The 57,671-nt window shown below is 41.1% G+C and carries 41 protein-coding genes (2 of these 41 running past the window's edge); 20 read left to right on the top strand and 21 right to left on the bottom strand.

Features of this window, described 5'->3' with window-relative positions:
- The 12 genes from ilvB to ACK8HY_RS11820 form a co-directional block, all read left to right on the top strand.
- Window positions 1-1,473, top strand: the 3' portion of a protein-coding gene (ilvB, locus tag ACK8HY_RS11765; protein WP_077437041.1) for a biosynthetic-type acetolactate synthase large subunit. 270 nt of this gene lie to the left of the window's left edge; 1,473 of the gene's 1,743 nt are visible here — the last part of the coding sequence; its start codon lies beyond the left edge, outside the window; its stop codon occupies window positions 1,471-1,473.
- Window positions 1,474-1,481: 8 nt separating this feature from the next.
- Complete coding sequence (gene ilvN / locus ACK8HY_RS11770; RefSeq protein ID WP_416133732.1) at window positions 1,482-2,072, top strand: acetolactate synthase small subunit; 591 nt, start codon at window positions 1,482-1,484, stop codon at window positions 2,070-2,072.
- A gap of 14 nt (window positions 2,073-2,086) precedes the next feature.
- Window positions 2,087-2,551, top strand: coding sequence for a DinB family protein (locus ACK8HY_RS11775; RefSeq protein ID WP_416133733.1), 465 nt, complete (start codon window positions 2,087-2,089; stop codon window positions 2,549-2,551).
- A 45-nt stretch (window positions 2,552-2,596) separates the two neighbouring features.
- Window positions 2,597-4,078 (top strand): ketol-acid reductoisomerase, encoded by a 1,482-nt coding sequence (gene ilvC / locus ACK8HY_RS11780; RefSeq protein ID WP_077437044.1) that lies wholly within the window; start codon window positions 2,597-2,599, stop codon window positions 4,076-4,078.
- Between the two features lie 178 nt (window positions 4,079-4,256).
- Window positions 4,257-5,654, top strand: a complete 1,398-nt coding sequence (gene leuC / locus ACK8HY_RS11785; RefSeq protein ID WP_077437045.1) for a 3-isopropylmalate dehydratase large subunit — start codon at window positions 4,257-4,259, stop codon at window positions 5,652-5,654.
- A 29-nt stretch (window positions 5,655-5,683) separates the two neighbouring features.
- Window positions 5,684-6,205, top strand: coding sequence for a PEGA domain-containing protein (locus ACK8HY_RS11790; protein WP_416133734.1), 522 nt, complete (start codon window positions 5,684-5,686; stop codon window positions 6,203-6,205).
- Window positions 6,206-6,246: 41 nt separating this feature from the next.
- Entirely contained in the window at window positions 6,247-6,837 is a 591-nt protein-coding gene (leuD, locus tag ACK8HY_RS11795) for a 3-isopropylmalate dehydratase small subunit (RefSeq protein WP_077437047.1), read from the top strand.
- Window positions 6,831-8,309, top strand: coding sequence for an ATP-binding cassette domain-containing protein (locus ACK8HY_RS11800; RefSeq protein WP_416133735.1), 1,479 nt, complete (start codon window positions 6,831-6,833; stop codon window positions 8,307-8,309). The genes leuD and ACK8HY_RS11800 overlap by 7 nt, the downstream gene beginning before the upstream one ends.
- Before the next feature lie 106 nt (window positions 8,310-8,415).
- Complete coding sequence (gene leuB, locus ACK8HY_RS11805; protein WP_416133736.1) at window positions 8,416-9,489, top strand: 3-isopropylmalate dehydrogenase; 1,074 nt, start codon at window positions 8,416-8,418, stop codon at window positions 9,487-9,489.
- A gap of 66 nt (window positions 9,490-9,555) precedes the next feature.
- Window positions 9,556-10,719, top strand: coding sequence for a 2-isopropylmalate synthase (locus tag ACK8HY_RS11810; RefSeq protein ID WP_077437050.1), 1,164 nt, complete (start codon window positions 9,556-9,558; stop codon window positions 10,717-10,719).
- 220 nt (window positions 10,720-10,939) lie between these two features.
- Complete coding sequence (gene ilvA, locus ACK8HY_RS11815; RefSeq protein WP_175992065.1) at window positions 10,940-12,187, top strand: threonine ammonia-lyase IlvA; 1,248 nt, start codon at window positions 10,940-10,942, stop codon at window positions 12,185-12,187.
- A 299-nt stretch (window positions 12,188-12,486) separates the two neighbouring features.
- Complete coding sequence (locus ACK8HY_RS11820; protein WP_416133737.1) at window positions 12,487-13,002, top strand: DUF2911 domain-containing protein; 516 nt, start codon at window positions 12,487-12,489, stop codon at window positions 13,000-13,002.
- A 111-nt stretch (window positions 13,003-13,113) separates the two neighbouring features.
- Here ACK8HY_RS11820 and ACK8HY_RS11825 read toward each other — a convergent pair whose 3' ends face one another.
- The 9 genes from ACK8HY_RS11825 to ACK8HY_RS11865 all read right to left on the bottom strand — a co-directional run bounded on the left by ACK8HY_RS11825 (window position 13,114) and on the right by ACK8HY_RS11865 (window position 28,745).
- Window positions 13,114-15,027: a sodium:solute symporter family protein gene (locus ACK8HY_RS11825; protein WP_416133738.1), complete on the bottom strand. Its 1,914-nt coding sequence runs from the start codon at window positions 15,025-15,027 to the stop codon at window positions 13,114-13,116.
- A gap of 42 nt (window positions 15,028-15,069) precedes the next feature.
- A complete protein-coding gene (locus tag ACK8HY_RS11830; RefSeq protein ID WP_416133739.1) occupies window positions 15,070-15,993 on the bottom strand; it encodes an endonuclease/exonuclease/phosphatase family protein in 924 nt (307 codons plus the stop codon).
- A gap of 129 nt (window positions 15,994-16,122) precedes the next feature.
- A complete protein-coding gene (locus tag ACK8HY_RS11835) occupies window positions 16,123-17,334 on the bottom strand; it encodes a glycosidase (RefSeq protein WP_416133740.1) in 1,212 nt (403 codons plus the stop codon).
- Between the two features lie 29 nt (window positions 17,335-17,363).
- Entirely contained in the window at window positions 17,364-19,184 is a 1,821-nt protein-coding gene (locus ACK8HY_RS11840) for an aryl-sulfate sulfotransferase (protein ID WP_416133741.1), read from the bottom strand.
- 129 nt (window positions 19,185-19,313) lie between these two features.
- Entirely contained in the window at window positions 19,314-19,766 is a 453-nt protein-coding gene (locus tag ACK8HY_RS11845) for a hypothetical protein (protein WP_077437055.1), read from the bottom strand.
- A 110-nt stretch (window positions 19,767-19,876) separates the two neighbouring features.
- Complete coding sequence (locus ACK8HY_RS11850; RefSeq protein WP_416133742.1) at window positions 19,877-21,499, bottom strand: RagB/SusD family nutrient uptake outer membrane protein; 1,623 nt, start codon at window positions 21,497-21,499, stop codon at window positions 19,877-19,879.
- Between the two features lie 43 nt (window positions 21,500-21,542).
- Complete coding sequence (locus ACK8HY_RS11855) at window positions 21,543-24,560, bottom strand: SusC/RagA family TonB-linked outer membrane protein (protein ID WP_416133743.1); 3,018 nt, start codon at window positions 24,558-24,560, stop codon at window positions 21,543-21,545.
- A gap of 487 nt (window positions 24,561-25,047) precedes the next feature.
- Window positions 25,048-25,917 carry an AraC family transcriptional regulator gene (locus ACK8HY_RS11860; RefSeq protein ID WP_416133744.1) on the bottom strand — a complete coding sequence of 290 codons (870 nt, stop codon included), beginning with the start codon at window positions 25,915-25,917 and terminating at the stop codon, window positions 25,048-25,050.
- 425 nt (window positions 25,918-26,342) lie between these two features.
- Window positions 26,343-28,745: a prolyl oligopeptidase family serine peptidase gene (locus ACK8HY_RS11865; protein WP_416133745.1), complete on the bottom strand. Its 2,403-nt coding sequence runs from the start codon at window positions 28,743-28,745 to the stop codon at window positions 26,343-26,345.
- A gap of 357 nt (window positions 28,746-29,102) precedes the next feature.
- On the opposite strand from ACK8HY_RS11865, the gene ACK8HY_RS11870 reads away from it, so the two are divergent.
- The 4 genes from ACK8HY_RS11870 to nrdF all read left to right on the top strand — a co-directional run bounded on the left by ACK8HY_RS11870 (window position 29,103) and on the right by nrdF (window position 32,967).
- Complete coding sequence (locus ACK8HY_RS11870) at window positions 29,103-29,336, top strand: thioredoxin family protein (RefSeq protein ID WP_077437059.1); 234 nt, start codon at window positions 29,103-29,105, stop codon at window positions 29,334-29,336.
- 35 nt (window positions 29,337-29,371) lie between these two features.
- Window positions 29,372-29,779 carry a class Ib ribonucleoside-diphosphate reductase assembly flavoprotein NrdI gene (gene nrdI, locus ACK8HY_RS11875; RefSeq protein ID WP_077437060.1) on the top strand — a complete coding sequence of 136 codons (408 nt, stop codon included), beginning with the start codon at window positions 29,372-29,374 and terminating at the stop codon, window positions 29,777-29,779.
- Between the two features lie 10 nt (window positions 29,780-29,789).
- Window positions 29,790-31,844 carry a class 1b ribonucleoside-diphosphate reductase subunit alpha gene (nrdE, locus tag ACK8HY_RS11880; protein WP_343562001.1) on the top strand — a complete coding sequence of 685 codons (2,055 nt, stop codon included), beginning with the start codon at window positions 29,790-29,792 and terminating at the stop codon, window positions 31,842-31,844.
- A gap of 136 nt (window positions 31,845-31,980) precedes the next feature.
- Complete coding sequence (nrdF, locus tag ACK8HY_RS11885) at window positions 31,981-32,967, top strand: class 1b ribonucleoside-diphosphate reductase subunit beta (protein WP_104383770.1); 987 nt, start codon at window positions 31,981-31,983, stop codon at window positions 32,965-32,967.
- A 209-nt stretch (window positions 32,968-33,176) separates the two neighbouring features.
- On the opposite strand, the gene ACK8HY_RS11890 is transcribed toward nrdF, so the two are convergent.
- The 9 genes from ACK8HY_RS11890 to ACK8HY_RS11930 form a co-directional block, all read right to left on the bottom strand.
- Window positions 33,177-34,070 carry an alkaline phosphatase gene (locus ACK8HY_RS11890; RefSeq protein ID WP_416133746.1) on the bottom strand — a complete coding sequence of 298 codons (894 nt, stop codon included), beginning with the start codon at window positions 34,068-34,070 and terminating at the stop codon, window positions 33,177-33,179.
- A 504-nt stretch (window positions 34,071-34,574) separates the two neighbouring features.
- Entirely contained in the window at window positions 34,575-36,206 is a 1,632-nt protein-coding gene (locus ACK8HY_RS11895) for a RagB/SusD family nutrient uptake outer membrane protein (RefSeq protein ID WP_416133747.1), read from the bottom strand.
- 12 nt (window positions 36,207-36,218) lie between these two features.
- Entirely contained in the window at window positions 36,219-39,263 is a 3,045-nt protein-coding gene (locus tag ACK8HY_RS11900; protein ID WP_416133748.1) for a SusC/RagA family TonB-linked outer membrane protein, read from the bottom strand.
- 399 nt (window positions 39,264-39,662) lie between these two features.
- Window positions 39,663-41,225: a RagB/SusD family nutrient uptake outer membrane protein gene (locus ACK8HY_RS11905; RefSeq protein WP_416133749.1), complete on the bottom strand. Its 1,563-nt coding sequence runs from the start codon at window positions 41,223-41,225 to the stop codon at window positions 39,663-39,665.
- 17 nt (window positions 41,226-41,242) lie between these two features.
- Complete coding sequence (locus ACK8HY_RS11910; protein WP_416133750.1) at window positions 41,243-44,419, bottom strand: SusC/RagA family TonB-linked outer membrane protein; 3,177 nt, start codon at window positions 44,417-44,419, stop codon at window positions 41,243-41,245.
- A 395-nt stretch (window positions 44,420-44,814) separates the two neighbouring features.
- Window positions 44,815-46,530, bottom strand: a complete 1,716-nt coding sequence (locus tag ACK8HY_RS11915; RefSeq protein WP_416133751.1) for a GMC oxidoreductase — start codon at window positions 46,528-46,530, stop codon at window positions 44,815-44,817.
- Window positions 46,531-46,537: 7 nt separating this feature from the next.
- A complete protein-coding gene (locus ACK8HY_RS11920) occupies window positions 46,538-47,026 on the bottom strand; it encodes a gluconate 2-dehydrogenase subunit 3 family protein (RefSeq protein WP_077437067.1) in 489 nt (162 codons plus the stop codon).
- A gap of 68 nt (window positions 47,027-47,094) precedes the next feature.
- Window positions 47,095-47,772 carry an HAD family hydrolase gene (locus tag ACK8HY_RS11925; RefSeq protein ID WP_416133752.1) on the bottom strand — a complete coding sequence of 226 codons (678 nt, stop codon included), beginning with the start codon at window positions 47,770-47,772 and terminating at the stop codon, window positions 47,095-47,097.
- Window positions 47,773-47,808: 36 nt separating this feature from the next.
- Window positions 47,809-48,444, bottom strand: coding sequence for a hypothetical protein (locus ACK8HY_RS11930; RefSeq protein WP_416133753.1), 636 nt, complete (start codon window positions 48,442-48,444; stop codon window positions 47,809-47,811).
- Between the two features lie 479 nt (window positions 48,445-48,923).
- Here ACK8HY_RS11930 and ACK8HY_RS11935 point away from each other — a divergent pair, with 479 nt between their 5' ends.
- The 4 genes from ACK8HY_RS11935 (at window position 48,924) to ACK8HY_RS11950 (ending at window position 53,471) form a co-directional block, all read left to right on the top strand.
- Window positions 48,924-49,535 (top strand): fumarylacetoacetate hydrolase family protein, encoded by a 612-nt coding sequence (locus tag ACK8HY_RS11935; protein ID WP_416133754.1) that lies wholly within the window; start codon window positions 48,924-48,926, stop codon window positions 49,533-49,535.
- 9 nt (window positions 49,536-49,544) lie between these two features.
- A complete protein-coding gene (locus ACK8HY_RS11940) occupies window positions 49,545-51,269 on the top strand; it encodes a M23 family metallopeptidase (RefSeq protein ID WP_416133755.1) in 1,725 nt (574 codons plus the stop codon).
- A 124-nt stretch (window positions 51,270-51,393) separates the two neighbouring features.
- Window positions 51,394-51,861: a thioredoxin-dependent thiol peroxidase gene (gene bcp / locus ACK8HY_RS11945; protein ID WP_077437072.1), complete on the top strand. Its 468-nt coding sequence runs from the start codon at window positions 51,394-51,396 to the stop codon at window positions 51,859-51,861.
- 140 nt (window positions 51,862-52,001) lie between these two features.
- Entirely contained in the window at window positions 52,002-53,471 is a 1,470-nt protein-coding gene (locus tag ACK8HY_RS11950) for a glycine--tRNA ligase (protein WP_416133756.1), read from the top strand.
- Window positions 53,472-53,662: 191 nt separating this feature from the next.
- Here the strand turns inward: ACK8HY_RS11950 and ACK8HY_RS11955 are convergent, their stop codons facing one another.
- The 3 genes from ACK8HY_RS11955 to ACK8HY_RS11965 form a co-directional block, all read right to left on the bottom strand.
- A complete protein-coding gene (locus ACK8HY_RS11955) occupies window positions 53,663-55,105 on the bottom strand; it encodes a hypothetical protein (RefSeq protein ID WP_416133757.1) in 1,443 nt (480 codons plus the stop codon).
- Between the two features lie 76 nt (window positions 55,106-55,181).
- Entirely contained in the window at window positions 55,182-56,900 is a 1,719-nt protein-coding gene (locus ACK8HY_RS11960; protein ID WP_416133758.1) for a M64 family metallopeptidase, read from the bottom strand.
- A 162-nt stretch (window positions 56,901-57,062) separates the two neighbouring features.
- Window positions 57,063-57,671, bottom strand: partial view of a helix-turn-helix domain-containing protein gene (locus tag ACK8HY_RS11965; protein WP_077437076.1) — the 3' portion only. It continues 252 nt past the right edge of the window; only the last 609 of its 861 coding nucleotides appear in the window; its start codon lies off the right edge, out of view; it ends in the stop codon at window positions 57,063-57,065.

Below are 57,671 nucleotides of genomic sequence, written 5' to 3' on the forward strand. Positions count from 1 at the left end.
GCGACGAGTGGCCCTGGAGCGACAAACTTAGTTACTGGACTGGCTGATGCCATGATCGACAGTAATCCTATTGTCTGTGTCACAGGTCAGGTCTTTGCTTCACTATTGGGGACAGATGCATTTCAGGAAACGGATGTCATCAATATCACCGCACCGGTCACAAAATGGAACTATCAGGTCACCGACGCTACTGAAATTCCAGCTGCACTCGCAAAAGCATTTTATATTGCCAGCACCGGTCGTCCGGGGCCGGTATTGATTGATATCACCAAAAATGCGCAAATGCAATTGTTCGATTATTATGGTTACGAAAAATGCAACCATGTACGTAGCTACAGACCTGCTCCACAAGTGCGTAAGGAGTATGTCGAACAGGCTGCTGAGTTAATCAATAATGCAAAAAAACCATTTGTTCTTTTTGGACAGGGTGTCATCCTAGGTAAAGCAGAAGAAGAATTCAAAGCTTTTATCGAAAAGACGGGAATTCCATCAGCAGCTACTGTCATGGGACTGAGCGCGCTTCCTACTGACCATAAACTTCATGTCGGGATGTTGGGGATGCATGGTAACTATGCGCCGAATGTCATGACCAATGAATGTGATGTCCTAATTGCTATCGGCATGCGTTTCGATGACCGTGTAACCGGCCGTTTGGACAAATATGCCAAACAGGCAAAAGTAATCCATTTGGATATCGACCCTGCAGAGATTGACAAAAATGTACAGACAACCGTACCGGTATGGGGCGACTGTAAAGAATCGCTTCCAATGCTTACAGAATTGGTTAAAGCTGTGGATCACTCCGCTTGGCTTCAACAATTCCGCGAACTTGAAAAAGAAGAAATCAAAGAAGTCATCCAAAATGAACTTCACCCACAAACCGATATTATGACCATGGGTGAGGTCATCAATGTGTTGAATGAATTGACAGGCGGTGATGCCATCATTACAACAGATGTAGGCCAACACCAAATGGTATCCTGTCGTTATGCCAAGTTCAATAACAGCAAATCCAATGTGACCTCAGGTGGTTTAGGAACAATGGGCTTCGGGCTTCCGGCAGCTATCGGTGCATGGTATGGTGCTCCCGAGAAAACTGTTGTAGCGATTATCGGTGACGGCGGTATCCAAATGACTATTCAAGAGTTAGGAACCATTATGCAATTTGGCGCGAAGGTGAAAATTTTGATCCTTAACAATGAGTTCTTGGGAATGGTACGCCAATGGCAACAACTGTTCCATGACAAGCGCTATTCATTCGTGAATATCACCAGTCCTGATTTTGTTGCTGTTGCCAAAGGATATTATATCGATGGTCAGAAAATTTCAGAACGGAAAGATCTCCGCACTGCCCTTCAGACCATGCTTGAACACGATGGTGCTTATTTATTGGAAGTCATGGTAGGAAAAGAAAACAATGTATTCCCAATGGTCGCACAAGGAACATCCGTATCAGAGATCCGCTTAAAGTAAAGTTGAAAATGGAAAAACAAGAATATACCATTACCCTATACACGGAGAATTCTATCGGTCTAATCGGTAGGATCTCCACGATTTTTTCAAGAAGAAAAATCAATATCGAAAGCCTGAATACCTCCCCTTCCGAAGTAGAAGGCATACATCGGTTCACTATTGTGATTACTGAAGCAGAAGAGGTGCTACGTAAGCTTTGTCGTCAGCTGGAAAAACAGATTGACATTCTTAAAGCCTACTACAACACCAATGATGAAGTGATCTGGCAAGAGCAGGCGCTCTATAAGGTACCTGCGGACGTAGTCAATGAAAAAGTATATGTTGAGCGTTTACTACGTCAGTATGGTGCCAATGTAGTTGTGATCCGTAATGATTATATCGTGTTCGAAACTGCAGGTCACCGTGAGGAAATTGATAAACTGACGGAGGAATTGACAAAATACGGATTAATCGAATTTGTACGTGGTGCGCGTATTGCCATCATTAAAGATAGTGCGGGTTTCCACTCCAAACTCGTTCAGTTTGAAGCGAAGGAGCCCTCTATGGAAATCGTTGAAAATGAATATCTCGACAAAAGAGATGACGTATTTACGATGTAAGTTTTAAAAATATCATGCAAGAAACATTTAAATTTATCCTCAAGTCGCGTCAGAAATTCATTGAATTAATTGACGGACTTTCCCCAGAACAACTCAACAAAATTCCAGCAGGATTTAATAACAATATCATCTGGAACTTTGCTCATATCGTTGTCAGTACACAGACTTTGGTCTATGTCCGAACAGGAATCAAAGCCGACACTTCTTGGGTGAAATATAACGAAGATTATAAAAAAGATACTAAACCAACCCGCTTTGTCGAACAAGCGGAAATTGATGAATTGAAAGAAATTGCAATCCGCAGTATCGAGCAAATTGCCACTGACTATGAAAATGGTGTTTTCGGAGAAATCACCTCTTTTTCAACAGCAACCTACGGTTACCCAATGGACACAATTGAAGAAGTTATTGCCCTGACATCAGGACATGATAACGTTCATTTCGGTTACGCAATGGCTCAACGCAGATTAGTACAATAATTAAAATAAATAATCAACAACCAATAACAGAAAGAAAGTAAAACAATGGCAAATTATTTCAACACCTTACCGCTTAGAGAGCAGTTAGAACAATTAAGTCACGCTGAATTCATGGACAACAGCGAATTCACGGATGGTGTAAACGCTTTAAAAGGTAAAAAAATCGTAATCGTAGGATGTGGTGCACAAGGCTTGAACCAAGGTTTAAACTTAAGAGATAGCGGACTGGACGTTTCTTATGCTTTACGTAAAGAGGCTATTGAACAAAAAAGAGATTCCTGGAAAAACGCTACAGACAATAACTTTAACGTAGGCACTTACGAAGAATTGATCCCGACTGCGGATTTAGTTATCAACTTGACTCCAGATAAACAACATACATCAGTGATCAACGCGGTGATGCCATTGATGAAAGAGGGAGCTACATTGTCTTATTCACATGGTTTCAACATCGTTGAAGAAGGAATGCAGATCCGTAAAGATATCACTGTGATCATGGTTGCGCCAAAATGTCCGGGTTCGGAAGTTCGTGCAGAATACCTTCGTGGATTTGGTGTACCTACTTTGATTGCCGTTCACCCAGAAAATGATCCACAAGGAAAAGGTTGGGCTGAAGCAAAAGCATATTGTGTAGGAACAGGTGGTCACAAAGCCGGTGTATTGAAATCATCCTTCGTCGCTGAAGTAAAATCGGATTTAATGGGTGAGCAAACGATTCTTTGTGGATTGTTGCAAACCGGTTCGATCTTATCTTTCGACAAAATGGTCGAAAAAGGAATTGACGCGGGTTACGCATCCAAATTGGTACAATATGGTGTAGAGGTGATCACTGAAGCTTTGAAACATGGTGGCGTAAGCGGTATGATGGACCGTTTGAGCAATCCTGCAAAAGTAAAAGCTTTTGAGATCTCTGAAGAACTGAAGGATATCATGCGTCCATTGTTCCAAAAACACCAAGACGATATCATGTCAGGCCACTTCAGCAAGACCATGATGGAAGATTGGGCAAACGGTGATGCAAACTTATTGAAATGGAGAGCTGAAACAGGTGAAACTGCCTTCGAAAAAACTCCTGCTGCTGATGTTAAAATCAACGAGCAAGAATACTTTGACAATTATACGTTGATGGTCGCTTTCATTCGTGCTGGAGTAGAATTGGCATTTGAAACAATGGTTGAAGCTGGTATCAAACCGGAATCAGCATACTACGAATCACTGCACGAAACACCATTGATCGCTAACACAATCGCACGTAAGAAATTGTTCGAAATGAACCGTGTTATTTCTGATACAGCAGAATACGGTTGTTACTTATTCGATCAGGCTTGTAAACCGTTATTGGCTGATTTCATGAAAACTGTGGATACAGATTTAGTAGGTAAAAACTTCAACGAAGGTAAAGATGCTGCTGTTGACAATGCACAATTGGTTGCCATCAATGAAATTTTACGCGAGCATCCTGTAGAAATCGTTGGCCGCAAATTGCGTAAAGCGATGACTGCCATGAAAGCGATCAAAACTGTTTAAAAATCATACAAATCAGCTGTTTTTTTACGGCCGAAACGAATATCCAAGTGAATTCAATAGACATATGTGTCTTTAAATCATGAAAATTTCGTAATTTAGTATATTAAAACCAAGGTGATATTGAGACATTTACAATATCACCTTGGTTAATATAAAAATAACATAAGAGAGAATAAAAATGTCAAAAACATTAGTAGAAAAGATTTGGGATGCTCACGTCGTCAAGCGTGAAGAAGGGTTTCCAGATATTCTGTATATCGACACCCACTTAATTCATGAGGTTACTTCACCTCAAGCTTTTGATGGCTTACGCAAAAGAGGAATTCCAGTCTTTCGTCCAAAGCAAACGGTAGCTACTGCCGACCATAACGTACCGACCCTCAACCAACATTTACCGATCAAAGAAGAGTTATCGCGCTATCAAGTCGATATGCTGACCAAAAATTGCGCTGAATTTGGCATTGAACTCTATGGTTTGGGACATCCTTATCAAGGGATTGTACACGTGATCGGTCCGGAGTTAGGTATCACACTGCCGGGTAAAACAATGGTCTGTGGAGATAGCCATACCTCGACACACGGTGCCTTTGGAGCTATTGCATTTGGTATTGGAACCTCTCAGGTTGAACAGGTCTTTGCGACGCAATGTTTATTGCAGTCCAAACCTAAAACCATGAAAATTGAAGTCAATGGTACCCTACAAAAGGGTGTTGGCGCAAAAGATATTATCCTCTATATTATCGCTCAGATTTCTGCGGCAGGTGGGACAGGCTATTTTATCGAATATGCCGGTTCAGCAATCCGCTCGTTGAGTATGGAAGCGCGGATGACCATCTGTAACATGAGTATTGAAATGGGCGCTCGTGGCGGTTTAATTGCACCCGATCAGATTACATTTGATTATGTGAAAGGCCGTGAATTCGCGCCAAAAGGAGAAGATTGGGACAATGCCCTTGCCTACTGGAAAACATTATATTCAGACGAAGACGCGATCTTCGATAAGGTATTGACATTTGATGCAGCAGATATCGCTCCGATGATTACCTATGGTACAAATCCGGGCATGGGTATGGGTATTGCAGAACATATCCCAGCAACCAGTGCACAACCGGAATCGGAAAGACCTTCGTATCAAAAAGCCTTAGACTACATGGGCTTTAAAGACGATTCCGTTGTCTTGGGTAACCGTGTTGATTATGTATTTATCGGGAGCTGTACGAATTCCCGTATTGAAGATTTACGTGAAGTAGCTTCTTTCGTGAAGGGAAAACAAAAAGCACAGGATGTTGAAGTATGGATCGTACCGGGCTCCAAACAAGTTGAAAAACAAGCCAAAGAAGAAGGTTTGGATAAAATATTTGAAGCCGCGGGATTCCAATTGCGTGAACCAGGATGCTCGGCATGTTTAGGAATGAACGAAGATAAAATCCCGGCAGGCAAATATTGTGTTTCAACTTCAAATAGAAATTTCGAAGGCCGTCAGGGACCTAATGCACGTACCATGTTGGTATCGCCACTCACCGCAGCAGCAGCAGCAGTAACTGGCAAAATAACAGATGTTAGAGAGTTGATCTAAGAAAATAACTATAATATATTAATCTAAAAATGAAAAGTAACATTAAGATCACATCTATCATCTTAGCCGGAGCGACACTTTTTACCAGTTGCGCAAGCACAACAATGATTCAGTCAAATCCAGTTGGTGCAAAAGTTTATATTCAAGGTGAATATGCGGGGACAACACCATATTCTTATAAAGACACAAAAATCGTTGGTAGTACGACTAACCTGAAAATTGAGAAAGAGGGGTATGAACCATTCTCAACAAGTTTCTCACGAAATGAAAAAGCTGATGTCGGCGCTATTATAGGCGGTATTTTTGTCTTGGTTCCATTTCTATGGACAATGAAATATAAAGACCAACATACATACGAACTAATACCATTGGGTGCAGGGGCAAAAAAAGAAACCACAACAGATACATCAATAGCAGCGAAATTACAAGAGCTGAAAAAGATGTATGAGGACAAGCTCATCACCAAAGAGGAGTACGAACAACAACGGGAAAAGGTTTTGAACAACTATAGTTCGACTGAAAATAAAACAGATAAAAAAACAGAAAGCTAATATTTAAAGCTTTGGGTTTTTTATTTTGACTTTTTAAAAAAATGAAAAAATTTGAAACTTTAACATCACAGGTAGTTCCATTACCTATCGAAAATATTGATACCGATCAGATCATACCGGCACGTTTTCTAAAAGCGACCACACGCGAGGGCTTTGGAGACAACCTGTTCCGTGACTGGCGTTTTGATAGCGAAAATCAGCCTAAAGCAGATTTCGTATTGAATAACCCCACTTATTCCGGAAAGATATTAGTGGCCGGTAAAAACTTTGGTTGCGGCTCTAGCCGTGAACATGCTGCATGGGCAATCCAGGACTATGGCTTTGACGTTGTTATCAGTTCGTTTTTTGCAGATATCTTTAAAGGTAACGCCCTTAATAATGGCGTATTGCCGATACAGGTTTCTGATGAGTTCTTAGCCAAAATCTTTGAATTGGTCCACCAAAATCCAAACACAGCAATTATCGTTGATCTCGAAAAACAAACAGTTATGTTAACAGAGACTGGCGATCAATTTGAATTTGAAATCAATCCATACAAAAAATCATGCTTGATTAATGGATACGATGATATCGATTTTATCCTGAATCAAAAAGATCTAATTGAATCATTTGAAACAACAAGAAAATGGTAGACCCAGTCGTCCATATTGCCAATTTAACTATTCAGCATGGTAAAGATACCATACTGCAAGAGTTAAATTGGCAAATTTTCCCCGGAGAACAATGGATCCTTGGCGGTCCAAGTGGCACGGGAAAAACAACGCTTGCAAAAGCAATTACTGGACAACTAAAATACGAGGGTACCCTATCCTTTCATCTGGATAGGGAAAGCCCTTTGCCAGCGATTGTGCATTACGTCTCTAATTGGTTTCAATTTACCAATCTGGAGGGTGATCGCAATTTCTATTATCAACAACGCTACAACAAATTTGCAAAAAACGATACCTTAACGGTCTTTGCGGAATTAAAGCATTTTGCAAAGGATGAACAGTTAGCCTTTGAAGATGTCGTACCCTACCTCAGCGTCTTTGGATTTGAAAACTTCAAAGATCAGCAACTGATCGAACTTTCCAGTGGCGAACACAAAAGGCTACAGTTGGTCAAAGCGCTATGGCTTCAACCACAGGTCTTGATTATCGACCAGCCTTATACCGGACTGGATGTACAGTCCAGAAAAGATTTGAATCAAATCTTTGATCAACTTGCAGAAAAGGGCGTATCACTCCTGTTGATTACAAATGATGATGAACAGCCGGATTGCATCAATCGCTTTGCCGAAATCCAGGATGGGAAAATAGTCATTCGCCAAAACAGCAGCGAAATTTCGAAAGGAGTACCACGAAAGCGAAAGGAATTACCTTATTTTTTACAGAAATCGCCAAAAATCTCCGCCCCGATTATGGTCAAGATGAAGCAAGTCCATATTTCTTATGGCGATAAGGAGGTTTTAAAAAACATTGACTGGGAAGTGAAAGCAGGTGAAAAATGGCTATTGCAGGGTCATAATGGCTCAGGGAAATCAACTTTATTAAGTCTGATCAATGGAGACCATCCGCAGGCCTATGCCAATGACATACACTTGTTTGGTAAAAAACGGGGATCAGGAGAAAGTATCTGGGAAATCAAAGAACACCTTGGAATTATTTCGCCCGAATTACATTGGTACTACGATATGAATGCCAACGTAGGCCAGACCATCGCTTCAGGTTTTTTCGATTCAATGAGCCTTTATCAGAAATTAGGCTACGAGCAACAGCAGAAGCTCGATCAAGTGCTCCATTTTTTTGATCTCAAAGATGTAAAGCATAAAACTTTAGGATCTTTACCTTTAGGTCAACAGCGACTGGCACTCCTCGCGAGAACGATCGTAAAACATCCCGAATTACTTATATTAGATGAACCTTGTCAAGGCTTGGACAAGGAGCAATCGCAATATTTCAACGATGTGATCGATGACCTGAGCAAGAATGGGCAGACGCTGATATATGTCGGTCATTTTCAGAGCCAATTGCCGACCTGCATAGATAACAAGATGGTACTGGAAAGAGGTGAAATTAAATCCGTGGAACGAGTTATCCACAAAAAAGAGGTTTTATCAACATAAAAATTGTGGAAAACCCATTAATTAGAAACAAATAAAAAAAAGATAACAGATCAGGCACGAGCTAGCGTCTCTGTACTCAGATCTAATATCTCAATACTAAAATACAATGAACAAAAATATTTTAATCATACCTGGAGATGGCATTGGCCAAGAAGTAACAACCTGGGGTAAAAAAGTTTTAGAGAAAATCGGTGAAAATTATGGCCATGAATTCAACTTTGATGAGGCCATCATGGGACATACTGCAATTGAAGCGACTGGCACCCCACTTCCAGATGAAACATTGGCGAAGGCAAAAGCATCCGATGCCATTCTTTTCGGTGCAATTGGACATATCAAATATGACAATGATCCCTCAGCTAAAGTAAGACCAGAACAGGGCTTATTGAAAATCCGCAAAGAACTAGGACTTTACGCCAACCTTCGTCCAATCCTTTTGTTTGATGAATTATTGGATGCTTCAAGCCTAAAACCTGAGATTCTTCGCGGCACCGACATTCTTTTCTTCCGTGAGTTGACAGGCGATGTATATTTTGGTGAGAAAAACCGTAATGAAGACAATACCTTTGCTTCGGATCTGATGAATTACCACCGCTATGAAGTAGAGCGTATCGCACGCAAAGCTTTTGACGCAGCCCGTACACGTAACAAAAGATTATGCTCGGTTGATAAAGCCAATGTCTTAGAAACCTCTCGCCTTTGGAGAGAAGTAGTCCAAGAGATTGCCAAAGAATATCCAGATGTGGAAACGGAGCACATGTTTATCGATAATGCAGCGATGCAATTGGTTAAAAACCCGAAAAAATTTGACGTTGTATTAACGGCTAATCTTTTTGGTGATATCCTGACCGATGAAGCTTCACAAATTGCCGGTTCAATGGGTATGCTGGCTTCCGCTTCAGTGGGTGATGGCACAGGTTTCTTTGAGCCTATCCACGGTTCTGCACACGATATTGCGGGTCAGAATAAAGCAAATCCACTTGCTTCCATTTTATCTGCAGCCCTAATGCTTGACATTAGCTTTGGTCTTCAGGAGGAAGCAAAAGCAGTCACCAACGCTGTGGCTGAAACGCTGAAAGCTGGCTGGAGAACAGGCGACATCGCCAATAGTAGCACCGATCCTTCAAAAATCTTAGGTACGCAGGAAATGGGTGAAAAAGTATTAGCGTTTATTAAATAATAATGAGATATGCGTGGGGAGTTTTGCTTCTTACGTTTTTTTATAAATCTTTTGAATTAAGAAATTATGTTACACGATCCTAATCATCTTTATATCTTCGACACCACATTACGTGATGGCGAACAGGTACCAGGATGCCAATTAACTACACCAGAGAAAATTGAGATCGCGAAGGACTTAGAAAAACTGGGGGTTGATATTATCGAAGCTGGCTTTCCTGTTTCCAGTCCCGGAGATTTTCAATCTGTAGTAGAACTATCCAAGGCGGTGAATGATGTTATTATATGCGCATTGACCCGTGCCAATCAGAATGATATTGATGTAGCTGCAGAAGCATTGAAATTTGCCAAGCGTCCGCGTATCCATACCGGCATTGGCTCTTCGGATATGCATATCAAGTATAAATTCAATAGTACACGTGAAGAAATTTTAGAACGTGCAGTAGCGGCCGTAAAACATGCCAAATCCTATGTGGAAGATGTAGAGTTTTATGCCGAAGATGCGGGTCGTGCAGATCTGGAATTTTTAGCTAAAATGGTTGAATCTGTCATTGCTGCTGGCGCGACAGTCGTAAATATTCCAGATACCAACGGCTACTGCTTACCGGACCAATATGGCTCTAAAATCAAGTATCTCAAGGAAAATGTACGCAATATTGATCAGGCAATTATCTCGGCACACTGCCATAACGATCTAGGACTTGCTACTGCGAACTCCATCGCAGCTATACAGAACGGCGCCCGTCAGGTTGAATGTACCATCAATGGAATCGGTGAACGCGCGGGAAATACCTCATTGGAAGAAGTAGCAATGATCCTTAAAGTACATAACCAAGCTTTCGGCAGTTTAACGTCAAATATCGATAGCCGTATGTTTACCTACCTGTCCCGTAAGGTGAGTGAAATGATGAACATGCCTGTGCAACCCAATAAAGCAATTGTTGGCCGGAATGCCTTTGCCCATAGTTCAGGTATCCATCAGGATGGCTTCTTGAAGCACCGCGAAAATTACGAAATCATCCGACCAGAAGATGTAGGATTGGACGAAGCAGATATTATCTTAACGGCACGTTCAGGTAGACATGCACTTAAACACCATTTAGAGCGTCTGGGTTTTCATCTTGAAAAAGACGATCTAGCGGATTGCTATCAACGCTTTTTGGTTTTGGCCGACGAAAAGAAAAATATTTGCGATGATGACCTAAAAAGCCTCATCCAAGAAAAAATATAAAAAGGAAGGCTGCACATGCAGCCTTTTTTTATCAGGAATACATTTTTAAGAGGATTCTGCAATAACATGTATAAACTTTTTTGTACTATGTACGCCTGATCTTTTTCATAAAAATCAACTAAATTTAAATCAAATTTAAACACAACATAGGTAGCATCTCTAGCATCGCGGCGGATATCCCCGTTTTCTTTACTACCTTCATTAGACATATCATCTAACTATGAATCTATCAACCCTAAACATCGATTCCGAAGCTACGCTTGAACGTATCAAATCTGTGGTCAATCGTACGCCCTTACAATACAATCGGCATTTATCTGAAAAATATGGTGCGGAAGTCTATCTCAAACGAGAAGATTTACAAGTGGTACGTTCCTATAAACTGCGGGGTGCCTACAATAAAATTATTTCGTTGACAGAAGAGGAAAGACAACGTGGTGTGGTCTGTGCCAGTGCAGGTAATCACGCCCAGGGTGTAGCCTTTTCATGCAACAAATTAGACATTAAGGGCGTTATATTTATGCCTGGACCAACCCCACGTCAAAAGATCTCCCAAACCGAAATGTGGGGCAATGGCAATGTTGAAATTGTATTGACCGGCGATACATTTGATGACTGTCAAAAAGCGGCTCTGGCCTATACGGAAGAACATGGAATGACTTTTATTCCACCATTTGATGATCTCAAAGTTGTAGAAGGACAAGGTACCGTAGCCGTGGAGGCACTACAGGATCTACCCGATATGGATGCTATATTTATTCCGATCGGTGGTGGTGGACTAGCTGCAGGTGCAAGCTACTACCTGAAAAGTAAAAACAAAGCAATCAAGTGCTATGGCGTCGAACCTGAGGGAGCACCATCGATGCAGGCCGCATTGGAAAACGATGCCCCTTTTGAATTGGAGCATATCAACAAGTTTGTGGATGGGGCTGCTGTGAAAAAAATAGGAGCCACAACATTCGCCATTGCCAAGCAACTGCTAGATGATACACGTTCCATCCCCGAGGGTAAAATCTGTACCTGCATTCTGGAACTATACAATAAGGATGCAATCGTGGTTGAACCTGCGGGCGCACTTTCAGTCGCCGCATTGGAGTTCCACAAAGACGAAATTAAAGGCAAGAAAGTCGTCTGTATTATCTCTGGTGGAAATAATGATATTGACCGCATGAGTGAGATCAAAGAATTGTCTTTACTTTATGAAGGATACAAGCATTATTTTATTGTCCGGTTCCCACAAAGACCGGGCGCGTTGAAACTTTTCGTTTCCGAAGTTCTCGGGCCTAAAGATGATATCACCCGATTTGAATTTATCAAAAAAACAGAACGGGAAAGAGGTCCCGCTTTGGTCGGTATTGAGCTCAACAAGCCTGAAGATTACGAAACACTGATCGCACGGATGAAAGAATATAAATTTGATGTTATCGAAATCAATAAAGATCAAACTTTATTTGAGTATCTGGTCTAAAAATATAAATCGGCCATTTTAGGTATAAAATGCCTCCAGAAGTTTAACAAACTTTATGGAGGCATTTTTATGTCTCAAAAGCCACAGTCCCATTGTCAAAACTTTACAGCAGGCCTCTTCTGCAAATTACATTTTTATAGCTTGACAAGAACAAAATGGGAAAAATAGACTCATTTGTCAACCATTCCGAACATCAGTCTGCGCTATTTGCGCCAGTCCATTATAGTGGTTAAAATTTATGCTATTTTTCATGATATAAAAATCTTATATTTAAGTGTTTAATCAATACTACAAGAAAAATGAGAGTACTAATTTTAACGATTCTGACCTTAATAGGCCAGCTTACCTTCGCACAGGAAGACAAAAGTAAACGTCCAAGCCCTCCGGCCAATACGAAAGTAACGACCACCGACGGTGTGACAATCGACATCAACTATAGCAGTCCTTCGCTAAAGGGCCGCAGGCTCGGCGTAGATATCGCCTCTATTGGAAAAGTCTGGCGTACGGGCGCCAATGAAGCCACCACGATCGAGTTCAACAAAGATGTACTCGTAGAGGGTAAAAAGCTAGCAGCAGGGAAATACGGTCTTTACAGCATCCCCGGAGAGCATGAGACAACCTTGATGTTCAGCAAAGTGTGGAACCAATGGGGTACAAAATATGATGCTAAAGACGATGCTCTGCGCGTTTCTGTTAGCAATAGTACCAGCAGCAATATGCAGGAACAGTTCAAGATAAACGCGACCGCAGATGGGAATATTTCACTGGAATGGGGAGAATATGCCGTCCCTTTTAAAGTCAAGGCAAGCAACTAGCGGATCCCATAAGTCCGTTTTATAACAATAGGCTACCGGTCAAAGTACGACGGGTAGCCTATTGTTATAGGATCGGAAAGCTTTTATATGGTCAAAAAGCAATTCGTATGCTTAGTCAATAATCGTCTTTTCAGTAACGGTCTTATCTGTTTTATTCAAGCCGTACTTTACCATAAACGCGTTATACTCCTCCTCATCACGGTTCATTTTTTCGTACCAGTTCTTTTTTAGGATTAGCGTCGTAATACCCAATACAAGGATTGTTGTAAGTAAACCCTGCCCTTGTTTGATCACAATATACATCGGCACCAAGGTTAGACAACATTGCCATACGATACCCACCGCTACATTCACCATATCCCGTTTGAAATGATTATTCTTCTTGAGATCAGGATATTTTGCGAGCGCTTTTTGATGAATAGGCCTCCAGAATCCCCAAGGACGTACACGCACATAAAAATCGACTAACACGTCCTCTTCGGTAGGCTGGGACAGCCATGTACCAGCAAAGCAGCCCAATAGGGATAAGGCAAACAAAACAGGAAAGAAATACAGCGGCAGTGTATCCGGAAAAATTTGCGGTAATAGGATTGCTCCAAATATCCCTGTCAACATTCCCCAGAAAAATCCGGCACCGTTAAAACGCCACCAATGCCATTTCAATACATTTGCTGCGATATAACCACCATAAAGAGCGGAGACAATCCATTGCAAAACCGAATTTATATTCTGCACATACAAACCTATAACCGTGCTGCAGACGACCACTGCAATCGATACAATATAACTTAGACGGATCTGCTTTTTGGGAGAGGCAGACCGGTACATAAACTTCAACAGCACATCGTTTACTAGATAGGCCTGTGCAGCATTCACCGTTGATGCAAAAGAAGACATAAATGCCGCCAATAGACCTGCCAACAATAATCCAGTCAGCCCAACTTTGCCGAAGCGGCTGATTGCTTTGGGCAAGATGATCTCAAAATCCATCTGATTGCCCATCTGCGCAAATTCATCCCTAAAAAACACAAGAGCTAGCACTGTGAAACCCATGATCATCAGATAACGCGGGATAAGTAGGATCACCGACACCGAACCACTCATCAAAGCCGCCTCCCTCGGAGATCTACAGGCCAATATCTTCTGCATATCATAGTTGGCCGCCGGTCCTGCCATGCTCATAAATATACCCTTAAACAGCATCATCATGACAAATACGGTAAAAAGATTATACTGATCATTGGCGATCCGGTCCATGATGGAAGGAAGTAAAGTACTCCAGTCCAGATCCAATTGCCAACCAAAGAAGGGCGAATCCCAACCTTCTGGCGTATTAGCCGCCAATAGCTCGGGACTAACCTGCTGCATGGCAATCACAGCAATGGCAATCCCCGAAATAATCATAATGCCAAACTTGACTATATCCGCCCAGACAATACTATGCATTCCCCCAAGCATGACGTAAAAAGTCGTGATTGCGGTAAAGAAAATGCCGTACAATTGTGGCGCCATTGCTGGGTCAATCGTCAAGGGAATAAAGCGGGATACCTGCTCCCATGGAAAAAAAACCTCCATGAATTTCCCTATCCCAATAAAACCATAACATAAAAACCCGAGTACCGCAACAATAGCGTATAGAATCACAATGGTGTACGCCCCGTCTGCACCCCGACCATGACCAAAACGCGTACGGATCCACGCTGCTCCGGTCAGAACATTGGAACGTCGAAGCCAGACAGATAAATAGACCATCAAAAAGATCTGATTGAAAACAGGCCATAACCAGGGAATCCACATACTTTTTAAGCCATATACAAAAGCAAGATAGACCATCCACATGGTCCCCGAAATGTCGAACATACCTGACGCATCAGAAATACCGAGCATATAATAAGGCAGGGTCTTCCCGCCTAAAAAATAGGAATCGAGATTCTTGGCGGCTCGTTTTTTGAGGATCAAACCGATTACAATCATCGCTATTAAATAACTAACGATGATAACTATATCTATTACGGAAATTTCCATGAATATTCTTTTCGTGGTCATCCGCAATCTACAATTATATTTCTATTTCTCCAATTGATCAATTACGACCGACACCGGGTAATGATCGGATATCCCTTCAAGTGCTGCGCCATTATGAGCTTCTACCTGTTGCACATGCGGGGCTAAAACTTCAGATAACAAAATATAATCCAAACGTTCGGAAACAGCAGGCAGTCGGGCGTCTCCCCATTTCCAATTATAGAGCGTGGCTGTAGGGAAGCTAGCCCGTTTGGACTCAGGAAACACAGCGCGTCCGATACAATCATCAAAACCTGCAGCCATAAAAGTTGACAATACACGATAATCAAATCTACTACCGTTCATATTGCCATATTGTGGATGCTCCTGATCCCATTTTCTTAGATTCGCCTTCAATGCAGACTTCGGCTCCAACCAGCTGGCATCCAACGGAGAATAAGCGTTCAGGTCTCCCATAATGATACAGTTGTCCAAACGGTTAGTCTTTATATATTCTACAATTTGTCTTGCCTCTCCCAGTCGATATTTCCAGGAAAAGGGGCTTAAATGGGTCACAATAAGATCTAAGTTTTTGATCTTTACGTGTAGCATGCCATGCCAGAAGCTATCCACCTGCGCTTTGATCAGCGTAATTGGATAACGCGAGGAGATACCGACGGGGTAACCTTTCTCTTTTAATAAAACCGTATGGGGATGGCCATATGTTTTGGCCAATTGTACGAGATCTGTTTGCTTAAAATCGACCAGTTCCTGCAATGCAACAATATCAGGTTGCTCTTTTCGAATCCAATCACTAAATTTGTCTTTACGGTCCTGCTGCTTCTCAAAACCATTCCAGATATTATAGGAGATAATTTTTAAGGTACCCGATTCTTGAGCCCGCACCGAAAACGCCAAGCTGAAAAGACTGATCAAAGCGAGAATTTTAGCACAAACATTCTTTAACATAGCATTGTTTTTTTTCATTGCACATTTTGTTATCATATATTTCATCGCGCCTTTGCATAACGCGTGCTAAGCACACTATTTTAGGCATACAATTTACGATCATTTATTGTAACTCGGGTACACTTTGTATTTCTTGTTGATCGAGTGCTATCGTGAAAGCCGACCGACCTCCCCCCGATTTTTATTATTTGTATACCGCATATTATCATCAATTAGATTAATCACTTTACGCAGTGATTCTGCTGAACGGAGTCCGTCTGCCGGTGTATTCAGGCAATAATCCAGCAACTTCGCCACAGAAGAAACAGCAACATGTGTGCGCGTATCGCTAGAAGCATAATAAATGTACACCGTTCCATCCGGATCCATGATCCAGCCATTGGAAAAAAGCACATTGGATACATCGCCCACCCTTTCCTCTCCTTCCGGAGCCATGAGATAGCCCGCAGGTTCCGCGATTAATTCACTTGGATCCGCTAGGCTCGTGAGATAAAGATATAACACATAGCGTAAACCCGCTGCAGTCCCCCTGACACCATGTGCAAGGTGCAACCAACCTTTTTCCGTCTTTAGTGGTGCCGGTCCCTCCCCATTTTTAAGTTCCTTGATTGTATGATAAAAACGTTTATTAATAATCTTTTCCTCCCGGATAACAGCTTTAGTAATATCCTCCACTAGGGCCCATCCGATACCGCCGCCACTTTTTGCCAAAATAAAATCGTCCTGTGGGCGTGTATAAAATGCATATTTGCCCTGCACAAACTCAGGGTGCAGTACCACATTCCGTTGTTGGCTGCTAGCTTCTAAATTAGGCAGGCGCTCCCATTGTATTAGATCCTTTGACCGGATGATCCCCGCGGAAGCAACCGCACTGGAGAGATCTCCCGGAGCAGCATCTGAGGCACGACGTTCACTGCAGAAAATCCCATAAATCCAACCATCTTCATGCGCTGTAAGCCGAAGATCGTAGACATTGGTTTCATCAGCTTCCGAATCTGGAAGTAAGACAGGATGATCCCAAAAACGAAAATGGTCAATACCATTGTCACTTTCGGCAATTGCAAAAAAAGATTTTCGGTCTACCCCCTCCACACGAACGAATAGCAGATACTTTCCTTTCCAATACAAAGCTCCGGCATTCATCGTCGAATTGAAGGCAATCCGCTCCAAAAAATGAGGATTTGTCAAAGGGTTGAAATCGTAGCGCCAGGTCAGCGGAATATGTTCTTTGGTGACGACAGGATTAAAATAACGCGTAACGATTTTACCGGCACTGGATAATCCAACATTTGTTTTTTCGATTAATAAACGCTGTGTTTCAATAATGTAAGCTTGCTGGCATTTAAAGGATTCGGACATAAAATTACGTAAGTTCAAAAAATAGTTTATTATAGATTCGCTGGATAAAGTGGCATACGTGTCACCCGGTGAAAAGCAGTGCCGCTACTAGTTGCTATTTCAAGTTCAAACAGCACTTCTTTTGTTTTTGGATCAATTTCCATCAAACGGCCTCCGGTCCCTATGCTCGTTTTCACACCCATACCAGGGAAAAATAGCACATTGCCCGTTTGCGACAGGTATTGAACCCCTGATAAAGCCTGAGAAAATGCACTTCCTCCCCTTTCTTTTCCATATGACCAAAGCTGTTGGACTGTTTTTTTGGTCCTATCAATTTTATATTCTACAACTCGGCTATAATTGTTTGCACCGGATCCAAAATTGGGAATCCAACTTCGGTTGTAGCCATTATCAAAGACTAATATACGATCTTCGGAAAGCGCTACTGGCGTATGAGGTCCCCAAGGCCAATCAAATCCTGCGCTGCTCGCATCACCATTGATGACAGCAGGATCGGTAATAACTGTACCATCTTCGGCAATAGGTTTCAACAACAACGATTGGTAATTGGCACCCCAGAATTTATGCGGTGAAATCATCCATTGGGGTTGGCCAGCGCGGTTAAAACGTATAATCCCTTGATAACGTAATGTAGCTAATAAGTCATCACCTATTTCGGCAATGGAGTTGTTGTGTGCCCAGTTATTTGCTGTCTGAGAAAATGCAGGCGGTGTAATACCATCAGGTTTTACGTAACGGGCAGTATCCAGCTGTTTAGCCAGATCCCACTCATTGACCAAGGTCCCTGTTTGGGGATTCAGTTCAATGATAAAGTCATTGACCCGCGGCTCACCGTTCAACAGTCGCGCCGCTGTTTTTGTGACTGTTATTAAAAAATTGCCGTTGGCAGCCTCTGTAATTTCATGGTGAAATCCGAATCCCAGTTTAGCGAGATCCCATTCGCGCTTCAGATTACCGAACATATCAATTTCTACTACCCTTTGCTGTGCCTGGTCGCCGGCGATAAAAGTGCCACTTTTTGTACGTTTAAGACCAATGGAATAAGAGAGCCGCTGCAATTCGGGAGATGATTTAACCAATAGAAGCCAGCGCAATTCCCCTTCTTGATCAACCATATAAGGAAGAGAAACATCCGCTTCGCTTCTTCCGGGATAATGCACCAGATTGACGCCGGGTTCCATTTTACCGGCTTGGGCTTTTACTATTTTCCACCTCGGAAAGTCCTGTACATTCAATGCTTCAGTCTGGATATGTATGGTCGTTTTCCCTCTTTCATTGCCCTCCCGATCGGTAAAAATCAGATCGACAACGTTATTATAATCGGCATACAAACCCAATATGGGAATACGCTGACGTTGCGTTTCGCTTGTACAGAGATGGCTGATCGTACCTTGTTTACCGTGTTTGCCGTGCACTATTACCTTCACACGACCATATGTTGGTAATCCGACATCCACTGATGCCGCCAAGGGATTGTATCCCGAAGGATTGATTTTAATGTTCTCAACGATATAATCAAGCGATGTACCTTTCGTTGGAATTGCCAATTTGGAACCATCACTAAATGTAAGTTCAGTTCGCCAGCGGGCTAGTTCAGCGTCTATTTTTGAAATGTTCTGCAGTGGGACATTTACACTTCCTTTTTCAAAATTGAAGATATACTCATCCGTTTTCTTTGTGACTTCTAGCAGCAATTCGCCCCCCTCTACCTTTGCATTCAAGGATTGTTTGGCAGGTAATTCTACTGGCGTTTCTCGATCTTTCTTACAAGAAACAAACAGCAACAGAAAGGTTGCTCCATATAAGAACAAATCTGCAAAAGTACTTCCTATTTTTCTCGTTGCTATCATACATTTATTTTGTTAAAATGGCGCTTTTTCTAATATTCCAGTAGCAGGAATTCTGCTACTGGATAAAAATTTAGGTTTATGTGTGCAGTACTGTACTATCATTTACTGCTGTTTGAGGAATAAAATTGTTTAATTACCGCTTTTTATACTGCAAAAAATACCCAGCGGCTTGTCAGCTGAAAATTGAATACCATAAAAATCTGAATTGCCTGTTCTCTTTTCCCCCAATTGAGGAATCCAATATTCATATTCAAACATGCCCGCCCCATAAACTGAAATACTATAGGTGCCCTCCGGAATATTTTCGTATAAAATATTAGACCAGGGTGCGGAAGGAAAACTCAAATTAATGACATCATTACCGCGCCACAACTGCACACCTGCTGTTAAGGTGTACGCGGTATTATTGTTCAGGCGAAGCGTCGCACCAGCAACAATTTTAACGGTGCCTTGAGTGGCCAAGTTCTTTTCAACAGTTTGTTTACCTGGTTGCACATTTTTGTCCTTATCGGAAGTAGAGTTTGCATAGGCAGAGCTAACTGCTGCACAAATTAAAAGTGGAATTGATTTTAAAAAATTCATAATTTACTATTTTTAAAATTATAATTGAGTTTATCATTAAAATTTCTCACCAAGTAAATTGGATAGCTTACAGCTTGTAACCATAAACAAAGCTGTAAGCTATTCCTGATTTATCTCCACAACGGATGCTGCTGAATTTTTGTGTTGGTATTTATCTCGCTCTCTGGCAAAGGCAAATAATAATGTTTTGGTTGAAACTCTGCGGCACCCTGTTTTTTGTTATCTACAAAGATCTTTTTCATATCGGCATAGGCATACCAACGTTTTAGATCGAAAAACCGATGCCCCTCAAAGAAAAATTCCAATTCATTTTGCCTGATTACCTCTTTCATCAATTCATCTGCATTGGCCCAAGTTTTATTTGCCAAACCTGCGCGATCGCGAACGCGTTTTAAACTAGCGGCAGCTCCAGCAGTATTTCCATTTCGAGCACAGGCCTCTGCATGCAACAACAATACCTCAGCAAAACGCAGCAAACGAAAGTTATTGTTTGTATTTGCAGCATCATACATGCTGTTACCCCCAGATACATTTCTAAAGAAATTGGTATATTTCTTAATCAGGAAACGTCCTTCCTTATTATCAATTTTCGGATATACCAAGCCGGGATTTGCTGAAATCTTTGCCATGGATTCCGACCACAACTTATCAAAAGAAAGATTTCCGAACCAGGCTCCATCCGTAAGACCAGTTTCATAATCCGAATATTTCCAGTAGAAACTGGTGTACATCCGCTTATCAAAGCGTGTGTCTGATCCTTTCGGGCGCTCTTCTGCTATAAAATCACGAACGACAGAAATACCAGGTACCAATTTAAACCAGGCTCCCGTGCCAGCAGGTCCTGCAAAATTGGGGATAATAAAGCCCTGACGACTATTCGGGTTTTCTGATCCCCAGATACCATCTGAACCATATTTACCGTCGTATACCAACTCCCAAACTGACTCCTTATTGAGCTTTGTGTTATCTTTGAAATTATCTTCAAAATTTTCAACTAGATCATAGTTATATGGAGCAGTTAATAGCGCTTTCAACTCGGTTTCGGCTTCTCCATATTGTTTGGTATAAACCAATGCCTTTCCTAAAAAGGCAATCGCTGCCCCCTTCGTTACTCGACCTGCTTCTGCAGCGGGACGGGTCACCGGCAAGTTTTCCTTGGCAGCCTTAAAATCTAGAATCACTTGCTTCCATACGTCAGCCTCAGGGCTTGATGGCTTGTTTTCAGGGTCAACATCTGCCGGAACCAGTAATAGCGGTACATCCCCATAATTGGAGGCAAGCAAAAAGTAATAAACACCACGCAAGAAAGTAGCCTCTGAAATCAATTGCTTTCTCTTTGTTTCATCCATCGCAACTTTACCAATATTATACAAAAGCACATTGGCTCGGTTAATTCCATTGTACAAACTTCCGAAATCGCTTCCTCCAGTTCCTGGAGAATTTAGAAATGTAGCGTATTCCCAAGTAAACCTTTCCTCCCCTGCCAGAAACCAAACATCATCCGCACGATTCATCGTCTGCCACCCTGTATAGGCCCCATAATATCCTTCCATCTGTCCTCGGATAGGGGAATAAACTGTCGCCATAGCCGCCTGTACTTCGCTTTCATTCGACCAAAAAATCTCCGCTACTGGCTTATTGGGATTAATATGATTGAGAAAATCTTTACTACAGCTTCCCATTAATAAAAGAAGCGCAGCGGCCGCTGTATATTTTTTAATTGAAATCTTCATTTTTGTCATTTTAAATTTTAATCGTAAAACTTCTGGCAATCCATTAGAAATTAGCCTGTAAACCAAACATTATTGTTCGTGCCAGCGGGTACCGACCATGATCTGTACCTGCCGTCATTACCCCAGTTTGACCGACACCATTATCATTGTTGCTCGGGCCCAAATCAGGACTATATCCTTTGTATTTCGTTACGGTAAACAGATTATCTGCTGCTAGATAAATACGCGCATTTTTTAAAGTCACCTTGTCTAACCAAGCATTTGGCAGCGTATACCCCAGTTCTATCGTTTTCAAACGGAAGAAAGCTCCACTTTCCAACCAACGGTCGCTTACCCTACGAACGTTGCCATTGGGATCCTCACGCGTATACCGTGGAATATCGGTATTCGTATTCGTTGGGCTCCACGAATTCAAAAGACTGGTCGAGTAGTTATGCACCTCACTTGTGCTCTCTATCCTTGCACGTGTATAATTATAGATCTTATTACCATACATGCCATCAAAGAAGAAAGCAAAATCAACACCTTTATAATCCAGACCACCTCGAATACCATAAGCTAACGAAGGATAAGGACTACCCATGTATTGACGATCATTGTTGTCGATCTTTCCATCGCCATTGTAGTCGATAAACTTAATATCTCCAGCTTTGGCGGTAGGTTGGATCACTGTGCCGTTCTCCGATTTATAGGCCTGTACCTCAGCATCTGACTGGAACAATCCATCGGTTTGGATCAACCAGAAGCCTCCAATTGGGTAGCCGACTTTAGCCCAGCTGATTACTCCTTCGCCTTGTGGATTATAACCTTCAAATTCTTGTTTATTTCCAACCGTAATAGCTTTCATTTTATTTTTAACGGCAGAAGCATTGATTCCGATATTATAATTTACTTCCCCGATTGCGTCACGGTAGCTCGCGAGAAACTCAAATCCTTTGTTACTGATCGTACCAGCATTCATCACCGGTGATCCTGATTTTCCAGCAGAAGGAGGTTGGTTAATTGATAAAAGGATATTTTTCGTATTTCGGACATAATAATCTGCACTGATTCTTAGCTTGCTTTGCAGAAAAGCCAGATCAATACCGACATTGCTCGTCTCGGTTTCTTCCCAAGTTAGATTAGATGGCGAAACCCAGCTTGTCCCAGGGATTGCTCCTTGCCACCATACCCCACCTTGGATATAGTTGATTCCATATCGTGTAACATTTTGCGTTGTGTAGTTAGCAATCTCCTGATTACCCAGGCGGCCATAAGTTGCACGAATCTTAAATTCATTGACTGTATTTTTTGCCTTTTCAAAGAAACCTTCATTCATTACGTTCCATCCTAACGCTACCGATGGAAAAACGCCATATTGGTGTCCATTATCAAACTTAGAAGATCCATCTCGACGGACTGTTGCCGTAAATAGATAACGATTATCATAAGTATACATCACACGCCCAAATTGCGATATCATGGATGCTTCCTGCAAACTTCCTGAAGTCGATTGCTCTGCCGGCGATGCCGCATCAATTGCATCTGTTCCAGTTGGAATATCAAGTCTCTTGGCGCCAAACCCTCTGTTCGAATTTTCCTGCGCTGAATATCCAGCCAAAACAGATAGTGTATGCTTGTCAAATGTACGATCATAGTGCAAAGTATTTTCAATCAACCACTGGTTATTGAAGAAAGCACTCTCATTCAATGATGACTGTAAGACAGCAGTACCATCGGGACGTCTGTCAGCTTTATTATAATTCCTTCCAGTGGTCCGATTAATACCAACGTTTAATCGGTATTTCAACCCTTTAACAAAAAGATCTGCTTCTGCATATCCATTGAGCATTATATCCGTCTGATAGACATGATTCGTATACAGATTTAAATTACCGACAGGATTATCCAGATTTTTCATCCAAGGAGCATATGTGGAATATCCCCCAACTACATTCGCATCATAAACCGGTAACAATGGATTTTGACGCAAAATATCTGTAATCACTAAGTTGGCATATTGGCGGTCACCCGATTTAACTAAGAAGGTATTTCCAACACGAAGATGATCATTGAAAAAGTTAAATGTATTTTTGCTGCGTACATTGAAAGATTCATAACCCGTTGTTTTCAGAATACCTTTTTGATTTAAATATCCTCCCGAAATACTATAAGTAGATCGCTCTCCCCCGCCGGCAATATCCAAATTGACCTTATTCACTGGTGCAGTCTGAAAAACCTCATCCTGCCAATCGGTATTTGCGTTAAAGTCTTTCGCCTGCGCAGGCAGATAGCCTTTTTCATCCACAAATTTTTTCCATTGTGGCCCATCCATTAAGCTCATTTTTTTGGGAAGACTCTGCACGCCTGTATACGCATTTAAACTCAAGGTTGCTGCTGTCCCCCTCTTGCCACCTTTTGTCGTAATAATAACAACACCATTGGCCGCCCGAGATCCATATATCGCAGCAGCTGAAGCATCTTTCAAAACTTCCAGCGAAGCAATATCGTTGGGATCTACCGTATTAATATCACCAAATACGCCATCAATGACATACAATGGGTTAGTGCTTCCCATGGAACCGATACCCCGTATATTAATGTTCATTCCGGCGCCCGGAGAGCCACCCGCATTTGAAACACTTACCCCAGCCACACGGCCTTGCAAGGCACCTGCTGTACTCTTCGCTAAATTAGACTGTAGATCTTTACCTGTAACAGAAGCGACAGCGCCTGTCAAATCACTTTTTTTCACTGTACCATATCCGATAACAACAACTTCATCCAAGTCGGTTCCTGATTGAAGTACAATACTATAAGTCGATGCATCATTGACAAGGATCTCCTGTTCCTTCATCCCTACATAGGTAATTTTTAAGGTTTTTCCTTTCTCAACATCAAGCGTAAACGAACCATCCGCATCGGTTTTTGTTCCCCCGGTACCGCCTTTGATGTTTACGGTGGCTCCTGCCACTGGCTTATTATCTGCATCAAGGACTTTTCCCCTTACTTTTTGGGATTGTTGCGCCCAAGCAAATGTGCCATAAGCCGAAAGTAAAAGCAGTAAAGCTGTTTTTCTCATATTTTGTGTATTTAAGGTTTACAATAAATAGATAGATTGTATATAATATGTCTATACTTAATTGGGTATACTATTATTGGTCTATAGGACGAAATTAGAGAAAAGGAAAAGCCAAGAATAGCAAGATCAGGTCATTTGTATTGCACTTTTACTTCATATTTCGGCTAAATAAGCTTCAACAGAACAAACGCAAACGATTGCGCGATCTAAAAAACAAAAGATAATAATGAAAATATGCGACGATCCTGAGATAACAACAACAAATTGAAAAACAACACTTTACAAAAACAGCAACAGCAATTCATTGAACTCTGCATTCATATTTATTGAATTATTCCACAGTTTCAAGCAATTCCATGCACTCTTTTGTCAGACCGCAACATCCCCATCCATCAAATGGGTCAATAGCTGTTTGGCCAATACTATCTTACTTATGTGTAAAGGAATATACAATGGCGGAGCATTGGGGTAGGGTGCAATTGGATCACTAAATAATCATCTGCTGCTTCCGCAGACTATTTCTGTATTCAATTGGTGTTATCCCTTTCTTCTTCTTGAATACACGATAGAAATAGGAAATACTATTAAAACCGCATTGTTCAACGATATCAGCGATTGGGGTCTCCTCCTTTAGCAGCCTGACGGCCATATTGATCCGAAAATCAAGCAAGTAATCCGTAAAGTTCAATGTTGTCGCCGATTTCAGGAAGCGGGAGAAGGTCGATTTGCTCATGTTCATAATCGCGGCCACCATAGGTAGACTTAATTCTTTGTTGATATTCGCTACAACATATTCCTGTAGACGTCCCATAAGCAGTTCACTGTTGCTCAAGACGGAATTTGTTGCCGTAGATAATACACGGATATCTTCCCCTTTTGACAGTTCATAAAGCAGGACAAGCAACTTCATAACCGAATAAAACCCATCGCGTTCCAATGTCAATATGCGAAGCAAGGGGAGCACACGGTCTACCGTATCTTTTCCGAATACAACGCCCCGCGATGCCTTTGACAAAAGCTGTTGTATACTGGCAAATTGCTTTTTATCCAGATATTGGTCAATAAGGGAGGGATGAAACTGTATCGTGATTTCATGAATATCATTGGACTGGCATTCACCATCTTTCCAGGCATGCTCAAGCTCCGGGCTTGCGATGAGTACCAGATCCTGCTCACCGATCGTTTCTATAGAATTACCAATAATACGCTGTGCTCCGGAAGCTCCTTCGACATAATTGAGCTCATATTCAGGATGGATATGTACGGGAAAAGTGAAAGAAGACTTCCGTCTGTCAAAGACCACAAAGCAATCATCAGAGGACAACGGTGACTTTTCGCGAAATATATCAGGTCTCATAATCAGATTTTTTCTCCCTTTGGTAAATTACCCAAACTTAACTAAAATTATACGCATAATCAATCCCCCTTCTTGTCGATACACATTTCCACACAATAACAATAGTCTAATTTACACTGCTGTCCCTGCCCCTCCATACGGATCATCCTACTACCCCTCAATTATAAATGCATTATACTCCAGTTAAAGAGCCAAAAAATACCGACAGGACTCTATTTTGCCAATAGCGATCAGTCAAAAAAATAGGCTGCTTGTAGGCAGCCCATGTTTTTTCGGGAAGTGTCCATTTATCGGGATTCATATTTTGTATTAAGGTGCCCATGAACTCACAGTATCTTGCTTAATAAGCTGAAGAACTTTAAAGCAATCGCCCCTGACAGTTGTCGTTTGCGAAAGCGCCCAAGCCTATTATTCAAATACGATAATTAGTTCTTCAAGTATTTTTCCAGGAATTGATCCTGCTCCCATAGCAGGTGAAAGATATTTTCCTTGGCAACATAACCATGGGCTTCACGTGGTAAAATGACCATACGCACGGGTGCTCCTAAGTTCTTTAAAGCTTGAAAATAACGTTCTGTCTGTAAGGTAAAAGTTCCGGGATTATTGTCTGCCCCGCCGTGTACAAGCAACAATGGTGTCTTCATCCGATCTGCACTGACAAATGGAGACATGGTCATATACAGTTTTGGATCATCCCAAAAATTCCGTTGTTCACTTTGAAAGCCAAATGGCGTCAAGGTACGGTTGTAAGCTCCTGAACGAGCGATTCCGGCAGCAAAAAGCTTTGAGTTGGAAAGCAGATGCGCAGTCATAAAAGCGCCATAGGAATGTCCACCTACAGCAACCTTTTTACGGTCAATATAGCCTAGTTTATCCACAGCATTGATTGCTGCTTCGGCGTTGGCAACCAACTGTTCGATAAAGTTGTCATTCGGTTCCTTCTTACCTTCACCTACAATCGGGAAAGCAGCATTATCCAGTACCGCATATCCTTTTGATACCCAATAAATAAATGAACCATAACTCGGGAAGGTAAATTCCTTTGGATTTGCCGTACTTTGGCCAGCTGTATTTTTGTCTTTATATTCCCTCGGATAAGCCCACATCAACAAGGGTAATTTTTCTTTTTTTGTCATATCATAGCCTGCGGGCAGATATAACGTCCCCGAAAGTTCGACTCCATCCTTACGTTTATAGTTCAGGATTTCTTTATGAACTTTCTCAAGTGATTTGAACGGATTCTCTAATGCAGTCAAGGCAACCTGTTTACCAGACTTCATGTTTTTCAGGTAATAATTAGGATACACCGACGCCGATTGCAGTGAGACCAACAATTCGCCCGTCTTGGGATTTATAATCTCACCGATCCGCTCCTGCAGTTCAGATGCAGCTGCGGTATACAGCCGTTTTTTCTTTAGCGTTTGCAGGTCTAATTCATCGACAAAAGGGAATTCCCCTTCTTTGGTAAAGCCTTTGCCTACAAAAAGCACTTTATCTTTATCGATATACATGCTGTAGTTTCCGAGTGCATTTTTGTGTTGATACACTGTGCCTGGATCGTTATAGATATCCTGACTGTTCCGATCATGCAACAACTTAGTCTCACCTGTAGAAGGATTGACAACAAAAGTCTTCGCATTGCGCGTATCGTACCATTGTGAATAAACCAGCGCGTATTTGTCGTTACCCCATATTACCCCAGCATACCGATCCTTCGTTTTGAAGATCAATTTTCCATTTCCCGTATAAGGGTAATCCAATGTATAGAGCGCATCACGAAATTCCGCTGGTTTGTTGGCATCACCTCCATCCAGGGCTTCAACGTAAGCCAAAGTGGCCGGCTGATCGTCGCGCCATTGTAAGGATCTTCTGCCGGGACGTGTGGAAGAAAAACCTTTGGGCATAACCTCTGTCAAAGGCACCTCATTAACCAGGGCAACCTCCTTACCGGCTAGATCATAGATCCGCGTCTGTTGTGGAAAACGTGAAGCCGGGACCACATACGAATAAGGTTTTGCAATGGTTGTTATCATCACATAGGCCCCATTTGGAGAAAAAGATAGCCCTGTATAGATCGCCTTATCTTTGAAATTGGAAATCGTACCTTCCAGATCCACAAACTGTAGATTGGATTGCACCAGTGTTTCAAAATTCTGTTCGTCCTGTGGATTTTTCAATAGATCCTGATAGGTTCTTAACTGGGATACTTTTCCATCACTTGTCGATACAACTGGCCCTGTAGGCAGGTCTCTTGACGGATCCAATAAGGCTTTTTTCTCTTTTGGCAATGCCATGATCAGTAAGCGCTTTGAATTACCCAACCATTGAAAAGGGACATCCAACGTCGCATTTAAATTGTAAGTGGTTAACTGCTTTACTGTCTTTGTTGCCAAATCCAGCACAAACAAAGCCGTTCCCATATCATTTGTATTGGTAAATGCCAGCAGGCTATTGTCGGGGGAGAATGCAAAATTGGACAAAGCAGGCTTTTGAGGCATTCCTACGAAGTCTTTATCTTCGGTCTGCTGTCCGATTTTTTTCAAACCGATCTTGTTGTAAAAGACGGTCGAACTTTCCATATTGGTCCTTGGATTGATCCTTAATCCTGCCAATTTCATTTCTTCCTGCCCCAGTTCCTCCAAGTTCTTATAAGTCGAACGATAGGTGAATAACATCCACTTGTTATCGCTGGAAATCTTAATTTGGGGCGGCCGGACAAAATCAGCCAGGGCCAAAATTTCGGAACTCGGTTTTTGGAACGTGATATTCTCCTGTGCCTGCGTCTTCAACGACAATAACAACAGGAGAGCATAGCATAGCTTCTTCATAAATTTATTTTGCAAATTAGGGCATTAAAAGGTAATAAATTTATGAAAAAAATCCAAGTTTTGTAGCCGTTTTATGACAGTAAAATTAAACTTAGATTGTTTCGTAAAAAACAGGTAAAATTTGTTTATTTAAAGTTATCCACATTCATAAACGACTATTTACCAACCACTTAACAGTGTTAACTAGCAGTAAACGCATCCTATGACAAACTTTTGCCCAAAATGTGGAAAAGTCAAACTAGCGCTTCGCAAGAAAATATATGATATTTGTTAAGCTAATGAAAGAATTGGCAATTCAACGAAGTAACGACCTTTCTTTTTCTATGAAGATCGGATTAAAAAAATAAACATACACACATGGCAAGAATTATCAAATTTGAGAAAAACGATTGTGCTCCTTGTGCACAAGTATCGGCTTATTTGGATCAAAAAGGTATCCAATATGAAACGGTTAATCCTTTTGATGAACCTGACTTGGCCGCAAAATTCAAAATCCGTACGGTACCAACAGTAATCGTATTGGAAGATGAAGAAATTCAACACCGCATCATTGGCTTTAAACCAGAAGAATTGGCTGCCATTGCACTTTAATAAATCGAGGGTATCATTAAAACAGACACAATAACATGATACACATTTATTACGATTCCAGAACGGGTAACGTACAGCGTTTTATGGATAAAGTCGCACAGATTACTGGCTGGCAGATCCATAAAATCAGCGCTGACCTTCAGGTAAATCAGCCTGGCCATTTGGTCACATTTACCACGAATTTTGGACAGGTGCCCGAAAACACAAAAGAATTCATGAAACGAGAAGCTAAAAATATTTATTCCGTAACCTCCAGTGGCAACCGCAACTGGGGACCAAATTTCGGTTTGGCTGCTGATCGTATTTCACAGGATTTCGACATTCCACTGGCGTTCAAATTTGAACTGTCCGGAACAATGGAAGACATAAACCAATTTATTGACATCTTAAAGAACTTTTGCGATGGTAGCAAACGAAGTAGCAAAAAACTGGATATTGCTTAATAATGAAATCATGATTAAGCATGATGACGAGTTCAGCTTACATAAAGATAAAGAAGCTGTTCGCGCATATTTCCTGGAATATGTAAATAAGAACACCGTGTTCTTTTATACATTGAAAGAAAAAATAGACTATTTGGTAGAAAACAACTATTATATTGATTTTTATCAATGGTTTACATTTGAAGAAATGGAAGAGGTATTCAATTATGTGTATGCCAAAAAATTCCGTTTCGAATCCTTCATGGCGGCCTTTAAATTTTTCCAGAGCTATGCACTTCGCGATGATTCCGGTGAAAAATTCTTAGAGCGTTATGAAGACCGCGTTGTTGCGGTATCCCTATTCTTAGCACGCGAAGAAGGCGTAAAAAAAGCGATTGAATATGCGGAGATCATGATCAACCAAGAGTACCAACCTGCGACACCAACATTTTTGAATGCGGGTAAAAAACGTTCGGGGGAATTGGTATCCTGTTTCTTGGATGAAATTGGTGACAACCTGAACGGGATCGGTTATGCGGTTGATTCAGCGATGAAATTATCGTCTATCGGTGGCGGCGTTTCATTTAATATCTCCAAAATCCGCGCTCGTGGCGAGGCGATCAAAGGTGTTGAGGGCCGTGCAGGGGGTGTCCTTCCGATCATGAAAATCATGGAAGATACCTTCTCTTATGCGAACCAATTGGGACAACGTCCCGGTGCAGGAGCAGTATACTTAAATATCTTCCACTCGGATATTGAAGAGTTCCTTGATTGTAAAAAAATCAACGTGGACGAAAAAGTACGTATCAAATCTCTATCAATCGGTATCATCGTTCCGGACAAGTTTATGGAACTGGCAGAAAAAGATGAGCCTTGCTATTTGATTTACCCACATACGGTAATGCAAGAGTATGGACAATTCTTGGATGAAATGGATATGGACAAGATGTACGATGAGTTGATCACCAATCCAAATGTCAAAAAGAAAAAAATCAACGCACGTCACCTGTTGGTTAAGATCGCACAGACACAAAAAGAATCAGGTTACCCTTATATCTTCTTCAAAGAAAATACCAATCGTGTACATGCTTTGAATGAAATTGGTCAGGTGAAATTCTCCAATCTATGTACTGAGATCATGCAGGTATCACAAGTATCCGATATCGAGATCTATGGCAAACAAGATACAATCCGTTACGGGATTTCCTGTAACCTTGGTTCGTTAAATATCGCTACGGTGATGGACAACAAACGCATCAAAGAAACGGTAAAAACAGCAATGCGTGCTTTAACTGTGGTCACTGACGTAACCAATATCGATATGGTACCATCGATTGCAAAAGCCAACCGCGAATTGCACTCTGTAGGACTTGGTGCAATGAACCTACATGGCTACCTTGCAAAAAGCTTTATCATGTACGAATCTAATGAGGCCTTGGATTTTGCCAATACCTTCTTCATGATGATGAATTACTATTCGTTGGAAGCATCTATGGAAATTGCCAAAGAACGTGGTAAAACATTTGTTGGATTTGAGAAATCAGCTTACGCAGATGGCACTTATTTCAATAGCTATGTCAACCGTGATTATCTTCCAAAAACAGCGAAAGTCCAAGAATTATTCGAAGGCATACATATTCCAACTGTAGAAGATTGGTTAGAATTAAAAGCAAAAATCAAAGAACATGGTATCTATCATGCCTACCGTTTGGCGATTGCTCCAAATCAATCGACTTCCTATATCATGAATGCAACAGCATCAGTAATGCCAATCGTGGATATTATTGAAGTGCGTGAATATGGTGATAGTACGACTTACTACCCAATGCCATATTTGACAAACGACAACTATTTCTATTTCAAATCGGCCTATGACATGGATCAGTTCAAAGTATTGAAATTGATTTCGGTTATTCAACGTCATATCGATCAAGGGGTATCTACAATCTTGCATACCAACTCGAAAGATTCCACAAGAGATTTGTCTAGATATTATATCTATGCACATAAATTGGGATTAAAATCCCTTTATTACACACGGACAAGAAAATCGACCATCGACGAATGTGTCTCTTGTTCAGCCTAATCGTAAGATTTTAGAATTTATTTGGATATATAATGTGAATAGGTCAAAAGTTGCCAAGTTATCGGCAACTTTTGGCTTAATCAAACATCAGAAGTTCAAATACATGATAATAAATGCCTAATACTTTAAAATAAAAATGAGTAAAACATATAAAGCTGTCAATTGGAATACCCCCGAGAACGATTATGTATTGATGTTCTGGGAGCAAAACATTCGTCAATTCTGGATTGACACCGAATACATTCCATCGAAAGATATCGATAGTTGGAAACGTATCAGCCCAGAAATGAAAGATGCCTATAAAAAAGCATTAGGCGGTTTGACCCTGTTAGATACCTTGCAGAGTCATACGGGTATGCCAAAAATCATCGACCACATAGATACATTACAAAATAAAGCCGTATTGTCCTATATGTGTATGATGGAAGCCATTCACGCAAAATCCTATTCCACTATTTTCACAACGGTTTCAACGACAGCTGAAATCAATGATATCTTCGAATGGGTTCAACAAAACAAATACTTACAATACAAAGCACAGATGATCGACGGTTATTACCGCGCCATCGACAAAGAAGATGCTTCTGACGAGGAGATCTACATGGCTATGGCTGCTTCTGTATTGTTGGAATCCTTCCTGTTCTACTCGGGATTCTTCCTACCCTTGTGGTTGTGTGGCCAGGGTGAAATGGTAGCTTCTGCCGATATCATCAAGAAAATTATCGCCGATGAATCCATTCACGGTGTATTCGTAGGATTGATGGCACAGGATCAATTCAAAAAATTAAAAAATCAGGATCAGGTAAAAGCACGTTTCTTAGCGTTACTCTATAACTTGTATGAAAACGAGTTGAAATATACAGAAGAGATCTATACAGAGGTAGGTTTGACTGCTGAGGTGAAAGAATACGTTCGTTATAATGCCAACAAAGCATTGATGAACTTAGGTTTTGATCCAATTTTTGAAGTCAAACAAGTTAACCCAATTGTATTGAATGGCTTGAACACAGAGACCACACAACACGACTTCTTCTCCAAGAAATCAACAAACTACGAAAAAGCGACAGAGATTGTCCATCTAAAAGATGATGACTTTAAAATGGATGTTGTTGTTGATATATAACGAATGTCAATAGATCCAATAAAAAATCCCCAAGAACTAAAGCTTCTGGGGATTTTTTTATTTCTGAATAGTCCGTTTCCATTGACGCCTATCTTTTACAAAAAGATAATGAACTTGCTACGCCCAGTTTAATGGCCAGAAGATCTTCAGTTGATTTCATAGCTATTGAGGTTTGCAAAAACAAGAAGGTTTAATGGGCATCTATTAAACTATTGCTGAAAAGCTTTAATTGCCTGCCCACGCCAAGCCGCATCAAGAGGGGCTCCCAGCAGCCAGGTTAATGTCGGAGCGATATCATAAATCATGACTGTTCCTTTAATCTCTTTTCCCTTTGGCACACCTGGTCCGGTCATCACCCAGGGAACCTCCACTTCTGCTAACGATTTACCGCCATGGCCTTTACCTGTCCCACCATGATCCGCAGTAACAACAAAGATCGTTTCATCAGCGATACCGGCATCTTTAACCGCTTGTTGTAACGTTCCGATCCGTCGGTCAACATTTTTTAGTTCGGCATAGTATTCCGGCGTATTGTGCCCAATATTATGGCCGACACCATCAGGTTGATCAAAATGCACAAAAGTAACTGTAGGTTTCTCCTTTTTGATGATATCTACGGTTGTATTTAATGCAGCTTCGTCATCATCCTGGGTATTAATGATTTTCTGAACCACCTTATTATCTATCAAATATCCTATTCCAGGCCAGCTATGTATCACTGCAAATTGGGCCTTAGGATTTTTCCGAGCGAGCGCATTAAACAAAGAAGGGAACATGCCATTTTCGGTTTTAGCCGTTGACGGAATTTCAGGAGTCTTACTATCCCATTCCGTATAACCATGTGTTGTAGGCCCAGCTCCCATCAGCATAGATGCCCAGTTCACTGCGCTCGAAGAAGGCAAAACAGTACGCACATGTGTGCTATAAGTTCCGTCCTGCATCATTTTTTTGAGATTTGGCATTTCGGCTTTAGGTAATGCATAAGCACCGAAACCATCGAATCCCACTAAAACGACATGTTTGATTTTTTTGTTTTGTGCCATCAGACTATAGGTAGATAGGCCTATCAGGAGGAATGACAGTAATAGATTTTTAATTTTCATAATTGTTGAGTTTTCAAAGACTTGATACATCAAAGATAAAAACTTTATTCTATCTATTATGTTAAGTAAACATTATTTAATATATCTCACCAATATGTTACATGCATCGAACAAGCTATGTTGCTAACAGGCATCTCGGCTTAGGTAAACAGCTAAACATTTCAACAAAGACACATGATCACTGCAACGACTTAAATTAAATAAATATATTTCAGTTGGAAGTTGATTGTTGGTATCTCGAAATTTATGGTGAATATATTGGAGTACCTGAGCAGCACGATGCAGAAAATTATTTTTCTGTGCAACAACTGTTCTCAAGCAAATAAAATGCGGAAGCAAAGTCATAAAATTCTACTCATTCTTTGTTGTTTTATTTTTTTGTAACTCCACATAATAAGTTCACATATCAACTTCGATAGTCAATAGCTGATGCGCTAATCCATTATTTGTTTCATCGACTTCTATAAAAAATACGGAAGCTCGTGGCTCCCGTATTCTTCAGGATTAATAACCGGGATTTTGTTTTAAATTTGGATTGATTGCCAGTTGATCCATAGGAACTGCATAGATTTCTTTGTTTTTATCATTAGTGGCTTTATGATCCCACCAAGTTGCGGTAATGTATTTACCAAAACGGATCAGATCGGTCCTCCTTTTCCCTTCAAAAATAAATTCCCGACCGCGTTCGGCCAACAACTCATTCAGAGTCAATGTAGAAGTTGTATATTTATTCGCATTCCAGTCCGCATCTTTGAAAGCCCGTTTACGGGATGCATTGATAAGGTCTACAGCTTCCTGTGTCGCTATTCCGCCATTTTTCCGCATGAGTGCCTCTGCCTTATCAAAATAAATTTCTGTTAGACGATAAATGATATAATCATTTTCCCAGTAATTCGGATCATCCAGGGTACCGGATTTATATTTATTGAAACGCGCGCCTGAATTTTCCTCACCTTTCGTCATTCCACCTTCTGAAGTTTTATCCCCTTCACTTTCCCTCCGAATAGAATTCACAAACACTAAAGGTTTACCCGAGTATTCTTCTGTTCCTAAAACGGGAATAGTTGTTCCAAACTTGTACTGAGGTCCAAAAAGAAACCACTCTTTCTTCCGAAGGTCATTTTCGGCATAAGCATCAAATGCTGTTGGGATCACCACAAAGGCGTTCCATCCACCATACCCCACTTTAAGCACTTCTTTCATATAGTCATAACTCATATAAAAACCTGCCCAATCAAATGTAAAGCCTGCTTGCCGGCTATACTGAAATTGGAATAATGACTCGGGGTTTTCAGAATTTGTATTGCTAAATAAGGAATTTAGGTCAGAAGCTAATTTAGGAGCACCTCCTATTCCTCCTGCTTCTCCGGAGATTATCTTATTACATACAGAAATGCATTGGTCATACATGGCTTTACCCGACCATTTTTCCGCATTCAGATAAAGCTCAGCCAGCATCGCATAACCTGCGGCCATCGAAACTTGGCCGATATTTTCAGCGGAAGTTTTAGGTAATTTTGGTACATTTTCTTCCAATTCTTTTTGAATAAATGCAAAGACTTCAGCACGTGGTTTTGTTTCCGGATTTAATGGATCTGCTACTTTTGTAGCAATCGGAACATTTCCCCAAAGATCCATAATCTTGATATAATGAAAAGCTCGCATCACCTTTAACTGCGTAATAATTTGAGCCCGTTCTTCTTCTTTTAGATCAGGGATTTGTGTAATATCCAATTTTTCTATATCCTGAATGGCATTATTCACATAACCAACTCCACCCCACATCAACTCCCAAGCTCCACGCATCCGCCCCTCATTACTTGTCCAGGTGTGATAATGCTGTCTGATATGATCACCACCATCGTATCCATGTCGGCCTTTTTGCGGCCAAGCTACCTGATCTGCACTTAATTCTGAATGGTAGTAAAAACCATTTCCTCCTGTAGGGGCCAACCAGGCTTGCATATGCGTAAATGGACGCAATGCGGCCTGCATTACTTCTCGTTTATTCTTATAAAAATTTTCATTTTTAATTCGGCTATATACATTCTCATCAAGTTTGGTACATGATGAAATTGTTCCTCCTAGCATCAAGGACGACAATGCATAGCATATATATTTATTAGCTCTTTTCATGTTATTCCAATTTTAAAACCCAACATTTAAACCAATTGTCCAAGACCGTGTCCGTGGATAAAAACTTCTTGAATCAATTCCAGCTTCAAAACCTGTATCTTGTAATTCGGGATCTAATCCTGTATACTTTGTAAATGTTGCAATATTTCTTCCTGTTGCATACACATATAAACTCTTGATATAATCGGTCTTTAATTTAAAATTATAACCCAACGTGATATTGTCCAACTTCACAAAACTTCCGTTTTCCAAATAGTAATCGGAATACTGTGGGTCTTGTTTGATAGCCGCATGTTTGGTAAAGGCACTTTCAAAAACGTTATTCGGGAGCCATTTTTGATTTCCAAAAAACATGTCTGCGGTATTTAGGATATCATACTTGAATTTTCCTCGGAAAAAGATAGTTAGATCAAAACCTTTATACGCAAAACGATTTCCTAAAGAAGCATTAAATTTGGGGACACCATTGCCAATATAAGCTCGGTCATTATCATTCACTTCACTCGTTGTCCCAGTTGTTCCATCAGACTTATAAAATAACCACTCTCCTTTATCATTCAATCCCGCGTAACGTTTCCCATAAAAAGAACCTATTTCTCCCCCTTCTTCCAAACGGATGGCATCTCCCAAATTACCAGGTGAAGGGAGTCCTCCAAAGGTTAACCAGTCATTTTTAAAGATATCGTTTGACATAGACACTAATCTATTTTTTTGATAACTTCCTGCAAAATCGATTGTCCATTTGAAATCCTCCTTCTGCATGGCTATACCGGTTAATTGCAATTCTACACCTTTATTGGAAACCTCTCCGACATTATACCAGATTTTGGTACTTACATATGCAGGCTGCTGAGCTTTATATTCGTAAAGCAAATCGTTCGTTTTTCGGTTATATACATCCAAGGAACCAGTCAAGCGATTGTTCCATAAACCGAAATCAAGGCCTATGTTGAATTCCGCTTTCTGTTCCCATTTCAAATCAGGGTTTGGATTTTGTGTTGGTCCGTAGGTTTGGTAGTAGATTCCGTCCTGAGGATAAACACCGCCTGTACCTAATAAAATCAAAGAGTTATAATTTGGAAATCCCTGATTACCAGTAATACCATATCCGGCACGCAGTTTCAAATTATTAACAACATCCTTATTTGTGAAAAAATCCTCATTACTAATCGTCCAACCTCCAGAAATTGCTGGAAAATTTCCCCATTTGTGATTCGCTCCGAAGCGTGAAGAACCTTCCCTTCTCAGAATTGCACTTATAAAATATTTTTGATCATAATTATAGTTTACCCTACCAAAAAAAGCGATTAGTTTATTATCTTCTTTAAATGAGCCCATTGATGGTCTTGGTAATTTGGTATTGGTTAGCGCCGTTCCACTTCCCATATCCCAGTCCTGGAAAGCATCGGTTGTAAATCCATTATTCGCCATCTCAAAACGCTCATACCCATTATATTGAAAACTGTAGCCCAATAATCCAGTAACATTATGCTTTTCATTAAAAGTTTGGTTATAGTCAATTGTTGTTTCAAATGTTTTTGACCAAGTTAACTCATTACGTTTCCAGGCATATCCCATACCTTGATATTCTGAATTTTGGCGCTGATCCCAGTCTTTAATTGATCTATATTGCCGATCATTCCAATTATTCCTAAGATAGGATCCGAATGCTGAAATACTTAATGGTTCAATAATTTTCAATTTTAAACGAGCATCTCCTGAAAACGTCTCTTGATTTCGTTGATCCACGCGGTTGGCCATACGGTCCAAGGGGTTAAAATTATTATATCCTTGGGTCTGATAAAAACTACCATCTTGATTGTATAATGGAGCAGTTGGATTACGTTGAATTGCTTGTTCGAAATATTCCGTTTTCCCTCCAAGTAGATCTGCTTTATTAAAATTTGCAGCAATATTACCAGAGAAAGTCAATCGGTCCTTTAAACCTGTCTGCGAAAAATTAATCCGTCCACCAAACTGTTGACGACCATTCTGTTTGGCGATACCCTCTGCATTTTCATAATTGACAGAAGCACGGTAATTAGACTTTTCCCCACCACCGCTAGCTACGAAATTATGAAAGGTTGAGAAATTACTTTTGTTGATCAATTCATCATATAGATCCGTTGAAGCACCTAAATCCAAATCAGGTTTATTTTGGCCATTCACCACATAATCCCTAAATTGCTGTGCACTCAACATCTCAGGTTTCTTAGCTACAGCCTCATGTTGACCATAGGTATAGTATTCAAATCGTGGTTCACCAGACCTTCCTTTTTTTGTGGTTACCAAGATAACACCACCATTCCCCCGAGTACCGTAGATTGCCGCAGCCGATCCATCCTTCAACACATCAATAGATTCGATATCACCCTGTTTAATTAAATCAAGATTTCCACCAGGGATTCCATCAATAACAATCAGAGGACTATTACCTCCTTTTAAAGATGCCATACCACGCAACTGAATGCTAGAACCAGCATTTGGGTTACTTCCTTGCGTTCTAGTCACATTTAAACCTGCAACTTTACCTTGTACAAGATCCATCGGATTTCGCATCCCACCCTGATTAAAATCCCTCTCTTTCACTGAAGCTACAGCCGATGTCACTTCACTTTTCTTTTGTGTACCATAGCCTACAACAATCACTTCTTCCAATTGGTCTTCAGCCGACGACAACTGAATATTCAGCGGAGCACTATTGACCACCTTCACCTCCTTAGGCTGGTAGCCAATGGATGAAATGACCAGAATATCTCCAGCTTTTGCCTCAATTGCGAAATTACCCTCTCTATTGGATGTGGTTCCCCTTTCGGATCCCTTGACACTTACAGAGACCCCAGCAATCGCTTCTCCGGTTTTTGTATCCTGAACTCTTCCTTTGATCAGATCCTGAAGATTAACGCTCTTATCGATGGAAACCTTTTTTGATCCATTGCTCGGAACGAACCCGACAGCATATGCTTGATGCATTGTGCCTGCGATCACAGTCAACGAAAAAAATAACTTTGTATTTTTCGTTAGCCGTGCGAATGTTCTTAAATCAATTTTGCTCATATACTAGTGATTTGGTTTATAAAACGTTTGGTTAAAACGTACTATTTAATTAAATTTCATTTGAGCTTGGTCAGTTTTACTATTTTAAATTTCCTAGAATCATCTATTGAATAATTCATTGGTTTATAGTAATAGCTACTATATATTTAGCAAAACCGTTTTTGCTATTTTTCTAAAAAAAAGTATACTATCCCCCTTTTTCGCAAAGATGCTTTTTGGCTATTTATTTTTGTTAGATCTGGGTTAGCACTTTAATTATAAAGGGGTTTTTTAAAAAAAATAGCCAATGCATTCCTATAAATACTTTTTTATTAGATTCGGCTCCATTACATAAGCCCTATGATCTACGTTATGTATTCAAGATAAGCGTGGACATCTTTTGATGTCCACGCTATCCTGTTATTGATACCCTGGATTCTGAGTCAATTTATTATTGCGCTGAATCTCATCAGGAGAAATCGGCCATAATAAATCCGACTCTTTAAACGTAGCTCCGGATCCATTTTTTGCACCAACTAAAGGAACAAAATCTATTTTTCCGGCTTCCGTCGTAGAGATTACAGGGAACATTTTTGTTCGTAGGATATCATCCCACATTTTGAATTCCAATGGGAATTCACGCAAGCGTTCTTTCCAGCATTCTTTGACAAAATCGACAGCAGATAATGCTTGCAGTTCCGTGGTCAAGTCAGCTACAGTTTTTCCTTCCGTATTTGCGCGAGCTTTAACCTGTGCCAAATAACCGGCAGCTTCAGCGCTGACACCAGTGGATTTCGCAATCCCCTCTGCAGCAATCAACAAGGCCTCAGGAAAACGGTAAAAATTCCAGTCTTTAGTTCCTCGACCTGTAACCGTAGCGGCCTGCTCATCAAAGTAATACCAAATGCCCGGTACATCTGAGGTCCAGGTTTTGCCGTTAACCGGATTGGTATACTTCCAATGAAAAAATTGATTTGGCTGAATACGTAAGTCCTTCTCGTTATAAACATTCAAAAATTGATCAGTCGGACCATAGATACGCTCAAAAATGGAGTATTTGTCAAAAACAGAAGTTGCTGAGGAACTAAACGCATAGGTTGTCCACCATCCACTTGTATTTATTGCTGCATCGTATTCCTGCGCATAAATAACCTCCTCCAGATCATCTGTTGTGCGTAATTTATTATATGCACTATTCAGCTTTAAGTCTGTATTCTCAGTCATCTTATGCGGCGAATTAATAACAATTTTCGCTGCTGCAGCTGCGTCAGCATACTTACCCTGTTGTAAATATACATTAGCCAAAGTCATTGCCGCAGCATACTTAGTAACACGGTGTTGATTTTTCGCAAAAGTAAGCGCAGGTAAATTGGCAACAGCATCTTTAAGATCCGCTTCAATCAACTCATATACTTTCGCAACATCTGTTCTATCCAAATAAAGATCATCCGCCAGTGTCTCATTCGGATTTACCGACAATGGGACTGCGCCGAATGTTTTGACCAGATAAAAATAATTATAGGCTCTAAAGAATTTTGTCTCAGCCAGTAAAGACTTTTTCTTCGCCTCATCCATGGTGATTCCAGGGATGTATTTAATACCTGCATTGGCAATATTAATGGCTTTATAGCTCTCGTCCCAAATGGTATTCATGGTGCTTGAGACAACACTCGTATTTTGCTGTCTGGTCAGCTGCCTTGCAAACAGGCAGATTTGCTCTTGCCCCTCATAGGTATTGATAAAATACCCGGTAAGCATGGTATTGATCGAAGCTGTTGGCCCCACATAGGCGCTGGCGGCAACCGAATAGCGTTGGGGTGCCCCACGACGGTAAAGTGAATTCACCGTGGCGGTTGCCTGTCCGTCATTGGCATAATACTGTTCCAATGACAAATTGGATCTCGGCTCTTCCTCCAAAAATTTATTGCAAGATGTTGTCAAAGCCATGCCGGCTAGCAACAACAGAAATAATTTATTTTTCATTTTTGATAAGTTCTAGATTAAAATGTAACATTTACACCCAATGAGAAAGTTTTCGCTCTTGGATACGAGAAAAAGGTCATATTCTGTCCAAATTTACCCTCTCCTTGCGAGGTACTCTCCGGATCATACCCTTTGAAATCACTCGAGGTAAATAAGAATGGATTGTTAGCATTCGCATAGATCCTTAATCTTTTCATACCAATACGTTCCAATGCTTCCGGTTTAAAGGTGTATCCCAATTGAATTAAATTGACACGCAGATAAGATCCGTCTGCGATCCAAGCATCATCTACATTGGAATCCTGCCCACGGTGCCCGCCATTGGTCAGATAAATCGCCTGTTGCATTGTATTCGGATTTGATCCATTATAGGCATCCGTCAAAATCTCCTTCAGGCCATTGGTAATACCAAAACGGTCATAGGTAGAGTGGAAGAACTGTTGCATAATCTCCACCCCCTTCACAAATTGAAGATCGAGGGTAAAATCAAAATTCTTGTAGCGTAGGTTATTGACAAAACTTCCTGTCCAGTCTGGCAAACCTTTTCCGATGATTTCTTTGGTGGTGGTACGTTTTGCCCGGCCAATATCTTCTAGTTTCGCATTCCCTGCATCCACATCCGCCTGTGTATAAACACCTAGCCTTCTATAGCCGTAAAAGCTATTTAAGTTCTCTCCTACCCGAATAATACTATTGGCTCCGCCGACCCAGCCATTCATCAGGATATCCGCATTGTTTTCACCCAATTGCAATACTTTATTCTTATTGTAGTTGGCGTTTAATGAAGCCTTCCAATTAAAGTCCTCATTATTTACAATCGTTCCATTGATCATCAGATCGATACCCTGATTTTGTACGGATCCGATATTTTTCATCACGGTACTGAATCCTGAAGCAGTTGGTAAAGGCGCGTCCAGTAATAGATCAGTCGTTTTCTTACGATAATACGAGACATCAAAATTCAAGCGGTTTTGAAATAGTCCCAATTCTACACCGACATCAAACTGTGCAGTCTTTTCCCATTTTAGATCAGGATTGGCAATGGTATTGACAAAGGAATAAGGTGCTCTGACATTGTTCAGCAATATCGTTCCGGCATCCACGATCGCTAATGATTTGTAAGGGTCGATCTCCGAGTTACCTGTCATACCAAAGCTGGTATGGAATTTCAAATTGCTGATGGATTCATTGCCTTTCAGGAAATCCTCATTCGATGCATTCCATGCAAAACCTACGGATGGGAAAAAAGCATACTTATTGTTTTTTCCAAACTTGGACGAGCCGTCGTAACGTCCCGTAACGGTCGCTGAATATCGGTCATCATAGGAGTAAGCCGCCCGTAAGAAATAAGAATTCATTGCCCATCTATTCCAACCTGATGCAGGAGGATCCGGCGTCACACCAATGCCTAGGTTATTATACTCATAGAAATCATCAAAGAAACCTGTTGTCCGTGAACGGTCATTATCATAGGTTCTTGCTTGCCATGAGAGACCGCCCATGACATTGATCCGATGTTTGTCGAATTGTTTATTATAGGTTAAGTAAGTCTCTTCCTGCCAATAAAGCGTGTTGGTATTATTGATTTCAGCCCAGCCATTCGGTTGCGAGATGTTGTTCAACGTTATGGAAGAGTATCCCTTATAGTTTTTCCGATGGCTATCAACCCCCAATTGTGTCTTTAGATCCAAGCCATCTGCAAGGTGAAATGTCAATGCCGCATTTCCGAAGATCTGCGTATTATAACGCATTCGTTTTTGCAGATCTAGGATGGACACCGGATTTGCCATTCCCTCAAAGCCTAGCTTTTCCGAGACTGTAGAGGAAGATGAACTGGTATATTTCCCATTCTGATCATAAACAGGGTACCAAGGCAGCATTTCGATCATGGTCCGACGTGCTTCCTGGCCACCACCATCTTCCGGTGTATATCTACCCCATGTATGATTAACCGTCATATTGATGGCTGTAGACAACCAAGAAGTCGGTTTGGCATCATAAGACAATTTTCCGTTAACACGTTTGTTCCAGGTATTGTTCATCACACCTTGCTGATCCGTGTAGTTTAAGAACGCCCCCACAGACGACTTTTCGTCACCTTGTTGTACGTTTAATTGGTGATTATGGGAAATAGCTGTTCTTGTCGCTTCTCTCTGCCAGTCGGTATCGTACAAAGGATTTCCGTTTGCATCAAAATAATTCGGATCGTTGAACCAATCTTTTCTATCTAACGACCAGGGTTTCCAGTTCTTATCACGATCTTTTAGAAATTTTGCTGCGTATTTATTTTCATTTTCAAGACCAGTCATAAAGGCATCGACCCATTCTTGCGCATTTAGTACATCCATATAACGCTGTACCGAACTTACACCTGCCGATCCTTGATAACTGATGGTACGTGTGCCATCTTTACTACCACGTTTTGTGGTCACTAAGATTACGCCGTTTGCACCGCGGGCACCGTAGATTGCTGCTGAAGATGCATCCTTTAATACTTCGATGTTTTCAATGTCATTTGGATTGAGCAAATGGAAATCTTCCATCACGACCCCATCCACCACGTATAATGGGTTTGAAGATGAATTGATTGTCGCCACACCACGGATCACCACCCGGTTCGCATAAGCGCCAGGCTGGCTCGAATTGGAGAATATATTTACACCCGATGCTTTACCTCTCAAGGCATCCAGCGGGCTAAAGCTTTGATCTTTGATGATATCTGCTCCTTTGACCATTGCAATGGAACCGGTTACATCCGATTTGCGCATCGTACCGTAACCGACGACAACGACTTCATCCAATTGCCCTTGATCTTCTTCCAATTGTATGGTGATGGTAGCTCCGGCAACAGTCACCTCTTTCGATTTATACCCGACAGAAGTAACCACCAGTACATCGCCAGACTTTGCCTGCACAGAAAAATTCCCCTGTGCATCCGATTGGGTACCATTTGAAGTCCCCTTAACTGCTACGGAGGCCCCAACAAGAGGTTTCCCGCTCGCATCCAGTACTTTTCCTTTCAATTCCTGCTGTAAATTACGTACTTCTTTTACAAAGGAGTTTCCTTCGTAATGTGTTGAAGTTGCTACAGCGGCATTGACCTGTTGAAATGTACCAGCAATGACAGCCAATGAGAAAAATAATTTTGATTTTTTCCCAAGCTGCACAAATGATTTTACGTCAACTGTGCTCATATTAATAGTGATTTGGTTTATAAAAACGTTTTAGCAAAAAGATGCTAGAAACGCTTAGTTTAATTTAGTTTTCCCTTATAATCGATTATAAATAAAAGGCATTCGCTCATCAACCTTTCAATTATAATTTTTTCTATTTAACATTCGTCTCCCTTAAAAGATCAATTTTATCTCAGTTTATTGATCGTTATAAGTATATAAAAAATGCTAAATCGCTTTTGCTTTTTTGCAAAAAAAATTTTGGTTTGTTCGTTTGGTTTATACTGCTTAATTTCTGTTTTTTCTTTTCCTATATGGTTATGTTTTTTTGGTTTTAACACCTTAATTAAGGCTGTAATTTAGGATTTTAAATTCAAACGGAGAAAGATTTATTTTCAAAATCTTTCTCCGTTAAACTATATGTTTCCCTTTTTCATTTCGCTGATGGCATAATCAACCGATCGCGCTGAGAAGGCCATGTAAGTCAATGAAGGATTTTGTGTCGATGTCGAAGTCATGCAGGCGCCATCTGTAACAAAAACATTTTTTACAGCGTGCATCTGATTCCATTTATTCAATACCGACGTTTTTGGATCGTGCCCCATACGTACGCCCCCCATCTCGTGGATGTCCAGCCCCGGAGCCTGCCAATGTGTATCTGGTCGTATATTCGTAAAACCGGCATCGGTAAACATTTCGGTCATGACCGCAATGTAATCTTTTTTCATTTTTTCGTCGTTGTCGTCATAATCAACGGCAATCTTCAATAAAGGAATTCCCCAATCGTCTGTTTTACTACCGTCTAGAGACACCATACCTGATTCCTTCGGAATGGTCTCGCCCATCATATGTGAACCGACCTGCCAGATACCCAATTTCGGATTCAGCAGATTCTCCTTTAGCCCTAATCCCAGGCCAGAACGGTCTGATTCTTTGCTGCGCGATGCACCAAAACCTGCCGCATAGCCGCGCAAGAAATCGGTTTCCTGTTTATGTAAGTTGCGGAAACGAGGAATGTATCCACCACCGGCAGGATTTCTTCCCTCCGCGGTATAATCCAGCAGTCCTTCGTATTCGGCATAAATACGTGCGCTATAATTATGGAAAGCAACATATTTCCCCAGCACGCCACTATCATTACCTAAACCATTTGGAAAGCGGTTTGATTTGGAATTCAACAAGATCAGGTTGGTATTGATGGCAGCTGCATTGACAAAAATCAGTTTAGCATAAAAATCAATTTCCTCTTTGGTATTTGTATCAATTACGCGAACACCTACTGCTTTTCCTTTCTGTTCATCGTAAAGGATAGAATGAACCACCGAATGCGGACGTAGGGTCATATTTCCAGTCTTAGCTGCCCAAGGAATTGTCGTGGCATTGGAACTGAAATACCCGCCAAAAGGGCATCCTCTTTGACAGAGTACACGGTTTTGGCATTGCACACGACCTTGGTCGATGTGAATCTGGTTGGGCTTGGAAAGGTGGGCACAGCGTGCGGAAATCACCTTCCGTTCCGGGAATTTTTTCTGAACTTTTTCTTTAAAATACTTCTCGACGATATTTAAGGGATAACCGGGCAAAAATTCGCCGTCCGGTAATTCCGGAAGCCCATCATGATCTCCGGCAATACCAGCAAACTTCTCGACATAAGCATACCAAGGTGCTAAATCAGCATAACGAATCGGCCAGTCTACCGCAAATCCATCCCGTGCAGGCCCTTCAAAGTCGAAGTCAGACCAGCGTTGTGTCTGTCTCGCCCATAACAAGGATTTTCCACCGACCTGATATCCCCGGATCCAGTCAAAGGGTTTTTCCTGTATATAGGGGTGCTCCTTATCTTTCACAAAGAAATGTGCGGCATCTTCATGAAAAGCATAACACTTACTGACAATCGGATTCTCTTCCTTCACTTTATAAGGCATTTCATTCCGATGTTCAAACTCCCAAGGCATCATGTTTGTGGTTGGATAATCCTTAATATGCTGTACATCACGTCCACGCTCCAGAACCAAAGTCTTTAGTCCTTTCTCACACAATTCTTTTGCAGACCAGCCTCCACTAATTCCCGAACCTATCACGATCGCATCGTAGGTCCTATTTTTTTCACTGTCAATATTTAGATTTGCCATATTGGATTTATCCATTAATTTTTACCGCACCATTGTACGGTCCCGGAATAAGCTTATAGATCACCTTATTCTTCATCACATATTCTGAATTTAGATAGCCCTGGATCACACGGGATTTAAAGATTTCAAAAAAAGTCTTTTCATCCGTTTTATCTGCCAGATTGGCTAAGGTCTTTTCTGTCTCTTTGCCGTTGGCCAGATTCAGCTGCTTTCTTAGTTTATTAAAGCCGGAGACAAATTTCTCCTGGTTTTCTGGCGACTCACAGTCATCCACCATCTTAATCACAAACAGGTGCAGGTTCAGCTCTTTCCCCCCCGGAGTATCCGATTTTGGAATAAGCACATCCACAAGCTCGCCTAAAAATTTCTCATCCTCCGCTGATAATTTCAGCTTATTCAATACAATCGATGCTCCACCATCATTCAGACAGGATGACAAAATTGTCAGTCCGCCTGCGATAATGAAAAATTGCTTTATTGCGGTTCTACGGTTCATAATCTGAATTCCCTTTACAATTCGGTAATATTACATATATCCGAATAAAATTACAAATGCTAAAACGATTAAATTATTTGATTATCTTCAATCCAACCGGATAATAACTGTTTTGCCTGCTGCAAGTTTTCCACAATGTTATCCACAGCTGTTAGTCTGGCACGCTCAACCTCCTGTTTTGTTACAGCGATCAACTGTAATCCAGCCCCTAAGGCAGCTTTACTACCGGTAATCGTGTCTTCGATCGCCACACATCTGTCTCCGGGCAAATCCAATTTGGAAAGCGCCAGACGATAAGGTTCCGGATTAGGCTTCGGAAACTCTACACATTCTCTTGTCACGAAAAACTCAAAGTAATCCAGCAGTCCATGTTTCCCTAGAACAGTATCCACTGTACTTCGGTAGCTTGAAGTCACTAGTGCGATGCGGATGTTATTTTCTTTCAGATAGACTAAAATATCCTTCGCAAAAGGCATCAGTTCAATATCACTCATGTTAGAATCCGCATAGGCCGCACGCGTCCTTTTCCACATGTATTCTTCGGTCGTATCGTATCCATAGTCTTCCACCAGGCGTTTGACGTTATGTGCCAGAGTGTGTCCTGCAAAATCCCGGATCCAATCTTCATAATCTATCTGCAGATCAAATTCCTGTTTTAAGATCGGTGCCCAATTTTTAAAATAGAAATATTCAGAATCAATTAAGGTACCGTCCAAATCAAACAATACGGCTTGTAGTTTATTCATAGTGTTAAAGATACACAAGTAGGCTGAAAAATCCTATTAAATGATACCACAATACACCGAATTGGAAAGTGTTCCTTTATACATGTCCCAAAAGCCGATGTAAACATGATAATCAAATTTCTCCCGCTTGAATACCGGTATTTCGATGCTGCATTCGCCCTGTGCTGCATCTGCGACACCCATCTTAAAATCCATGTGTTTATTCGGATTAATCAAGGCCAAATTTAGCTTATAGATACTATCATAATATTTCGGATTGGGTATCCAGGACAATTTAAGTATGTCGTTTTCCAAGCGCACCTCGATCCCCGTGGGCGGTATAAGTTCGCCTACAAATACTTGAAGCTTCTCCATATTGAGATATGGTTTACTTGCGGCATCCAGTTCAATGACACTATTGATCACATGCTTTTGGCCGAGCTGAAATGCTCCTCTCCTCAAATCTTTCGCCGCTTCAAATTGATAACCAAAAGTCAATATCGGCTTAATCCGTTGACAGAACTCGCCATTTATTTTCATTTTCTCCCGATGCAGAAGTTGCGCTGCTGTTGGTGGTTTGGTGCTCGGTGTTCGTACACCCCTTATAACCCATTCTCCATTGAGTTTATACCCATATACTGATCCTACTTTACCCCGAAAACCGCCATTGGGGCCATCCTCTAATATTGCCATCTTAAATGCCTAGTTTAATTGTAATTTCTTTGTACCTCCCTTAACAAATAAATAGGATTAAGGTTTGCATTAGTTTAGATTTAAATTAGAACTAGTCTAGCTTTAGTTTAGGTTTTAATTAGCTATTACCTAAACTAAACCTAACTAAAACCTAAACAAACTCTAACTAAAACCTATATAAATAGATAACTTTATCTTAATGATAACTATGGTTGATTCGGAGATTTTTGGATAAGCCTAGGACATTTGTTAAGTTTGTCTGTTCAAGCAGCGAGTGGGCATACAAATCCAGAAATTCGTCGTTCTCTTGAGCAATGTTTCGATATCGTTCAAAAAATACACATACATGAAATCGTCATGATTTATTCGGCGCGCGTAGAACAAATTCATCGATCAATGAAACTAAAATGATGACTAATTGTCCTGAGAATATCGTGCGAAAAAATCTGAAAGCTTCATCGCCTTAAAAGACTTATACAATGAAAATAATTGCAATCGGTCGCAATTACATCGACCACGCTAAAGAACTCAATAATCCAGTCCCTGAAAATCCCATCATATTTTTGAAGCCTGATACTGCGGTTTTGAAGGACAATAAAGATTTCTATTATCCTGAATTCTCTCAGAACATCCAATTCGAAACCGAAGTTGTCCTTCGGATATGCAAAGAAGGCAAACATGTTACTCCAAAATTCGCATCAACCTACTACGACGCTGTAGGCTTAGGGATCGACTTCACCGCAAGAGATGTACAACAAGAACTTAAAGCTAAAAGTCTTCCCTGGGAATTGGCAAAAGCCTTTGACCACTCCGCTGTTGTCAGCAATTTAATTCCCAAAGACGAAATAAGCGATGTATACGCAATAGATTTTTCCCTGCAACAAAATGGACAAACCGTACAAAGCGGCAATACCAAGGACATGATTTTCTCTTTTGAAGATCTAATCGTCTATACATCCAAATTTATCACCTTGCGCAAAGGTGATTTGATCTATACAGGTACCCCGGTTGGGGTTGGGGCTGTCGCTATCGGCGATCTGTTGGAAGGCTTTATTGGAGAGCAAAAAATGTTTAGCTGTAAGATTAAATAGGGAAAGGATATGATGAAAAAAAAGGCAAGTTTACTGGCTGTATTGTCGTTGGCCCTTAGCTTGGGTCAGGCGCAAGATATTATCAAAAGCCGTAATTATCCGCAGAATTATTTTGTCCGACCAATGGACATTGCTCCCCAAGCATCGGGCTCATTTGGCGAACTGCGGGCAACACATTTCCATGGCGGCGATGATTATCGTACCCAACAGCGCATCAATATTCCAGTACATGCGGCTGCGGAAGGTTTTGTATCCCGCGTCCGTGTCCAGATCGGTGGTGGTGGCAATTATGTCTATATTGACCATCCGAACGGATATACTTCTGTTTATATGCATCTGGAGAGCTTCAACACTGATCTGGCAAAAATTATCAAAGACGAGCAGTACAAACAAAAACGTTTTGATGTCGATGTCTTTCTTAAACCAAATCAGGTACCCGTCAAAAAGGGTGAGTTTATTGCCAATTCCGGAAATACAGGCGGCTCCGCCGGGCCACACCTGCATTTTGAAATCCGTGACACAAAAGCCCAGTTGCCCTTAAATCCGCAATTATTTGGTCTCTTATTTCCGGATGGTGTCAAACCGTTGATCAGAGGTATCACTGTTTATGATCTCGGTCGTGAGATCTTTGACGAAAATACCCCACGCAGGCATCAGACAATCCGGGCTTTAGGCAATGGAAATTATAGTCTGGCTTCTAGCGCCCCTATCTCAGTTAACGGCAACTTTGGCCTAGGTATTAATACGGTAGACAGACGTGGTGGCATTTCATTTACCTATGGTGTTTATTCCATCGAACTATTCCTGGACAACAAAAATATCAGTACCGTCCTTTTCGAGTCGATTCCTTTTGACCAGACCCGTGCAATTCAGTCATACATAGACTACCCCTATCTAAAGAAATCGGGTGTTCGGGTACAGAAGAGTTTTAAAGATCCCAACAATCCGATCAATATCTATAAAAATCTGGATAACCTGGGGATGATCGAATTAAAGGATAACGAGGTACACGAAGTAAAATATGTCGTCAAGGATGTTCAGGGCAATAAGAGCGAACTGAACTTTAAAGTCCAGAACAACCCCTCTTTAACGATCAGCCGAAAACCGTCCGAAGGACTCAAAATGTTTCATTACGCAGATGAAAACAAATATGAGGCTGAAAATGCGCGCGTTTATATGGGTAAAAATATACTCTATAACGACCTTTATTTCAACTATTCCCAAGGTGCCAAACCAGCGAAAGGTTACTCAGCGGCGCATTACATCCACAACTCCTATACACCTGTATTTGGCTATTACAAACTGATGATCAAACCGGACTACAGCCTGCCAGAAAGCCTGTATAGCAAGGCGCTGATAGTCTCCACAGACGGTGGAGCACAGGGCGGGAAATACGAAAATGGCTGGGTTGTCGCCAATGTGCGCGAATTTGGTGGGTTTTATGTTGCTGTGGACACCATCGCCCCTAACATCAGTCCACGTAACCTAACGGATGGCAAGAACGTTGCGAATCAGCGCTCCATAGATTTTACCATTAGTGACAACCTTTCAGGAATTGATACCTTCGATGCGTACATTGACGGCAAATGGGCTTTAATGAAATATGATCCCAAAACAAGACACCTGTGGCATGACTTTGAATCCAATCTGAGCAGTGGTACCCACAGTTTCAAGCTGGAGGTAAAAGACAATAAAGGAAATTTAAAAATTTACGAAGCCTCCTTTAGCAGATAGTATCATCTGCTTGGGAAGCTTTTCAAATATGGCTTTTTACGCTGGATTTTTGTGATCCAGTCTTATGCCCATAATCGATTTTATCGGATAATATCGTATCTTAATGGACTAAATTGAACTATATATGGCAACACTAGAAATAGGACAACAGGCACCGGATTTCAGTGCAAAAAATCAACATGGTGAAACCGTACATCTCTCGGATTTTAAAGGAAAAAAAGTGATCCTTTACTTTTATCCTAAAGATAATACACCGGGCTGTACGACCGAGGCCTGTAATTTTAGAGACAACTATCAGTCGCTGAAAAAGGATGGTTTTGAGGTCATCGGCGTCAGCGTGGATAACGAAGCATCACATAAAAAATTTATTACTAAACACGAATTGCCATTCCAGCTCCTTGTCGACGAAGATAAAAACCTTGTTGAGGCGTACGGCGTATGGGTGGAAAAGAACATGTACGGCAAAAAATATATGGGTACGGCACGCACCACCTTTGTGATTGATGAGCAAGGCATCATTCAGCACATCATCAGAAAAGTGGACAATAAAAATGCTTCACAGCAGATTCGTGATCTAGGGGTAACTAAATAAACCTCGGGCTTGCATAAAGAGTAGGGAACAAGGATTATAGACAATATTCGTAAGCCGTAGGCTTGAACAACAGAGTCTTCTATCTAAAGTCTAGATACTCAATACTAAAATTTAAATACTAATATCTATATTTGCCACTTATGAGCAAACAGACAGACGATTTTTTCAAAAGTGTAGTATCACACGCGAAGGAATACGGTTTTGTATTCCAATCGAGCGAAATATATGACGGCTTAAGTGCCGTCTACGATTATGGTCAATTAGGTTCTGAACTTAAAAACAACCTAAAGACTTATTGGTGGAAATCCATGGTTCAATTGCACGAAAACATTGTCGGTATTGATGCCGCTATTTTCATGCATCCCACAACCTGGAAAGCATCCGGTCACGTGGATGGGTTCAATGACCCCATGATCGATAATAAAGATTCCAAAAAGCGTTATCGTGCTGACCAATTGATCGAAGACAAAATTGCACGTTATGAAGCAGATGGAAAAGCTGCAGAAGCAGCTGCACTTTTGGAAGCTTTAAATACGGCATTGAACGCTGATGATCTTGCAGGACTGAAAACCATCATTGAAGAACATAATATCGTTTGTCCGGTTTCAGGCACTAAAAACTGGACCGAAGTACGTCAATTTAACCTGATGTTTGCTACCCAAATGGGTGCCATGGCAGATGGAGCTGATCAGGTTTACCTTCGCCCGGAAACTGCACAGGGTATCTTTGTTAACTTCCTGAACGTTCAGAAGACAGGTCGTATGAAAATTCCTTTTGGGATTGCCCAGATCGGAAAAGCGTTCCGTAATGAAGTTATCGCACGCCAGTTTATCATGCGTATGCGTGAATTTGAACAGATGGAAATGCAATTCTTCTGCCGTCCAGGCACCGAACTGGAATGGTACAACAAATGGAAAGAAACACGTTTGAAATGGCATTTGGCTTTAGGTTTCGACCCTGCCAACTACCGTTACCATGACCACGATAAATTGGCGCATTACGCCAACGCAGCCGTGGATATCGAATTTAACTTCCCATTCGGATTCAAAGAAGTAGAAGGTATCCACTCCCGTACGGATTTTGACCTGAAACAACATCAGGAATATTCGAAAAAGAAAATGCAATATTTTGATCCGGAAATCAATCAAAATTACATTCCTTATGTCATCGAGACTTCCATCGGATTGGATCGTTTATTCTTAACTGTCCTATGTAATTCATTGGTAACAGAAGATCTTTCTACGCCGGAAAAACAAGACTCCCGTGTTGTATTGAAGTTCCCAGCAGCATTGGCTCCGGTGAAAGCAGCGATATTACCGTTGACTAAAAAAGATGGTCTACCTGAAAAAGCGCGTGAGATTCTCAATACATTGAAATTGGATTACAATGTTCAATACGATGAAAAAGATGCAATCGGAAAACGCTACCGTCGTCAGGATGCAATCGGTACGCCGATCTGTATTACTGTTGATTACGATTCGTTGCAAGATAATACGGTTACGATCCGTCACCGTGACACCATGGAGCAAGAGCGTGTAGCAATCGCTGACCTTGAACGGATCTTAAATGATTTAGCAGGTTGGAATACTTTGCTAAAAAAATTACTATAAATTAATTTGCCTGCAGACAGCGCAGAAGCTGTTCAAAAGACAAAAAGCGAATTCCCAGCGGCTGAATAGCTAAAAAGAGGCCTGATGGGATGAGCAACATAAAAGAAAGATAGGTGTGTCCGAACTGTGTGGACACACCTATTTTTTTTCCTATTTGCCCAGGATTGGCCTATTGGTTTGAATTCATAACATCAGTATTCCACGACTACCTTATCACGCCATTTTTCATTTTTAATCACTTGAAAACCCTGATCGTCACTTACTCCATCGAGCAGTTTACCTTTAAATAGGAGCTGTACATTATTCCGAATTTCACTGCCCAGTTCAAATGTACGTGCAAGTTCGCCTTTTCTAAAAACGCGCAGCTCGTATCTGACCATCTTATTTTCTGGAACATCCCCCATAAACTGATTAAATACAAAGGTTTTTGAATCGGCAGCCCAATTAGGCACGATGCGCAGGATGGTATTGTCCGATTTTTCATCCGATACCGTTGCGAAGGGATAATAGTAAAAGGCCTGATGTTTCTGTTTGATCTGTATGCTGTCGACAAGATTCAGTCCGTCGGTATCCGTACATTCGAATTTCACTTCGCTATAGATGCGGGACATCGTCAATACCCTTTCAATGGGTTCCCTTACCTCAAACGTATCCCGTACCGCAAATACCACAGCAGCCTGCTCATTGAACGCATTGGAAACTGAAAGGCTCCGCACATCGGCCACTGTTGCAGGGATCAATAGTGGTGCCCCCGAATTTTTAGATAGTAAGCTGAGGTAGTAAGTTCCCATCGGCAAAGCGATATTAAACTTTTCTTTTGCATTAAGCGTACCAGACTTTACCAATAGCTTCGTATTTGCATCGAAGACATGGTAATACAATTTATCGGGCAGAACAGATTGGTCCGTCCTTCCACTAATATTAATATTGTCCATTTTAAAAGTTCCGGTACTTTCGTTGTAGTTGCTTCCACCATCCCTGTTTCCGGCAAATAAAGCGATCTTTAACCAACAGCCTTGGGCAGCCGTCAGATTAATCGAGTTGAGCGGCTGCCCCAATGTCAATTTAGCCGAAGTAGTGAGGTTCGGCGGGTAGTATACGGTATCCGCCAGATTCTTGAATGTAGCCCCTTTATCGGTCGAGTAACTCATTAGCAAGGCGCGGGGGCCGGTTCCAGAGCTATTCGCGTCAAAAGTCAGATCTCCCAAGCTACTGATACCCGAAATAGGGATCTTGATCAGAATCTCTTTAGCTCCTTTAAAACTGATTGCCTTACCAGAACTCGGCCAACCAGCAACAAAACCATAGTCGGTTTTACCATTGTTGTAATCAATCGCAGCGGCATCCTCAAGCGCCATGCTCGGGTCTGCATTACCGTTATCAAAATTCCAATGGTAGAGGAGTTGACTTTCTGCGTTGCTTCCGCTGGTCGAAGCTCTTTTAAATTTGGACGACCGCGCTTTCAGAGGACTGACAATTGTTTCAAAATCTTTGATTTTGAAAGTTACTGCATGTGTTGTTTCGTTGCTTTCATCAGGAAGTTTTGCATTTTTCTTACAGGAAGAAACGGCTGTTAAAATCACAATGAATAAGCACGAAAAATTTCCCAGCGTAAAATGGGATCTCTTTTTCATAATTATGAATGATTTATAAGTTAACTAACCGGCAGATTAAAATTAACTTATAAATCACTACGTACCAAAGCTGTAACTAAAAAGTTACCTCCTTACGTTCACTCTTACAGGTCGTTTCTTTGTCTACTTTTTGAACATACACTTTTCGGACAGTAACAGACTGGTTGAGGACAAGTCTTTTATTGGCGTCCGTCGGACGTACATACTCCCCATTGAATTCGTCCCATTCATAGATCGGTTTACCATCGGCATCTGACCAGATATAGTTGTAACGTGCATCTGTTTTATCTTTTATGATCAACTCAAGCCTATTTTTCTTTTTGTCAATCTTGACGTGGATATTCCCTGGTTTCTCCACCTTTGGAAATGTTTTCAGCAAGATCTCCGATTGCGGGGATTGCTTATTTTTCCAACGTGCGATGACATGATATTTTTTAGTTTTGGAAAGGTTTCGGATAAAAATGTTCGTTCCTGTTCCAATAGCTGTACCAGTTGCCGTCTCATACCATTGGTATTCCAGTCCAGCAATAGGCTTTTTGATGCTCATCACCTGATCTCCGCCATAGCAGGTTTCAAGCGTATCACCCCAGGTATTTATCGGCTTGGCAAGTGCGCCGGATGTAAGCTGATTAAATTTCCATATAATGGAATCCTTGTGGTTCACATAGGCCGGATTGCGGAGCAGGTCTGTAGTATCCTGAATAAGCACTTTAAGCTCATTTGTTCCTGTCCGCAACATTCCTGGATCCAGATAAATTGAATCGATATCATGGGCAATAAGCTCATTATTGAGCGACCATATCAGCTTGAATGTATTGGGCGATGGTTTCGCTAAACGTAAAGTAAATTTCTGAACACTGTCCAACTGCAGCACATTGTTAAGTACTGGTTTTACGGCAATAAAGGGGTTAGATTTTTGCTTTATTGCCGCTACGAACTGCTCTTGACAGACGGGACAAAAAGGCGCAACAAGGTATTGCATTTTGCAATATTCATGTGGTCGGAACCAAGTTGAAGGAGATCCTTTTCCGCCATAGGAATAGATACCCACACCACATTTTCCGATCCAGTATTTCCAGGGAACAGCATTCACATCAGCTGATTGTGAACGGTTGACCGATTCAATGGCATATTGATTTCCGGCCCAATACTCATCGGCCAACTGGGCAAAAGAATGTCCAATCTCGTGCACAGCGATATCGTTGCTTTTAAAGTTGACCGTTGAGGTAGCCCATTTTCCACCTGATCCGCCATAAAATGGCGAATTGACCAATACAACCATTTGTGTATAATTAGGGATATGCGTTTTTAACACCGCTTCAATACGATCATTCTTTTGGGGTACGACCAAACGGTGCAGTCCGCCATTGTCAAAGCTGCTTCCAAAAATAGTGTTAGGATGGCTTACCGGTACTGGATGGTCTCTGGTGAATTTATTATAACGTCGAGGATATTTGCCAAGATCCGTATCGCCATGCACACAATCGCTTGCCTTGCAGTCATGGGTAGCACCGGACTCCTCAGAGATGGTGCGAATAGCAAATACATTGAAGAAAGCACTATATTGTTTGAAAGGCTCTATCGAGAAGAAATAGTTTGTAAACTGCTTGGAATCTTCCGCATAATCGTCTAGCTGATCCTTTGTATAGCCATCGCCCAAAATAACCAGGTTCACTATATTGTTAGCTGTTCCCTGATACTGCAAGGTATCAATCTTGAAATTTTGAGATTGGGCTGCTGCCGGCATCAGATAGCCAAGTAACGCAAGCAGGACAAAAAATAAATTTTTATTCATCGGAGTAACAATCGTTAGATTCCAAAAATAAGGTTTTCGCAATCCTAATCGTTACATTTTATTGCCGGGTGCTTCTCCGATATTGTCCACTGTTCGGGGATCAGTAACAACGTCCCCGGATCTTACCCTCCTGAATAACCTCCGATATACCAATTACTGGGCTTAATCACGCATACGATGCTCCTGCACGTATTCACTTGGGGAAAGTTTTGTGATCTTCTTAAATACCCGATTGAAATTGACCACATTGTTAAATCCCGTTTTAAACGCGATATTGGATACGCTTTCGGAGGATTCATCAATCAGCATTTTGCAGGCACGCTCGATTCTGATTTCATTCAGGAAGGTGACATAGGTCTTGCGGGTGTGTTTTTTAAAATACTTACAAAATGCATGGGGAGTCATATGAGCCACCGCAGCGATATCCTCAAGTGATATTTTATCGCCAAAATGCTGAAAGGTATATTGAAATATTTCGTTGATACGCAATCCTTCTGCATCCGAAAATTTCTTTTGGGGAATACCAGTATATAGCGAAGTCCATTGATCGACCTTTTTACTCAAAAAATTAATCAGTTTTACAAAGGACAAGAGCCGATCTATTCCTGCACTTGTGTTGATCTGTACAAATTTATCCTTGAGCGCAACAGCATGTTCAGCATCCAGCTTTTTACTGACATTGATATGTTCTAAAAAGTATTTGACATCGTCAAATTCGGGAAAGTCGAGAAAAGATTTAAAATGTGCGTAGTCAAAGAAAATATGAATGGC

Origin of the sequence: Sphingobacterium sp. NGMCC 1.201703 (assembly GCF_047784615.1) — a bacterium.
Taxonomy (GTDB): Bacteria; Bacteroidota; Bacteroidia; order Sphingobacteriales; family Sphingobacteriaceae; genus Sphingobacterium.

Coding starts and splice junctions, on each gene's coding strand:
- ACK8HY_RS11775 (WP_416133733.1), top strand. CDS start 2,087: ATGCAAGAAACATTTAAATTTATCCTCAAGTCGCGTCAGAAATTCATT.
- leuC (WP_077437045.1), top strand. CDS start 4,257: ATGTCAAAAACATTAGTAGAAAAGATTTGGGATGCTCACGTCGTCAAG.
- ACK8HY_RS11890 (WP_416133746.1), bottom strand. CDS start 34,070: ATGAAAATTAAAAATCTATTACTGTCATTCCTCCTGATAGGCCTATCT.
- ACK8HY_RS11920 (WP_077437067.1), bottom strand. CDS start 47,026: ATGAACCGTAGAACCGCAATAAAGCAATTTTTCATTATCGCAGGCGGA.
- ilvC (WP_077437044.1), top strand. CDS start 2,597: ATGGCAAATTATTTCAACACCTTACCGCTTAGAGAGCAGTTAGAACAA.
- ACK8HY_RS11830 (WP_416133739.1), bottom strand. CDS start 15,993: ATGAAAAAAAACAATGCTATGTTAAAGAATGTTTGTGCTAAAATTCTC.
- ACK8HY_RS11905 (WP_416133749.1), bottom strand. CDS start 41,225: ATGAAAAATAAATTATTTCTGTTGTTGCTAGCCGGCATGGCTTTGACA.
- ACK8HY_RS11855 (WP_416133743.1), bottom strand. CDS start 24,560: ATGAGAAAAACAGCTTTACTGCTTTTACTTTCGGCTTATGGCACATTT.
- ACK8HY_RS11960 (WP_416133758.1), bottom strand. CDS start 56,900: ATGAATAAAAATTTATTTTTTGTCCTGCTTGCGTTACTTGGCTATCTG.
- ACK8HY_RS11925 (WP_416133752.1), bottom strand. CDS start 47,772: ATGAATAAACTACAAGCCGTATTGTTTGATTTGGACGGTACCTTAATT.
- ACK8HY_RS11835 (WP_416133740.1), bottom strand. CDS start 17,334: ATGTCCGAATCCTTTAAATGCCAGCAAGCTTACATTATTGAAACACAG.
- ACK8HY_RS11840 (WP_416133741.1), bottom strand. CDS start 19,184: ATGATAGCAACGAGAAAAATAGGAAGTACTTTTGCAGATTTGTTCTTA.
- ACK8HY_RS11800 (WP_416133735.1), top strand. CDS start 6,831: ATGGTAGACCCAGTCGTCCATATTGCCAATTTAACTATTCAGCATGGT.
- ACK8HY_RS11825 (WP_416133738.1), bottom strand. CDS start 15,027: ATGGAAATTTCCGTAATAGATATAGTTATCATCGTTAGTTATTTAATA.
- ACK8HY_RS11850 (WP_416133742.1), bottom strand. CDS start 21,499: ATGAAGATTTCAATTAAAAAATATACAGCGGCCGCTGCGCTTCTTTTA.
- ACK8HY_RS11820 (WP_416133737.1), top strand. CDS start 12,487: ATGAGAGTACTAATTTTAACGATTCTGACCTTAATAGGCCAGCTTACC.
- nrdE (WP_343562001.1), top strand. CDS start 29,790: ATGATTAAGCATGATGACGAGTTCAGCTTACATAAAGATAAAGAAGCT.
- leuD (WP_077437047.1), top strand. CDS start 6,247: ATGAAAAAATTTGAAACTTTAACATCACAGGTAGTTCCATTACCTATC.
- ACK8HY_RS11915 (WP_416133751.1), bottom strand. CDS start 46,530: ATGGCAAATCTAAATATTGACAGTGAAAAAAATAGGACCTACGATGCG.
- ACK8HY_RS11865 (WP_416133745.1), bottom strand. CDS start 28,745: ATGAAGAAGCTATGCTATGCTCTCCTGTTGTTATTGTCGTTGAAGACG.
- ACK8HY_RS11940 (WP_416133755.1), top strand. CDS start 49,545: ATGATGAAAAAAAAGGCAAGTTTACTGGCTGTATTGTCGTTGGCCCTT.
- bcp (WP_077437072.1), top strand. CDS start 51,394: ATGGCAACACTAGAAATAGGACAACAGGCACCGGATTTCAGTGCAAAA.
- ACK8HY_RS11870 (WP_077437059.1), top strand. CDS start 29,103: ATGGCAAGAATTATCAAATTTGAGAAAAACGATTGTGCTCCTTGTGCA.
- ACK8HY_RS11950 (WP_416133756.1), top strand. CDS start 52,002: ATGAGCAAACAGACAGACGATTTTTTCAAAAGTGTAGTATCACACGCG.
- ACK8HY_RS11930 (WP_416133753.1), bottom strand. CDS start 48,444: ATGGCAATATTAGAGGATGGCCCCAATGGCGGTTTTCGGGGTAAAGTA.
- nrdI (WP_077437060.1), top strand. CDS start 29,372: ATGATACACATTTATTACGATTCCAGAACGGGTAACGTACAGCGTTTT.
- ilvN (WP_416133732.1), top strand. CDS start 1,482: ATGGAAAAACAAGAATATACCATTACCCTATACACGGAGAATTCTATC.
- ilvA (WP_175992065.1), top strand. CDS start 10,940: ATGAATCTATCAACCCTAAACATCGATTCCGAAGCTACGCTTGAACGT.
- ACK8HY_RS11790 (WP_416133734.1), top strand. CDS start 5,684: ATGAAAAGTAACATTAAGATCACATCTATCATCTTAGCCGGAGCGACA.
- leuB (WP_416133736.1), top strand. CDS start 8,416: ATGAACAAAAATATTTTAATCATACCTGGAGATGGCATTGGCCAAGAA.
- ACK8HY_RS11810 (WP_077437050.1), top strand. CDS start 9,556: ATGTTACACGATCCTAATCATCTTTATATCTTCGACACCACATTACGT.
- ACK8HY_RS11900 (WP_416133748.1), bottom strand. CDS start 39,263: ATGAGCAAAATTGATTTAAGAACATTCGCACGGCTAACGAAAAATACA.
- ACK8HY_RS11910 (WP_416133750.1), bottom strand. CDS start 44,419: ATGAGCACAGTTGACGTAAAATCATTTGTGCAGCTTGGGAAAAAATCA.
- ACK8HY_RS11955 (WP_416133757.1), bottom strand. CDS start 55,105: ATGAAAAAGAGATCCCATTTTACGCTGGGAAATTTTTCGTGCTTATTC.
- nrdF (WP_104383770.1), top strand. CDS start 31,981: ATGAGTAAAACATATAAAGCTGTCAATTGGAATACCCCCGAGAACGAT.
- ACK8HY_RS11860 (WP_416133744.1), bottom strand. CDS start 25,917: ATGAGACCTGATATATTTCGCGAAAAGTCACCGTTGTCCTCTGATGAT.
- ACK8HY_RS11935 (WP_416133754.1), top strand. CDS start 48,924: ATGAAAATAATTGCAATCGGTCGCAATTACATCGACCACGCTAAAGAA.
- ACK8HY_RS11845 (WP_077437055.1), bottom strand. CDS start 19,766: ATGAATTTTTTAAAATCAATTCCACTTTTAATTTGTGCAGCAGTTAGC.
- ACK8HY_RS11895 (WP_416133747.1), bottom strand. CDS start 36,206: ATGAAAAGAGCTAATAAATATATATGCTATGCATTGTCGTCCTTGATG.